Here is a 57671-nt window from a genome sequence, read left to right as displayed (position 1 = left end):
GCGACCGGTGCGCGCTACGATCTGCATGCCATGCTGATCGAGGCGGCATTGGCCGGTCTCGGCGTCGCCCTGGTGCCGCGCCTTTACGTGGAAACAGAGCTGGCGCAAGGCCGCTTGGCCGCTCCGTGGCCCGATGGAAAAACCATCTCCAAGACCTTTTGCATCGTCCTTCCCGAGCCCATCGGCTTGAGCGGAAAACCCATCCAGACATTCACGCAATGGATACTGGCCGAGGCGAAGCAGACAACGATGGCTGCGCCGCAGACCTAGCCCATCAAGCGCAGCCCAGCGTTGGGATGGTCGTCCGCATCGCATTCCATACTCCCTTTCCCGCATTCCATCCCCCGATTCGCGTCGCCCATCACTGTCATCAACCTGGCGATATGGCTTTGGCCTATGATGTGCTGGCACATGCATAATTATTATGTTTTCCCTTCATCCCACAACCATGAGGTGTCCATGATTCGCTATGTCCTGCCTGTCCTGTTGTTCGCCGGCGTACTGCCGGCGCACGCCCAAGCCCCTGTCAAGGAAACGCCGCTGATCGAGCGGGCCAAGCTGTTCGGCAATCCCAGCAAGTCCGGCGGCAAGCTCAGTCCCGATGGGCAGTGGCTGTCGTGGATCGCACCGCGCGATGGGGTGCTCAATGTATGGGTGGCGCCGGCCAATGACCTGGCGCAGGCGCGTCCGTTGACGGAGGAAAAGGTGCGGCCCATCCGCAGCAGCTTCTGGTCGCCCGACTCGAAAACCCTGCTGTTCATCCAGGACAAGGGCGGCGACGAGAATTTCCTGCTGTACGGCGTGAACGTGGCGAGCGGCAAGCAGATCAACTACACGCCGTTCGAAAAGACGCGCGTGCGGATCGTCCAGATCAGCAGCAAGGTGAAGGACCGCATCCTTGTCGGCATCAATAACCGCGATGCGCGCTGGCACGACGTGTACAGCCTGGACCTGGCCAGCGGCAAGCTGACCCTGGTACAGCAGAACGATGGCTATGGCGGCTACCTGGCCGATGAACTGCTCAATTTGCGCATCGCCAGCAAGGCGCGCGCCGATGGCGGCATGCAGTATTTCCGCCTGGCGGACGGCAAGGTCGAGAGTACGCCACTGGCCGAAGTGGGCCTGGAAGACTCGCAGACGACGGCGCCGCTGGCCTTCACGGTCGATGGCAAGACCCTGTACTGGACCGATTCGCGCGGCCGCAATACCTCGGCGCTGCTGGCGCAGGACGTGGCCAGCGGCAAGAGTACGGTCGTGGCGCAAGACCCGCGCTCCGACATCGCCGATGCGCTGTACGACACGCGCACGGGCCAGGTGCAGGCCTATACGGTCAATTATCTGCAGCAGGAATATCTGCCGCTGACGAACGAGTTGAAAGCCGACCTGGCTTTCCTGAAGAAAAACACGCAGGGCCAGTTCACGGTGACGTCGCGTACGGATGCCGATGACAAGTGGCTGGTGAATGTCGACGCCGTCACGGCGCCGCCATCGAGCTGGCTGTATGAGCGCAAGACCAAGAAGCTCACGCGTTTATATGTGACGCGTCCGGAACTGGAAGGCGCGCCGCTGGTGCCCATGTATCCGCAGCAACTCAAGGCGCGCGACGGCCTGACTCTCGTGTCTTATCTGACCTTGCCGCAGGCGTCGAAGGCGACGTCCGATGGCAAGGCCACGCAGGCGGTGCCGATGGTGCTGCTGGTGCATGGCGGCCCGTGGGCGCGCGACACCTATGGCTACAACGGCTACCACCAGTGGCTGGCCAACCGCGGCTACGCCGTACTGTCCGTGAACTTCCGCGGCTCGACGGGCTTCGGCAAGCAGTTCATCTCGGCCGGCGACCTGCAGTGGGGCCGCAAGATGCATGACGACTTGCTCGACGCTGTGCAGTGGGCCGTCAAGAGCGGCGTGACCACGGCCGACAAGGTCGCCATCATGGGCGGATCGTACGGCGGCTACGCCACCCTGGCCGGCATGGCGTTCACGCCGACGACGTTTGCCTGCGGCGTCGACATCGTCGGCCCGTCGAACCTGTTTACCTTGCTGCAAACCATCCCGCCGTACTGGGAAGCGGGCAAGCAGCAGTTCTACAAGCGCATGGGTGACCCGACCACGGAAGAGGGCAAGGCGCTGCTGAAGGAACGTTCGCCGCTGAACTTTGCGCAGAACATCCAGCGTCCGCTGCTGATCGGCCAGGGTGCGAACGACCCGCGAGTCAACGTGGCGGAATCGGACCAGATCGTGGCGGCCATGGCAGCGAAGAATATCCCCGTCACGTATGTGCTGTTCCCCGACGAGGGTCATGGCTTTGCCCGGCCCGTGAACAACATCGCCTTCAATGCCGTGACGGAGAACTTCCTGGGGCAATGCCTGGCTGGCCGTGCCGAGCCGATCGGCGCCACCCTGAAGGCGTCCACGGCGCAGATCAAGCATGGCGCCGAGTTCGCGCCGGGCTTGCAGCAAGCCATGCAGTAAGCGGCCACCAGGTGGCGCGGCCTGCCGGGCAAACTGCCTGGCAGGCCATGCCGCCCGCCGGCAAGAAATTATGGGCGGGTGGCTTGCAAGATGACAGTCTCCGGCGTTGCGTGCGTACAACTGACTTTGGGGTGCGCAAGGCCGGTTCGCTGCGGCCGCCGCCGATCAGCGGCGGGCATGATACACGTCGAGAGGGTCAATCCCACCTTCCAAAGGCCTTCTTTTTCTCATTTGTTGTTAGTAAATACATAATTTCAACCACAACTGTTTTGCGTTAAAAACTTCCCTATTTGATAATATTTTTGGAATTGCTTTCCTTGTAAGTCGTAGTAGCATGGATTGACGTAAAGCAAGGTTCAACCATGCTGGGAAGCCATCTCCAGTCCTGTTGACGGTCGCTGTTATCGGCGTGCAGGTTTGCCATGACCGATATCCGTACAAGGCCCAGCGCCAGGATAAATGTATCGAGGGAAGACAAATGTTTCTAAATTTCATGAAATTTGGATGGTTAAACACGCCTGTCCGGGCTGTTGATTGTCTCGTTGCCGAAAACCCTGGCGCACCGGCTGCCCAGACTCCGGTGCCATCGTGGCTGATGCGCCTCGCTGGAACCCTGCTGTTTGTCTTGCTTTCCCTCTTATCCAGCCAGGCTTCCGCCGCCAGCACCTGCCCGAGCCCGCGCGCCGTCAGCATCGTCGCGGGGGGCGAGTATTACGAGGATTACACCAATGCGCCTTGCTCCCAGTTTGGTCTGACGGGCACCCTGGTGGCGCCGCTGTATGGCACGCTCGAAGATTCGAATGCCACAAATGCCGTGCGCTACCGGAATACCAATCTCAGCGCGACCTCGGACACGTTTACCGTCAGGGACGATGTGGGGCAGCCCATCGTGTACAACGTCACGATCACGTCCGCCATCGTGCTGGCGCCGGCCACCGTGCCGAATGCCACGGTGGCCCAGCCTTACTCCACAACAACCGTGACGGCGACGGGTGGCGCGGCGCCATACACCTATGCCATCAGCGCTGGCGCCTTGCCGGCTGGCATGAGCTTGAGTGGTGGCGGTGTGCTGTCGGGTACGCCGACAGCGGGCGGCACCTTCAACTTCACCGTGCGCGCCACCGACTCGCTGGCCGTCAATGGCACGCGCGCCTATACCTTGACGGTCTCCGCGCCCACCATCGCCATCCTGCCGACGACCCTGCCGGCAATGACAGCCGGTCTCGCCTACAGCCAGACGATAGCCGCCAGCGGCGGAACCGGCACGTACACCTATGCCAGAACGGCCGGCAGCCTGCCCGCAGGCTTGACCCTGGCATCGAACGGCACCCTGTCCGGCACGCCCACGGCGGCCGGTGCCTACAGTTTTACTGTCACCGCGACCGACAGCAGTACCGGCGCCGGCCCCTATTCGGGCGCACGCGCCTATTCCGGCACGGTGGCGGCCGGTGCGCCCGTTGCCGGCAATGTCAGCGCCACGGTGGCCTACGGCAGCAGCGCCAACCCGATCACCCTGAACCTGGGCGGCGGTGCGGCGACGTCCGTGGCGGTGGCGTCCGCCGCCAGCAACGGCACGGCAAGTGCCAGCGGCACCAGCATCACCTATACACCGACGGCAGGTTACGGCGGGCCGGACAGCTTTACCTACACGGCATCGAACGGCATCGGCACCTCGACGCCGGCCACCGTGACGATCACGGTCAGCGGACCGACCATCACGCTTGCGCCAAGCACCGTGCCGGCGGCAACTGTGGGGACGGCCTACAGCCAGAGCGTGACCGCCGCGAACGGCGGCGCGCCATACACTTACGCGATCAGCGCCGGCGCCTTGCCAGCCGGGTTGAGTTTGAATACCTTCACCGGTTTGCTGTCGGGTACGCCGACGGCGGGCGGTACCTTCAACTTCACCGTGCGCGCTACGGACAGTTCGACGGGCAGCGGCCCGTATTCGGGCGCGCGCGCCTATTCGCTGACGGTGGCGTCGCCGACGCTCGGCGTCGCCCCGTCGACCCTGCCGGTGCCGACAGTGGGCGTGGTCTACAGCCAGGGCATTACCGCCAGCGGCGGCACGGCAGCGTACAGCTATGCCGTCACCGCCGGCAGCGTGCCTGCGGGCTTGACCCTGGCGGCGAACGGTACCTTGTCCGGCACGCCCACAACTGCTGGTGCCTACAGCTTTACGGTCACCGCGACCGACAGCAGTGGCGGCGCCGGACCCTATACGGGTGCGCGTGCCTATTCCGGCACGGTAGCGGCCGGTGCGCCGACGGCCGGTGCTGTCAGCGCCACAGTGGCCTACGGCAGCAGCGCCAACCCGATCACCCTGAACCTGGGCGGCGGTGCGGCAACATCGGTAGCGGTGGCGTCCGCCGCCAGCCATGGCACGGCGACATCGAACGGCACCAGCATCACCTATACGCCGACGCCAGGCTACGGCGGGCCGGACAGCTTTAGCTACACGGCCAGCAACGGCATCGGTACCTCGGCGCCGGCCACCGTCACGATCACGGTTGGCGGACCCACCATCACGATTACGCCAAGCACCGTGCCCGCGGCAACTGTGGGGACGGCGTATAGCGAGAACGTGACCGCCGCGAATGGCGCCGCGCCATATATTTACGCGATCAGCGCCGGTGCCCTGCCGGCCGGGGTGAGTCTGAATACCGCCACGGGTTTGCTCTCGGGCACGCCGACGGCGGCAGGCACGTTCAATTTCACCGTGCGCGCCGAGGACAGTTCGACGGGCAGCGGCCCGTATGCTGGTGCGCGTTCCTATTCGCTGACGGTGGCGGCACCAACGATCAGCATCGCGCCGTCGACCCTGCCGGCCATGACGGCAGGCGTCGCCTTCAGCCAGGCTATCACCGCCACGGGCGGTACGGCAGCCTATAACTATGCCGTTACCGCCGGTAGCCTGCCCACCGGCTTGACCCTGGCGGCGGACGGCACCCTGTCCGGTACACCGGCGGCGGGCGCATACAGCTTCACCATCACCGCTACCGACAGCAGCACCGGCGCAGGCGCTCCCTTCTCTGGCTCACGCGCCTATTCCGGCAGCGTGGCACCGGGTGCGCCCATTGCCGGCAATGTCAGCGCCACGGTAGCCTACGGCAGCAGCGCCAACCCGATCACCTTGAGCTTGAGCGGCGGCGCGGCAACCTCGGTGGCGGTGGTATCTGCCGCCAGCCATGGCACGGCGACGGCCAGCGGCACCAGCATTACCTACACGCCGACGCCAGGCTACGGCGGGCCGGACAGCTTTAGCTACACGGCCAGCAACGGCATAGGCACCTCGGCGCCTGCCACCGTGACGATCACGGTTGGCGGCCCCACCATCGTCCTTGCGCCAAGCACCGTTCCTGCGGCAACTGTGGGGACGGCGTATAGCCAGAGCGTGACCGCCGCGAACGGCACCACGCCATACACCTACACCATCAGCGCCGGCACCTTGCCGGCCGGAGTCAGCCTGAATACTGCCACCGGTCTGCTGTCGGGCACACCGACTGCTGTTGGCACCTTCAACTTTACCGTGCTTGCCACGGACAGTTCGACGGGCAGCGGCCCATATACTGGCGCGCGTGCGTACTCGCTGACGGTGGCTGCGCCAACGATCAGCATCGCGCCGTCTGCCTTGCCGGCCATGACTGCCGGCGTTGCCTTCAGCCAGGGCGTCAGCGCCACCGGCGGCACGGCAGCGTATAGCTATGCCGTTACCGCCGGCAGCTTGCCCACCGGCTTGACCCTGGCGGCGGACGGCACCCTGTCCGGTACGCCGGCGGCGGCGGGCGCATACAGCTTCACCATCACCGCTACCGACAGCAGCACTGGCGCAGGCGCTCCCTTCTCTGGCTCGCGCGCCTATTCCGGAAGCGTGGCACCGGGTGCACCCATTGCCGGCGCCGTCAGCGTCACGGTGGCCTACGGCAGCAGCGCCAATCCGATCACCTTGAGCCTGAGCGGCGGCGCGGCGACCTCGGTAGCCATCGCCTCCGGCGCTACGCACGGCACGGCGACGGCCAGCGGCACCAGCATCACCTATACGCCGACGGCCGGTTACGGCGGGTCAGACAGCTTTACCTACACGGCCAGCAACGGCATCGGCACCTCGACGGCGGCCACCGTGACGATCACTGTGGGCACGCCGACGGTGACGATTGTGCAAACCAGCGTAGCTAGTGCCACAGTCGGTGCGGCCTACAGCCAGACCCTGACGGCCGCGAACGGTCTTGCACCCTACACCTATGCCGTCAGCGCCGGCGCCTTGCCGGCCGGCGTGACCTTGTCCAATGCCGGTCTGCTGGCGGGTACGCCGACGGCGGGCGGTACCTTCAACTTTACCGTGCTCGCCACGGACAGTTCGACGGGCAGCGGTCCGTATGCCGGTACGCGGGCGTACTCGCTGACCGTGGCAGTGCCAGCGATCAGCGTCGCCCCGGCGGCTTTGCCTGCCATGAGGGCCGGCGTCGCCTTCAGCCAGGGCGTCACCGCCACTGGCGGCACGTCGCCGTATGGCTATGCCGTCACTGCCGGCAGTTTGCCCACCGGCTTGACCCTGGCGGCGAACGGTACCCTGTCCGGCACGCCGACGGTGGCGGGTGCGTACAGCTTCAGCATCATGGTCACGGACAGCAGCAGCGGTAGCGGACCATATACCGGTGTACGCGCCTATTCCGGTACGGTGGCGGTCGCCGTGCCTGTCGCCGGCGCCGTCACCACGACGGTGGCCTACGGCAGCAGCGCCAATCCGATCACCTTGAACCTGGGCGGCGGCGCGGCGGCCTCGGTGGCCGTGGCATCGCCACCCGCACATGGCACGGCGACGGCCAGCGGTACCGGCATCACGTATACGCCGACGACCGGCTACGGCGGCAGCGACAGTTTTACCTATACGGCCACGAATGGCAGCGGCACCTCGGCACCGGCCACCGTGACGGTCACTGTGGGCGCACCCGCCGTCAGTTTGATCCCGGCCACCTTGCCCAATCCCGTGGCGGAAACCCCCTACAGCGTCAGCGTCACGGCGACGGGCGGCATGGCACCGTACACCTACAGCGTGACCAGCGGCAGCCTGCCGGCCGGCTTGACCCTGAATGCATCGACCGGCGTACTGTCCGGCACGACGAATGTGGCAGGCAGCTTTACGTTCAGCCTGCGCGCCAGCGACAGCAGCACGGGCGCGGGTGCGCCATTCAGTGCTAGCAAGAGTTATACGGTGACCGTTTCCGCACCGACCATCACGGTCACCCCAGCCACCTTGCCGGCAGCGACAGCGGCCACGGCGTACAGCCGGCAACTGACGGCCAGCGGCGGCGTCGCTCCGTATGCCTATACGGTGTCGAGCGGCAGCCTGCCTGCCGGCCTGACTCTGAGCGGTAGCGGCTTGCTCAGCGGTACGCCAACGGCGGCCGGCAGTTTTACGTTGACCGTGCAGGCGGAAGATGCGCACCAGTTCACCGGTACGCAAAGCTATACGCTGACGGTCGCGTCGGCCACGGTCAGTCTGACGCCGGTCAGCCTGACCAACCCGACGGCGGAAGCGGCCTACAGCACGACCCTGACGGCAACAGGCGGCACGGCGCCATACACCTTCAGCGTCAGCAGCGGCAACCTGCCAGCGGGCCTGAACCTGAACGCATCCACCGGCGTGCTGTCCGGCACGACGAATGTGGCGGGTAGTTTCCCGTTCAGCATCAAGGTCACGGACAGCAGCACGGGCGTGGGGGCGCCGTTCAGCGCGACCAACAGCTATACCTTGGCCGTCGCGGCGCCCACCTTGACCCTGACGCCGGCCAGCCTGGCGGCGATCCGCGCCGGCGATGCCTACAGCCAGACCTTCACGGCCGGCGGCGGCGTGGCGCCGTATGCGTATGCCGTGAGCGGCGGCGCTTTGCCGACCGGCCTGGCGCTCGATGCGGCGACCGGCATCGTCAGTGGCACGCCGACGGTGGCGGGCAGCTTTGCCTTTACCTTGCAGGCGAAGGATGTGCACCAGTTCACGGTGCAGCAAGCGCTGACCCTGCAGGTGAACCAGGCGCCGCCACCGGTACCGAATGAAACGGCAACGACCTCGGCCAACCAGGAAGTGAGCCTGACCATCGCTTCCACCGATGGCAGCCCGATCACGGCGGTGACCATCGTCACGCCGCCGCAGCATGGCACCGTCACGGTGGTGTCGAGTGGCGCGGCGGGGGGCGGCAATCGCGCCTTCAAGGTGACGTATGTGCCGAATGCCAACTATTTCGGTCCTGACGCCTTCAGCTACACGGCGACGGGCCCGGGCGGCACCTCCGCCCCCGCCACGGTCAGCGTGACGGTGGCGCCGCAACCGGTCCCCGTACCTGTCGCGAAGACGGCGACGGTCCTGGCCGGCACGCCGGTGACCTTGAATGTGACGCAAGGCGCCACGGGCGGGCCGTTCACGGCCGTGGCCATCACGACGCAGCCGGCCAGCGGCACGGCGGTGGTCAATGGCCTGGACATCGTCTACACGCCAGGCATCAACACCAGCGGCGAGATCAACATCGGCTACACCGTGTCGAACGCCTTCGGCACCTCGGCGCCGGTGACGTCGACGATTACCGTCAATCCGATGCCGCAAGTGCTCAGCCAGAGCGTCACCGTGGTGGCCGGCCTGACGGTCACTGTCGACCTGACGGCGGGCGCCACGGGCGGACCGTTTACGGCGGTGAATGTGCTGAGCGTGGCGCCGGCCGAAGCGGGCAAGGTGGTGGTGCGCGATATCGGCACGGCCGGCAAGCCGTCGTATCAGCTGAGCTTTGCGGCCTCGGGCAAATTCGCCGGCGCGGCCGTCGTCAGCTACACCCTGAGCAATGCGTATGCGACCTCGAAACCGGGTGTGGTGAACGTGACCGTGACGGCGCGGCGCGACCCGTCGGTCGATCCGGAAGTGATCGGCCTGCAGGCGGCGCAAGCGGACGCGGCACGGCGTTTCGCCAGCGCGCAGCTGTCGAACTTCACGCAGCGTCTGGAAAGCCTGCATGGCGATGGCTGGGGACGCTCGAGCTTTGGCCTGAGCCTGACGCCGCCGAACGACAGCAGCAATCCGACGGCGGCGCTGGCGCGCTGGCAGGCGGACGAAGCGGACCGCGTGTTCGGCACGGCCGTCAAACCGTTCATGCGCAAGGCGGCCCTGCGCCAGGTTGACACCGGTTTCAGCGGCGAGCGGCAGCAGGCGGACGTCAGCGGTGCCACCAGCGGCTTGCCCGACATGCCGCAAAAGCCCGACACGCAGAAGCAGGCCTTGTCTCTGTGGCTCGGTGGCGCGGTCGACTTCGGCCAGCACTATGTGAATGGCCGCGACACGGGCTTCCGCTTCCGCACCAATGGCGTGAGTGTGGGCGGCGATTACCGCCTCAGCGACCTGGCGACTTTGGGCGTCGGCGCCGGTTTCAGCCATGATCGCAGCGACGTGGGCCAGAACGGCAGCCGCAGCACGGCCGACAGCGCCGTGGGGGCCGTGTATGGCAGCCTGCGTCCGAGCAAGGGTGTCTTCCTTGACGGCGTGCTTGGCTACGGCACCTTGCAGTACGACGCTTCGCGTTACCTGAGCGACGGCAGCGGTTTCGCCACGGGCGAGCGCGACGGCAAGCAGGTGTTCGGCGCAGTCGTCGGCGGTATCGAGATGCGCCATGACACTTGGATGTGGTCGCCGTACGGCCGTGTGGAACTGATGTCGGCCAAGCTCGACCCGTACACGGAAAAGGCGGCGGGCATCAACGCCCTGAGCTACTTCAAGCAGACCGTGCGTTCGCGCATCGGCGCGCTCGGTGTGCGGGCCGAGGGCATCTATGTGGGCGGCCTGGGTACGTGGTTCCCGCGCGCGCGGCTCGAGTACCGGCACCAGTTCCAGGGCGCCGACGATGCGCGCCTGGCGTATGCCGACCTGGTGGCCGACGGCCCTGTGTACGTGATCCGCACGGTGCCGCAGCAGACGGGCAACTGGGCGGCGGGGCTGGGCGTCAAATTGCTGCTGTCGAACGGCATGACCATCACGCTGGACTACAACAGCAATCTGAACATCGATAGCGGACGTACCCAGTCCGTGATGTTCGGTATCGCGATGCCGCTCAAGTAGCGTTGTGAATCAAGGAAGTGACGCCGCGGGGCGGGAGCCGGTGCTTCCGCCCCGCGGCGCATGTGGCGCCTGGTTTTTCATGTCATTGCCGTGCCAGGGCGGCAATGATTCCATTAGAATCAGGCATCGTCTTCACCACACTGCTTACGGAATGGAATACCTGGAATGATGACTGTCCTGACCCTTGAACATTTTGCCGCACGCATCAACGAGACGTTTATTGCGGCCAGTGACGGCAATGCCGCCTTTGTCCTGAAGGAAGTGCAGCCGCTGCCGTCAGCGACCCTGGAGGGCTTGATGCGCAAGCCGTTCAGTCTGCTGTTTCACCATAGCTCCCCCATCCTGTTCAGCCAGAAAATCTTCCAGATGCAGCATGAGGCGTTTGGCGAGGTGGGTATCTTTTTGGTGCCGGTGGCGCGTGACAGCCACGGCTTTCTGTACCAGGCGGTGTTCAACTGAGGCCGGTACGCGAGAAGGGCAGGGCGGCACCGCGCTGGCGCCGCCTGCCTGGATGAACCCAACTTAGTCGAATGACGGGAATTCGCCTTGCAGCGCGATGCAGAAATTCACCGCCAGCATCGGCTGGCGGTTTTCGTGCGCCTGGCCGCCACCGGCACTACCGATCGCGGTCGGGGACAGCGATACATTGGGTGGCGTTGCCGGCACGAACGCGGACGTGCCGCCAAGCGCAATCAAGCCATCGCCCGGAAGCGGTGTGTTGTGCTGCAGGGCGGCGGTGGGCTGGCGGTACACATTGAGTTGGTGGGCGTGGTTCGGCATTTCCGTGGTGTTCAACGTGACGCTGTTGGTGCCGAAGGTCTCGCCCATCACGCGCGGTGTCAGGCCCGGCCCCTGGCCCTGGCTGCACGGCGCGCGTCCCGTGAAGTTGGGCAACTGGAAGGTGGTGGTGCCATTGCCGCCATACTGCGTGCCGATCAAGGAAAACAGGGCTGAATATTGCTGTATCTGCAGGGTGGCGCCATTGCAGCTGGCCCATCCGTAGGGTGTGAAATTGAAGCCGAAGACTTGTATTTCGCCAAGGTATGGTGAGGTCACGGTAGGTTCTCCTGATCGATTTTAGGGGCTGCGCTTGCGTGCCGGCTGTTATTGCGGCGATGGGAAAATGCCTGCCCATGCGATGCAAAAGGACGCTGTCAGGGTTGGCATGGTGTTCTCGTGCGGCAGGTTGCCGCCTGTCGCGCCCGTGGCGGCGCTTGCCAGTGCATAGGCGGTCAGGCCGGTCAGGTCGCTCGTGTACATCTTGTCGTTATTCGACGGGGCAGTCAGCAGCAGGTTGGCCGCCGGCACGTTCGAGGTCGCCAGGGTGCTGTTCACACTGAACGGGTGCGTATGCAAAGGAAGCTGGGTCGGCAGCAGGGTCACCGATTCGCTGCCGCTTCGTTGCCCGAGGGGACGGTTGCTCAGGCCGGGGCCGGTACCCATGTGTAGAGGGACCTGGCCGCGCAGGTCGGGCACGGCGAAGGTGTTGACGCCGTCGCCGCCGTAGGTGGTACCCAGCAGGGCGAACAGGACTTCATTCTCTGCGATCGATTTCAGGCTGCCGTCGCAGGCGAACCAGCCGCTGGGAATGCGGGAAAAGGCAAACAGGCGAATTTCGCCGACATAGGGTGTGGTCATGACTATGCTCCGTAAGAGTGGCGGATTCGTTAGTTGCGCGACGGGAAGATACCGCTCAAGGCGATATTGAAGTTGATGACCGAGAACGGCTGCATGTTGGGATGCGTCTGGTTGCCGCCGGCCAACGCCAAGGTCTGGCTGGACAGGGTCACTTGCGGCCCCGCCGAACCGTAGATGGATTCCGCGCCACTGCCGCCAAACAGGGTATTGGTGGGGTTTTTCGAGGTGCCCGGCGTCGTCACCGCATTAGCCGCATGCGTGTGCGGCGGAATTTGGGTCGGTAGCAAGGTGACAGCCTCCTGCCCCGCCCGTGTACCGATCTGGTATGGCGATGGTTGCCACGCGCCATCGGCCGAAGTACCCGCGCCAACCGGGGTACAGCCTTGCAAGTTAGGCAAGGCAAAGGTGTTACTGCCGTTCCCCCCGTAAGCGGTACCCAGCAGTGCAAACAGCGCCTGATTCTGCGCAATGGGCAGCAATTGCCCGTTACATGCTGCAAAGCCACGCGGCGCAAAATTGAAGCCGCCCATCATGATTTGTCCTAGATACACATCAGCCATCATCGTTCTCCCACGGTTGGAATGCAGCTCAATGGCAAACGAATAATATTTTCCATTTGCAATCAATGTTGCGTTTTAAAAAACCCTTTTTGTTATAGTTACTTTATTGAAATCTCGGAGTAGCATACGTTGTCATATGGCAAGCGTCAACATATGTTGGCACTGTAGAAGAGCCCGGAATGGGCAGCGCTGACGGCCTGAGATCACCTTCATTTTTGTCTGAAAAACTCTGTATTGGAGAAACTATGTCGCGTATTTGCAACGACATCATCGGCCGTCCGGCACTTTCTTTTCTGCTCGCCTTGTTTGCTGGAAATCGGAAACGAATGTCGGATCGCGGCGCCAGCGGGACGTTGTTAGCTTGCCGTCTCGGGCAGTGGTTCGCTGCGCTGTGCCTGCTGATGCTGGCGTTCGTCGCCAATCCTGCGCAGGCCGTGCCGAGCGTGAAATGTACGGCCAGCCAGAGTTTTTCAGTCGCCTCGGGCGGCTCGCATATCATCGACCTGTCGTCCTGCAGCGGATTCGGCCTGATTGACAATAACGCGACGCCCTTGCACGGCACGATTACAGGCCTCGTCAATAACAGCGATGGCATCGCCACCTATATCAACAATGGCGACGGGGCGCTGTCCGACAGTTTTATCCTGCTCGACGAGGATAGCAAGGAGGTGACTTTCACCGTGACAGTCGCGCCCGCGGCGGCCGCCTTTACGGTGTTGCCGGGCAGTTTGACCGCGCCCGTGATCGGCACACCTTACAGCCAGACCATGTCGTCGAGTGGCGGCGTCGCTCCCTACAGCTATGTGCTCGATTCCGGCACCTTGCCACCCGGTATCAGCGTATCGCCGAGCGGCGTGATTTCCGGCACCGTGACGGCTACCGGCGCCTATGTGTTCGGCGTCAAGGTTACCGACTCGACCCCCGGCACGCCGCAGGTGGTCATCAAGAACTATTCCGTGTCGATCGCCGTACCGATCTTGTCTATCACCCCCACCACCCTGACGGCGGGAGGCTTGGCGACACCCTATAGCCAGCAGATGTCGACCGCGAATGGCACCGCGCCCTATACCTATGTGGTGGAGTCGGGTGCCTTGCCCACGGGCCTGAACATGTCGAGCAGCGGCCTGCTTTCGGGCACGCCCACCGCCCTGGGTACCTATAACTTTGTGATCAAATCCACCGATGTCACGGGCGGCAATGGACCGTACAACACGTCCAGAAGCTATTCCCTGGTGATCAATGCCCAGCCGCCGCCGACCATCACAGGCGTGACGCCTGCGTCCGGCCCCAGCACTGGCGGCACGGCCGTCACCATTACCGGTACCGGCTTTACGGGCGTCACGGCGCTGAAGTTTGGCGCCAACAATGGCGTCGCCATTACCGTCGTCAACGCCACGACCATGACCGCCACGTCGCCAGCCGGCAGCGCCGGCACCGTGAACGTCACCGTCACCGCCAGCGGCGGCACCAGCGCCACCGGCGCCGCCAACCAGTTCACGTATATTCCTGCGCCGACGGTCACCAGCATTTCGCCCACGGCAGGTCCTACCGCCGGCGGCACCAGCGTCACCATCACGGGCACGGGCTTTACGGGCGCCACGGCCGTGACCTTCGGCGCCACGGCAGCGACCGGCTTTACGGTCAACAGCGCCACGCAGATCACGGCGACGGCACCGAGTGGCAGCGGCACGGTCGACGTACGCGTGACCACGACGGGCGGCACCAGCGCCACCAGCGCGGCGGACCAGTTTACCTATGTGGCGGCGCCGACGGTGACGAGCATTTCGCCCACGGCCGGCCCGGCCACTGGCGGCGGCACCGTCACCATCACCGGTACGGGTTTTAGCGGCACGACGGCGGTGACCTTCGGCGCCACGTCGGCGACGGGCTTTACCGTCAACAGCGCCACGCAGATCACGGCGACGGCGCCAGCGGGCACGGGTACCGTGGATGTGCGCGTGACCACGGCCGGCGGCACCAGCGCCACCAGCGCCGCCGATCAATTTACCTATGTGGCCGCACCAGTGGTGAGCAGCATTTCGCCCACCGCCGGCACAACTGCCGGCGGCACCACGGTCATCATTACAGGCACGGGCTTTAGCGGCACGACGGCCGTGACCTTCGGCGCCACGGCGGCGACCGGCTACACGGTCAACAGTGCCACGCAGATCACGGCGACGGCGCCGGCGGGCAGCGCCGGCACGGTCAACGTGCGCGTCACTTCGGCCGGCGGCACCAGCGCCACCGGCGCCGGGAATCAGTACACCTACGCGGCAGTGCCGGCAGTAACGAGCATTTCGCCCACTGCCGGTCCGGTTACCGGCGGCACGAGCGTCACCATCACGGGCTCCGGCTTTACGGGCGCCACGGCGGTGACCTTCGGCGCCACGGCGGCGACTGGCTACACGGTCAACAGCGCCACGCAGATTACGGCCACGGCACCACCTGGCAGCGCCGGTACGGTGGACGTACGCGTCACCACGACGGGCGGCACCAGCGCGACCAGCGCGGCGGACCAGTTCACGTACGTGGCGGCGCCGGTGGTCAGCAGCATTTCGCCGACGGCGGGGCCCACGACGGGCGGCACCACGGTCATCATCAGTGGTTCGAATTTCAGCGGCACGACGGCGGTGACGTTTGGCGCCACGTCGGCCGCCGGCTTTACCGTCAACAGCGCCTCGCAGATCACGGCAACGGCGCCGGCCGGCACGGGCACGGTCGATGTGCGCATCACCACAGTTGGAGGCACCAGTGCCACCAGCGCGGCGGACCAGTTCACGTATGTGGGTGCACCGGTGGTGAGCGGTATTTCCCCCACCTTTGGTCCCACAGCCGGTGGCGCCAGCGTCACCATCACCGGTGCGAATCTTAGCGGCGCGACGGCGGTAACGTTCGGCGCTACGGCAGCGACCGGCTTTACGGTCAACAGCGCTTCGCAAATCACGGCGACGGCGCCCGCCGGCACGGGCACGGTCGATGTGCGCGTGACCACGATTGGCGGCACCAGCGCCACCGGTGCGGCGGACCAGTTCACTTATGTGGCGGTGCCCGTTGCCGGCGCAGTCAGCGCGACGGTGGCGTACGGCAGCAGCGCCAATCCGATCACCCTGGTCCTGAGCGGCGGTGCCGCCACCTCGGTGGCTGTGGCGTCCGCTGCATCGCATGGCACTGCGACGGCCAGCGGCACCAGCATCACCTACACGCCGACGGCAGGTTATGGCGGCAGCGACAGCTTTACCTACACGGCCACCAATGGCAGTGGCACGTCGGCACCGGCCACCGTGACGATCACCGTCGGTGCGCCGACCGTGACGGTCGCGCCAGCCACCGTGCCCGGCGCAGCAATCGGTGCGGCATACAGCCAGAGCATCAGCGCAGCGAACGGCTTGGCGCCATATGCGTACGCGATCAGCGCCGGTGCCTTGCCGGCTGGCCTGAGCTTGTCCAGCACCGGTGTGCTGTCGGGTACGCCAACGGCGGGCGGTACCTTCAACTTTACCGTGCTCGCCACGGACAGTTCGACGGGCAGCGGCCCGTATTCGGGCGCACGCGCCTATTCGCTGACGGTAGCGGCGCCGACGATCAGCATCGCGCCTGCAAGTCTGCCGGCAATGACCACTGGCGCCGCCTTCAGCCAGGGTATCAGCGCCACCGGCGGCACGGCGGCATATAACTATGCCGTCAGCGCTGGCAGCCTGCCAGCGGGACTGAGCCTGGCGCCGGACGGTACCTTGTCCGGCACGCCGACGGCGATCGGTGCGTATAACTTTACCGTTACCGCCACCGACAGCAGCACGGGTGCCGGTGCCCCTTTCACTGGTTCGCATGCCTATTCCGGCACGGTGGTGGTGGCGGCTCCAGTGGCCGGCGCCGTCAGCGCCACGGTGGCGTACGGCAGCAGCGCCAATCCAATCACCCTGAACCTGAGCGGCGGCGCGGCGGTGTCGGTCGCGGTGGCATCCGCAGCATCGCATGGCACGGCGACGGCCAGCGGCACGAGCATCAGCTACACGCCGACGGCAGGTTATGGCGGTCCCGATAGCTTTACCTATACGGTTACCAACGCCAGCGGCACGTCGGCACCGGCCACCGTGACGGTGACGGTGGGTATTCCCAATATCAGCCTGACGCCGGCCACCCTGCCCAATGCGACGGCGGAAGCGGCTTACACAGCAACCTTGACGGCGGCCGGCGGCACGGCGCCATACACCTTCAGCGTGGCCAGCGGTACCTTGCCGGCCGGCTTGAGCCTGAACGCATCGACCGGCGTGGTGTCCGGTACGACCAATGTGGCGGGCAGCTTCCCTGTCAGCATCAAGGTTATGGACAGCAGCACGGGGGCAGGGGCGCCGTTCAGCGCTACCAACAGCTACACCTTGAGCGTTGCCGCCCCCGTAATCGTGGTGACGCCAAGCACCTTGCCGGCGCCGAAAGTGGCCACGGCATACAGCCAGCAATTGGCGGCCAGCGGGGGCATCGCTCCGTATGCGTATACGGTATCGAGCGGTAACCTGCCAGCGGGCCTGACCTTGAACAGCAGCGGTTTGCTCAGCGGTACGCCAACGGCGGCCGGCAGTTTTACGTTGACCGTGCAGGCGGAAGATGCGCACCAGTTCACCGGTACGCGCAGCCACACCCTGGTGGTGTCCTCGGCCACCGTCAGCCTGACGCCGGCCACCCTGCCGAATGCGGCGGCGGAAGCAGCCTACACCGCAACCTTGACAGCGGCGGGGGGCACGGCGCCGTATACCTACAGTGTGACCAGCGGCACCTTGCCCGTCGGCCTGAGCCTGAATGCGGCCACCGGCGTGCTGTCCGGCACGACCAATGTGGCCGGCAGCTTCCCTGTCAGCATCAAGGTCGCGGACAGCAGCACGGGCGCGGGGGCGCCGTTCAGTGCCACCAACAGCTATACCTTGAGCGTTGCCGCGCCGACCATCACGGTCACACCAACCACCTTGCCGGCGCCGAAAGTGGCCACGGCATACAGCCAGCAATTGACGGCCAGCGGCGGTGTCGGTCCCTATGCCTACACGGTATCGGGCGGCAGCCTGCCTGCGGGCCTCACCTTGAACGGCAGCGGTTTGCTCAGCGGCACCCCAACGGCGGGTGGCAGTTTTACGTTGACCGTGCAAGCGGCCGATGCGCACCAGTTTATCGGTACGCGCAGCTACACGCTGGTGGTGTCCTCGGCCACGGTCAGCCTGACGCCGGCCACCTTGCCGAATCCAACGGCGGAAGCGGTCTACACTACGACGCTGACGGCAGCGGGCGGCACGGCGCCGTACACCTTCAGCGTTAGCAGCGGTACCTTGCCCGCTGGCCTGAGCCTGAATGCGGCCACGGGTGTACTGTCCGGCACGACGAATGTGGCGGGCAGTTTCCCGTTCAGTATCAAGGTCACGGACAGCAGCACGGGGGCAGGGGCGCCGTTCAGCGCCACCAACAGCTACACCCTGAGCGTCGGCGCGCCAACCATCACCGTGACGCCAGCCACCTTGCCGGCAGCGACAGCGGCCACGGCGTACAGCCGGCAACTGACGGCCAATGGCGGCGTCGCTCCGTATGCCTATACGGTGTCGAGCGGCAGCCTGCCTGCCGGCCTGACCCTGAGCGGCAGCGGTTTGCTCAGCGGTACGCCAACGGCGGCCGGCAGTTTTACGTTGACCGTGCAGGCGGAAGATGCGCACCAGTTCACCGGCACGCAAAGCTATACGCTGACGGTCGCGTCAGCCTCGGTCAGCCTGACCCCGGCCAGTCTGCCCAACCCGACGGCCGAAGCGGCCTACAGCGCGACCCTGACGGCAACAGGCGGCACGGCGCCGTACAGCTATGCCGTGGTGGGTACCTTGCCCGTCGGCCTGAGTTTGAATACGACGACTGGCGTGCTGTCCGGCACGACGAATGTGGCGGGTAGTTTCCCGTTCAGCATCAAGGTCATGGACAGCAGCACGGGCGTGGGGGCGCCGTTCAGCGCGACCAACAGCTATACGCTGGCCGTCGCGGCGCCCACCTTGACCCTGACGCCGGCCAGCCTGGCGGCGATCCGCGCCGGCGATGCCTACAGCCAGACCTTCACAGCCGGCGGCGGCGTGGCGCCGTATGCGTATGCCGTGAGCGGCGGCGCCTTGCCGACCGGCCTGGCGCTCGATGCGGCGACCGGCATCGTCAGTGGCACGCCGACGGTGGCGGGCAGCTACAGCTTTACCTTGCAGGCGAAGGATGTGCACCAGTTCACGGTGCAGCAAGCGCTGACCCTGCAGGTGAACCAGGCGCCGCCACCGGTACCGAATGAAACGGCAACCACCTCGGCCAACCAGGAAGTGAGCTTGACCATCGCTTCCACCGATGGCAGCCCGATCACGGCGGTGACCATCGTCACGCCGCCGCAGCATGGCACCGTCACGGTGGTGTCGAGCGGCGCGGCGGGCGGCGGCAGCGGCCGCTCTTTCAAGGTGACGTATGTGCCGAATGCCAACTATTTCGGTCCGGATGCCTTCAGCTACACGGCGACGGGCCCGGGCGGCACCTCCGCGCCCGCCACGGTCAGCGTGACGGTGGCGCCGCAGCCGGTGCCCGTACCTGTCGCCAAGACGGCGACGGTCCTGGCCGGCACGCCAGTGACCTTGAACGTGACGCAAGGCGCCACGGGCGGGCCGTTCACGGTGGCGGCCATCACGACGCAGCCGGCCAGTGGCACGGCGGCGGTCAATGGCCTGGACATCGTCTACACGCCAGGCATCAATACCAGCGGCGAGATCCGCATCGGCTATACCTTGTCGAACGCGTTCGGCACCTCGGCGCCGGTGACGTCGACCATTACCGTCAATCCGATGCCGCAAGTGCTCAGCCAGAGCGTCACGGTGGTGGCCGGCCTGACGGTCACTGTCGACCTGACGGCGGGCGCCACGGGCGGCCCGTTCACGGCGGCCAATATCCTGAGCGTGGCGCCGGCCGAAGCGGGCAAGGTGGTGGTGCGCGATATCGGCACGGCCGGCAAGCCGTCGTACCAGCTGAGCTTTGCGGCCTCGGGCAAGTTCGCCGGCGCGGCCGTCGTCAGCTACACCCTGAGCAATGCCTTTGCCACGTCGAAACCGGGCGTGGTGAACGTCACCGTGACGGCGCGGCGCGACCCGTCGGTCGATCCGGAAGTGATCGGCCTGCAGGCGGCGCAAGCCGATGCGGCGCGGCGCTTCGCCAGCGCGCAGCTGTCGAATTTCACGCAGCGCCTGGAAAGCCTGCATGGCGATGGCTGGGGACGCTCGAGCTTTGGCCTGAGCCTGACGCCGCCGAACGACAGCGGCAACCCGACGGCGGCGCTGGCGCGTTGGCAGGCGGACGAAGCGGACCGCGTGTTCGGCACGGCCGTCAAACCGTTCATGCGCAAGGCGGCCTTGCGCCAGCATGACGCCGGTTTCAGCGGCGAGCGCCAGCAGATGGATGTCAGCGGCGCCACCAGCGGCTTGCCGGACATGCCGCAAAAGCCCGACACGCAGAAGCAGGCCTTGTCTCTGTGGCTCGGTGGCGCGGTCGACTTCGGCCAGCACTATGTGAATGGCCGCGACACGGGCTTCCGCTTCCGCACCAACGGCGTGAGCGTGGGCGGCGACTACCGCCTCAGCGACCTGGCGACCCTGGGCGTGGGCGCCGGCTTCAGCCATGACCGCAGCGACGTGGGCCAGAACGGCAGCCGCAGCACGGCCGACAGCGCCGTGGCGGCCGTGTATGGCAGCCTGCGTCCGAGCAAGGGCGTCTTCCTCGACGGCGTGCTCGGCTACGGCACCTTGCAGTACGACGCATCGCGCTACCTCGCCGATGGCAGCGGTTTCGCCACGGGCGAGCGCGATGGCAAGCAGGTGTTCGGTGCGCTGGTCGGCGGTATCGAGATGCGCCATGACACCTGGATGTGGTCGCCGTACGGCCGCGTGGAACTGATGTCGGCCAAGCTCGATCCGTACATGGAAAAGGCGGCGGGCATCAACGCCCTGAGCTACTTCAAGCAGACCGTGCGATCGCGCATCGGCGCGCTCGGTGTGCGGGCCGAAGGCATCTATGTGGGCGGCCTGGGCACGTGGTTCCCGCGTGCGCGGCTCGAGTACAGGCACCAGTTCCAGGGCGCCGACGACGCGCGCCTGGCGTATGCCGACCTGGTCGCCGACGGCCCCGTGTACGTGATCCGCACGGTGCCGCAGCAGACGGGCAACTGGGCGGCGGGGCTGGGCGTGAAACTGCTGCTGTCGAACGGCATGACCATCACGCTGGACTACAACAGCAATCTGAACATCGATAGCGGACGTACCCAGTCGGTGATGTTCGGCATCGCCATGCCGCTCAAGTAATCATCCGGTCAGACTAGTCCTGATCGCCGGCCCGGAGTCCATCCGGTCCGGCGATTTTTTTGTCTGCGCGCCCTCACAGCGTCCACGGATGTTCTTCCGCGCCGGCGACGATGCCGCCCAGCACGGCCTGGTCGCGTTCCGCATGGCTCTGGCGCAGGAAGACTGGCAGGTCGGCCGCCAGGCGCGCGAAATGGACATCGCGGCACAGGGGACCGGCACCCAGCGCGCGCGTGGCCAGGTGCAGCACCAGGGTGGCCGCGTCTTCCACGGCCAGGCGCAGGCGCAGCGCCAGGGCCATGGCGTCGCGTTGCGGATGCGCGTCGATCTCGGCAGCGCCTTCGCGCAGCAGGGCGCCGGCCGCGCGCAGGGCGCAGTCGATCTGGCCCAGTTGGGCCAGGCGCACGGGATCGGGGGCGGCGTGCTGCGCGCGCGCATGCAGGTGGCTGGCGATGGCGCAGGCGGCGCCATACCACGCGGCCGCGATGCCGGCGCTGCCATGCCAGTAGCCGGGCCGCTCAAGATAGGCGCCTGGCGCACCGACAGGAAAGGCGCGCGCGGAGGAGAAAGTCACGTCGACGCTGGCGCAGGCGCGCATGCCGACGGCGTGCCAGCCTTCGTCCGTGACGCGCACGCCGGGCTGCGACAGGTCTACGGTGGCCAGGCAAGCCTGGTGAGCGTCGTTCCAGCAGCTGATCAAGGCATGGCTGAGGCCATGTGCGCCGGCACACCAGGCCTTGCGCCCGTCGAGCACATGGCGGCCATCGGCCATCTGCCGCAAGCGCACGCGCGCGTCCGGCATGTCCGCGCTCCAGACGCCCCAACTGCTGCCAGCCGGCGCGCCGGGGCCGCCGAGTTCCGCCAGGATGGCCAGCGCATCCGTATGGCTTTCGTACAGCTTGAGCAGGGACAGGTCGATGGCGGCGATGGCGGCCAGCATTTGCCAGCGCCGCAGGGTGGCGCCGTGGCCGGGCAGCGGTAGCTGGTCCAGGCCCGCGTCGCGCAGGCGCCGCAAGCCGTCGATGGGGGTGAAGGCGCTGTCCTGCGGCGGCAAGAGGGTGGCCAGCGCGGCGTCGGACGGCAGGGAGAAAGCGTTGGTCGACATGGCAAGCTCCTTTTTTAACAGGATAGCTTTCTGCTTTTGCAATGTCTGTTCGATTCTACACCTACCCTCGCTGACGGGCTCGAGGCCATGAAGCAGCAGGGCCGTGGGCCCCGCAGCCAGTCACGCGCTTATTTTTTCACGTACAGCATGTCGGGCTCATAACTGCTGCCGTTATGCGATAAGGTGTAGAGCTTGTTGTCGCGCAAGAGGATGCCGCCTTTGATGGTTTGCGCCGGGCGCATGCCTTCGTCGAGCAGGCAGGTGGAGCCGCCTTCATATTCGATGCACCATTGCTGTTTGCCATCTTTCTTCACGTATTGCACGCCAGGTCCCGTGACGTTGAAGGTATAGGCGGGCATGGACAGGTTCAGCTTGTCGATGCGCACATTGCTGGTGGCTCCATTCTCCGTCAGCTTGACGAGAACATCGGCCACGCCATCCGGTGTCGCGCTCATCTTTGCGGTCATGGTTTCCGTGCCCAGCAAGGTGCCGCTGCAGCCGGTCTTGAGATAGGTTTCGATGGTGGAGGTCAGTTCCATCGCGCCGCTGCCATCGGCCTTGGCTGCGACCACCATGGTCTGGCGTTCATGTTCGTCGCACGGCGCTTGCCAGGTACCGACGTAGGGTGCCAGGGTCGAGCCTGCATTGGAATTGCCTGGATCACTGCTGCCGCCACCGCCGCAGCCGGCCAGCAGTGCCGTGCTTGATGTCAGGAATATTGCCACGAATTTTTTCATGCTCCATCCTTTTATTCCGGCAAGCATGCGTGCCGTAGACGCGGCAACAGTATAAAAGGATGGATCAGGGGCAATTCTCACCGAATGTATTCGTGACTTGATATAGATCAAGGGCACTCGCAGCCGCCTGGCAAGACAGGCTTAAAACTCTTCCCAATCATCGCCGGCCGGCGCCTTGGCCTGCGCTCTTTCCGCGGGCGCCGGCTTGGCAACGCTCAGGCGCTTGGCTGGCAGCGGCGCTGATTTTTTCACCGCCGGCATTGCCTGCGGCGTCGTTTGCTGCTGTGCACCCAGCTTGAACACGCTGACCACCTCGGCCAGATGGCTGGCCTGGTCTTGCAGGCTTTCGGCGGCGGCTGCCGCTTCCTCGACCAGGGCCGCGTTCTGCTGCGTCACGCCATCCATTTGCGCCAGCGCCTGGTTGACCTGGGCGATGCCGTCGCTTTGCTCGGTGGTGGCGACGCTGATGTCGGCCATGATGGCGGTGACCTTGCGCACGCTGTCGACCACCTGTTCCATGGTGGCGCCCGCTTCGTCGACGAGCTTGCTGCCGGCCGCCACCTTGCCGACGGAGTCGTCGATCAGCAGCTTGATTTCCTTGGCGGCCGCCGCCGAGCGCTGCGCCAGGTTGCGCACTTCCGTGGCGACGACGGCGAAACCGCGGCCTTGTTCGCCCGCGCGCGCCGCTTCCACGGCCGCGTTCAAGGCCAGGATGTTCGTCTGGAAGGCGATGCCGTCGATAACGGATATGATGTCGACAATCTTGTTCGACGAGTCATTGATCGACGTCATGGTTTCAATTACCTTGCCGACCACTTCGCCGCTCTTTTGCGCCACGCTGGATGCGGACGCGGCCAGTTGATTCGCCTGGCGCGCATGGTCGGCGTTTTCCTTGACCGTGCCCGTCAGCTCTTCCACCGAGGCGGCCGTTTCTTCCAGTGAACTGGCTTGCTGTTCCGTGCGGGCCGACAGGTCGTTATTGCCTTGCGCAATTTCCGCGCTGGCACGCGCCACGTTGTCGGCACTGGCCTGCACTTGCAGCAGCACGGCGTGGATCTTTTCCACGAAGGCGTTGAAACCCTTGCCGATCACGGCCAGCTCGTCCGTGCCCTTGACTTCCAGCTTGACGCGCAGGTCGGCGTCGCCGCTCGACAGGTCCGTCATGGTGCGGCCCAGGGTACGCAGGGGGCGCGTCAGCTGGTTGACGACGAGAATCAAAATACCGGCCGTGGCCGCCGCGCACAGCAGGGCGACGATCAGGGTGTAGATCATCAGGTCGCGCGCCGAGGCCGTGGCCACGCTTTTCGGGAAATTCAGCTCCACGCTCCAGGGCGCGATATCGGGGTGTATCTGCAGCGGCTGCAGCAAATGGATGTAACCGTTGTCGTCCTCATATTCATACGGCTGGCCCTGGCGTACCTTTTCCAGGCCGGCGGCCGGCACGTCGTCGGCCTTCTTGCCCAGCCGCTCGGGCACGGGGTGGCTCGCGTACAGGCCGCCGTTCGAGATCAGGGCCAGCTTGCCGCCCTCGATCACTTTCAGGTCGGCGAGGATTTTCGCCAGGCGCGTAAGCATGAAGTCGGCGCTGGCCACGCCCTTGAAGCTGCCGTCGATCATGATGGGCGCCACCAGCGAAGCCATCAGTACATTCTTGCCATCGACGGGGTAGATGTACGGTTCCGTAAAGTAGGTCTTGCCTGTGCGCTTGGGCACGTCATACCAGTCGTTGGCGCCCGGTTTCGGGTCGAAGACGATGGGTTCGACTTGCAGCTTGCCGCCGGCGCCCCGTGTCCAGTAGGGCATGAAGCGGCCGCTGGCGTCGTAGTTCGGCTTCTGGTTGGCGAACTCCGCATCCTTGCCGTCGAGCGCGTTCGGCTCCCACGTCACGGCCGAGCCCAGCAAGTCTTCCGAACTGGTCAATGTTGCCTTGGTCAGTTCATTGATCTGTTCGCGCTGCAGGGGCAGGCTGGCGCTTTTGGTGCCGCGCATGGCGCCAGCCAGGCTGGACACGCTGGACAGGTTGCTGGCGATGCGCGCCTGCAATGCACCCGCCACTTCGCGCGCCGACGTGCGCGCCAGGTCCAGCGCGGCCGCTTCGGCGCTGGCGCTGCTCTTGTAGCCGATCACGGCCGCCGTGACGCCGAGGCTGAGGATGGCGAGCGCGGTGGCGGCGACGCAGATTTTACTGTTCAGTGAGAGTTGCATGATGCTGTTCCTTGATGGGGAGGGGTATTGGTGTCATGGGCGTCGCGGGTGGCGCGCCTAGAACGTCTTGCTGATGGCCACGACCAAGGTGGTCGCGGCGGGATTCGACGTGTCGAACTGGCCGGCCGCATTCGGGATGCCCAAGGTGTAATGGTCGTAGGCATCGGTGGCGCCCCAGGCGCGCGTGACGGCGGCGCTGGCGCTCCAGCCGCCGTCGAAGGTCCGGGTGACACCGATCTTGGCGTCGCGCCAGTTCCACATGGCGTTGCCCGTACCCGCCACCCGGCCATTGCCGGCGTGCAGGTTCAAGGTCCAGGCATTGCCCAGGTCGACATTCGCGCCCACGTCCAGGTAGCCCGTGCCGCGCGCATTGGTGATGCCGAAGAAATCCGGCGTGACGGTGCGGTTGTACTTGGCGTACAGCATCATGTAGCTGAGGCCCAGCGACAGTTCGCCATAGTCGTACTTCACGCCCGTGGCGCGGTAGACGGCGCCCGGATACTTGTAATAGTAGGCCAGCACGCTGTAGCCGAGTTCACCGACCGTGCCGCTGTAGCCGCCGTACACGTCCCATTCGATGGTCGCGTCCTCGATATAGCGGTCGCTGACGGTGGACGCCCACGTGCCCAGCGACCAGCCGCTCGGGTGCGCGTAGTCGGCCCCCGCCTGCAGCGCCGGCTTGCCCCAGGTCTGGCGAAAGCCGCGCGAAATGTATTGCGAGGTAAGGCTGGCATTGGCGCCGAAGGTGGCGGCAGGGCTGTCCGTGGTTTGCGCCTGCACGGGCAGGGTGGCCAGCAGGAACAGACAGCCGAGCAAGGGTGTGGCAGGAAAATGGTGGTGCGATGGCATGGCAGTCAGCTCCGTATTTGCTGGCAGCGGCCGTTCAGGCGCGTTGCCCTGATGGTTGCAATAAAAATGCGGAATGGACTTTTTGGAAGGCAAGGCGATGCCGCCTGCATGCTCGGATGAACACGCACACATTCTCACCAAACGTAACTGAAAGGATAGGGGCTGGGGCTAGTGGAAGTCAACAAAGTTGCGTAGAGGAAAGCGTAAGTTGTTGTTTCCTGGCACTTTTTCATGCACCTGTCATCTTGCTGGTGCGCCCCGGCTGGCTGCCTGTTGCAAGCCGGCCAGCAAGCCGGGCAGGGCGGCATGCAGGGTTGGCAAGTCATCTGCCAGCGCTTCGGCCTGTATTTCCACCCGACCCGATGGCTGGCCCCAAACGACCTGGGCGCTGAGCCGGGCGCCCGACTCGAGGCCCGTGACGCTGACCAGCAGGGCGACTTCTTCCGGCGCATCGTCGGGTACATCGTCGAGCAGGCAGGAAATGCCGAAGTGATAATCCTGGAAGGCGCTGGCCGTGCCGCTGGAAAAGGCGAAGACGGATGCGAGCGCCCGTGGCGCGGCGGCCGCGAGTGCGGGCAGGGCGGCGCGGAACAGGGGCAGCAAGTCGTTTTCCAGCTGGAGCACCAGCGGATGGGTGTGGACGAGGACGGTCATGGCAGGATGGATCGGTTGGCGGCGCGCGATGTTAGCAGTTTTTGCGGCCGCTGTGCGCAGGTACTGGCCCTAGGCACTGGCCCTAAATACTGGTCCTACCAGTGGCCTCAATCGTCATCGCTGGTGACGCGCGTGCGCACGAAATCGATGTGGCTTTGCATGGCCGTACGCGCTTCCTCGGGCTGGCTGGCGCAGATCGCTACGCACAGGGTGCGGTGCTGCGACAGCAGCTGCAGCGAAGTGGCGTCGTCCTGCTGGCGCAAGCCCGTGCCATTGATGGTGATGTGTTCGCGCAGCATGCCGATGATGCTGGTGTGCAAGTGCAAAAACATGGTGTTGTGCGACGCCTGGGCGATGACTTCATGCAGCCGCGCGTCGGCCTGCGCCTCGCCGTGCTTGTCGTCGCTGGCGCGCGCCTGTTCCAGCTCGGCCAGCAGCGCCATGATCTGCGCGCGCTCGTCCCCGCTGGCCCGCTGCGCGGCAAAGTAGGCCGTCGCCCCTTCCAGCACGCGGCGAAATTCGAGGATGTCGTCGCGCAGGGCCGGGTGGTCGGCCACCAGCTGGCTCCACGGCGAAGCCATGCCGGTGCGCAATTGATCGGTCACGAACACGCCGGCGCCGCGCCGGCTGCGCACGAGGCCCCGCGCCGCCAGCCGCTGCACCGCTTCGCGCACGGTGTTGCGCGAGACGGCATATTGCTGCGCCAGCAGGCGTTCGGCCGGCAGCTGCGCGCCCGCCGGCAAGCTGCCGTCCAGCAGGGCCGTTTCCAGCCTGCGCATCACCATCTCGACCCTGCCCCGCGTTTGCATGCCTGTCGCCATCGATGTCTTTCCGGTGTTGTTTTAAAGTGGTCCGAGCAATTTGAAGTGGCTTACGGAAGCTGGAATTATGCGTGAACCGGTCATTCTTAACAACACACAGCGGCGCCGCAGCAACACACAGAGCGCCGGGGAGACAACGCATGCAGCCAGACCCGCGCCAGCCACGCCACTATCCATCGCCACCGCCGCAGGTGTACCTGTTCGCCACCTGCCTGGTCGACCTGTTCGTGCCACAGGCGGGGCTCGATGCCGTACGCCTGCTGGAGCGGGAAGGCTTGCTCGTGCATTATCCGCGCGGCCAGAGCTGCTGCGGCCAGCCCGCTTACAGCAGCGGCAATCCGGAACAGGCGCGCGCCGTGGCCCGCGCCCAACTCGATCTGTTCGCGCAGCCGTGGCCCGTGATCGTGCCGTCCGGTTCCTGCGCCGGCATGATGCGCCACCATTGGCCGCAGCTGTTCCAGGACGACCCGGTGGCCGGCCCCAAGGCCTTGGAGCTGGCCGAGCGCGTATATGAACTGAGCGAATTTCTCGTCTGCGTGCTGCAGCTCGACCTGGCCGGCATGGGCGCCGCCGCGCAGGCCGATGAAAACGTGGTGCTGCATACCTCGTGCGGCGCGCGCCGCGAAATGGGTACGCGCACCCACGGCGTGGCCCTGGTCGATGCCTTGCCCGGCGTGACGCGCATCGAACACCAGCGCGAATCGGAATGCTGCGGCTTTGGCGGCACGTTTTCATTGAAGCACCCCGATATTTCCGGTGCCATGGTCAGCGACAAGATCGCCTCAGCCTGCGCCACGGGCTGCGACCGGCTCGTCTCGGCCGACTGCGGCTGCCTGCTCAATATCGGCCACGCCGCGCAGCACCAGGGCGCGCCGCTACCCGTCGAGCATATGGCCAGCTTTTTGTGGCGCCGTACGGGAGGCGCGGCATGAGCGCGATCCTGACCGCCCGCGAACGCATGCTGGGACGCCTGCGCGCCGCCGCGCCCGCCGCACCCGAAGCGGTGGACGCCATCGATACGGCCATCGACCAGCACTACCTGGCGCGCCGCGCCGCCGCGCCGCTGCCGGCACGGGACAGGATCGCCGCCATGCAGGCCGCCTTGCGCGCTTCGCATGCGCAAGTCGACTGTGTGAGCATGGACACCTGGCCCGCCTTGCTGGCGCAGCGCCTCGGTGAACACGGCGTGCGCCGTTTGCTGCTCGATACCGGCAGCGCCGAAGGGCGGGCCTTGCGCGCCGCCTTGCCGGCCGAGGTGGAGACGCTGTTATTCACGCGTCCGCTGGCGCAGTGGAAAAGTGAACTGTTCGACACCGTCGATGCGGGTTTCACCATCGCGCGTTCCGGCATCGCCGCCACGGGCACCCTGGTCATCGCACCCGATGCGGCCACGCCGCGCACGGTGTCGCTGGCGCCCCCTTTGCATATCTGTCTCGTGTTTGCGAGCACCCTGCACGTGGACTTGCATGCGGCGGCGCGCGCCGAGCGCTGGTGCGACGGCATGCCGGCCAACCTGGTGCTGGTGTCCGGTCCCTCGAAAACGTCCGATATCCAGCAGACGCTGGCCTATGGCGCGCACGGCCCGCGCTGGCTGTGGGTACTGATCATCGATGATTTGTCCGGCCATGAAGGAGGCCTGCCATGAACGCCAAGCCCCTGCAATTCGTCAAGCCGGCCGATTTCCATGCGCGCGCCCGCGCCGCGCTGGACGACCCGAAACTGCGCCAGAGTTTTCGCGGCGCCATGGATTTTTTACAGGACAAGCGCAAGACGCAATTCCCCGACGGCGACGAGCTGGAACGCCTGCGCGACATCGGCGAAGCCGTGCGCCGGCATGCGCTGGCGCGCCTGCCCGACTTGCTGGTGCAGCTCGAAGACAAGCTGACGGCGGCCGGCGTGCAGGTGCACTGGGCCGAGGATGGCGAGCAGGCCAACGCCATCATCCACGCCATCGCGGAAAGGAACCGGGCCACGCGCTTCATCAAGGGCAAGTCGATGGCCAGCGAGGAAATCGAGCTCAATCACTATCTGGAAGCGCGCGGCATGACGTGCCTGGAATCGGACATGGGCGAGTACATCGTGCAGCTGGCGGGCGAAAAGCCGTCGCACATCGTCATGCCGGCCATTCACAAGACGAAGGCCGACATCGCCGGCCTGTTCGCCGAGCATATCCCCGACGCGCCCTACACGGAAGACGTCGACAGCCTGATCCAGACGGGACGGCGCGCCCTGCGCCAGGCGTTCGTTGACGCCGATATCGGCCTGTCGGGCGTGAACTTCGCGGCGGCCGACACGGGCACCCTGTGGCTGGTGGAAAACGAGGGCAATGGCCGGCTGACGACGTCCGTGCCGGACGTGCACATCGCTATCATGGGCATGGAAAAGGTCGTGGCCAAGCTCGAACATATCGTGCCGCTGGCCAGCCTCCTGACGCGTTCGGCCACGGGGCAGGCCATCACCACGTATTTCAACCTGATTTCCGGCCCGCGCCGCGCCGGTGAAAAAGATGGGCCGCGCGAAGTGCACCTGGTCTTGCTCGACAACGGCCGCAGCCAGGCCTACGCCGACGAGCAGCTGCGCGCCACCCTGCAATGCATACGCTGCGGCGCCTGCATGAACCACTGTCCCGTCTACACGCGTATCGGCGGCCACGCCTACGGCACCACGTATCCGGGACCGATCGGCAAGATCATCTCGCCGCATTTGCTGGGACTCGACGCGACGGCGGATCTGGCCACCGCATCGAGCCTGTGCGGCGCCTGCGGCGAAGTGTGCCCCGTGCGTATTCCGATTCCGCAGCTGCTGGTGCGCCTGCGCACGGAAGCGAACCGCAATCCGAACGAGGAAGTCAGCCATCCGCTGCGCGGGCAGGGCGCCAAGTTCAGCCGCGGCGAAAGCCTGATCTGGCGCTTCTGGAGCGGCGCCTTCGCGCGCCCCGCCAGCTACCGGCTGTTCCGCTGGGCCGCCACGCGGCTGCGCATGCTGACGCCGCGCGCGCAGCTGGGCTGGACGCAACACCGCAAGCCCTTGACGCCGGCGCCGCGCAGCCTGGCCGACCTGCTGAACGCGCGGGGCCAGGAAGAGTAGTGCCGGCCCCTACAGAAAAATACGCCGCAAAAAAATACAGCAAAGCCGTTTTTTCACTTAACCCGCATCCACCGGAGGAGACCCGACATGCAAACCTGGACCCAACTTTATACACCGCTCGGCAGCTTGTGGCTGTCGTCGCTGGCGGCAGCCATCCCCATCATTTTCTTCTTCATCGCGCTGGCGGCGCTGCGCATCAAGGGACACGTGGCGGCCGCCGTCACCCTGGCGCTGGCGCTGGCCGTCGCCATCTTCGCGTATGGCATGCCCGTGCCGCAGGCGCTGGCGGCGGCCGGTTATGGCTTTGCGTACGGCTTGTGGCCGATCGCCTGGATCATCGTCACGGCCGTCTTCCTGTACAAGATCGTCGTGAAAACAGGGCAGATCGACATCATCCGCGCCTCCGTGCTGTCCGTTACGGACGACCAGCGCCTGCAGGTGCTGTTGATCGGCTTTGCCTTCGGCGCTTTTCTGGAAGGGGCGGCCGGTTTCGGCGCGCCCGTGGCGATCACCTCGGCGCTGCTGGTGGGCCTGGGCTTCAACCCGCTGTATGCGGCGGGCCTGTGCCTGATCGCCAACACGGCGCCCGTGGCCTTTGGCGCCATGGGCATCCCCATCATCGTGGCGGGGCAGGTGACGGGCATCGACCCCTTCCTGATCGGCGCCATGGCGGGCCGCCAGTTGCCGCTGCTGTCGCTGCTGGTGCCGTTCTGGCTGGTCTTCATGATGGATGGATTCCGCGGCGTGCGCGAAGTGTGGCCGGCCGCGCTGGTGACGGGTTTGAGCTTTGCCGTCACCCAGTATTTCACATCGAATCATATCGGCCCTGAACTGCCGGACATCACCTCGGCCCTCGTCAGCCTGGTGTCGCTGACCCTGTTCCTGAAGGTGTGGCAGCCGAAGAATGCGAAAGTGGCGCATGCCGTCGGCGGCGGCACGGCAGCGCTGTCCGGCTTTGGCGGTGCGGGCGGTGCTGCGGCCGTGCGCGGCGGTGGCAACCGCGCCGCCTCGCCCTACACGATGGCGCAGACCATGCACGCCTGGGCGCCGTTCGGCCTGTTGACGGCCATCGTTACCGTGTGGAGCCTGCCCAGCTTCAAGGCACTGTTTGCCGCCGGCGGCGCCTTGTCCAGCCTGGTCATCAAGATCCACGTGCCTTACCTCGACAAGCTGGTGATGAAGACGATGCCCATCGTGGCAGAGCCGAAGGCGTATGACGCCGTGTTCAAGCTCGATCTGCTGTCGGCCGTGGGTACGGCGATCTTGCTGACGGCCGTGCTGTCGATGCTGATGCTGCGCATGAAGCCGCGCGATGGTCTGAAGGCGTTCGTGGAAACGATCGTGGAGTTGCGCCGTCCCGTGCTTTCGATCGGGCTCGTGCTGGCCTTTGCCTTTGTCGCCAATTACTCGGGCATGTCGTCCACCCTGGCCCTGCTGCTGGCCGGCAGCGGCGCCGCCTTCCCGTTCTTCTCGCCGTTCCTGGGCTGGCTGGGCGTCTTCCTGACGGGGTCCGACACCTCGTCGAACGCCTTGTTCTGCTCCCTGCAAAACACGACGGCGCACCAGATCGGCGTGTCCGACACCCTGATGGTGGCGGCCAATACGACGGGCGGCGTGACGGCGAAGATGATCTCGCCCCAGTCGATCGCCGTCGCCTGCGCGGCGACTGGCCTGGTGGGCAAGGAATCGGACCTGTTCCGCTTTACCTTGAAGCACAGCCTGTTGTTTGCCGTCATCATCGGCATCATCACCATGCTGCAGGCGTACGTGTTCACGGGCATGATCCCGCATTGAGCGGTCCGTAGAAGTACGTAGTAAAACTAGATGAAATGACAGTAAAACGTGCAGACGGTCATGAAAATGACCTGATGCACTGCAGCATATCGAGGATGGCCCGGCGCAATGCCGTGTCCGCAGCGATGCCCTCGGCATCGAGACCCGACCCCAGCAGGGGCAAGCTGATGCAGGCGTCGTCGATCAGGCGCGCCGACATGGTGCGCACCGTTTCGCGCAGGGCCGCCTGCGCATGCGTGGCGCGCGGCGAGGCGTTCAGCAGCACCAGCGGCTTGTCGATGAACGATTCATTTCCCACCATCCAGTCCAGCGCGTTTTTCATGGGGCCGCTCACGCCGTGCGCGTATTCGGGGCTGGCCAGCATCAGCACGTCGGCCGCCAGGATGGCGTCGCGCAGACCGGTCACGGCCGGCAGGCTGTCGGCATCGAGGTCGGGATTGAATAGCGGTAACTCACCGAGTCCCGAATAGATGCGGATGTCGAATGGCGGTGGCGCAAGCCCGGCGATGGCGCGCAGCAGGGCGGTGTTCAGCGAGGCAGCGCGCAGGCTGCCGGCGATGGCGAGAATGGTAATGGGCGTGTGCATCCCGCCTGTATAGCCCATCCTGTGCTCAAGCGCAAGGCGAGCAGGATGGCGCTATCGATGTTGCAACAGCCGATGAGCGACTGGGTACTGCGTCACTCTTAACGGCTCAGACCGCTCATCCAGCTTGGCTGCGGATTGGCACGGGCCAGTTCGCGCATGCGGTATTCCAGGTCGTAGCGATCCGTCGATTCGGCCAGGTAGGCTTCTTCGTAGGCGCGTTCGCGGCGGTCGCTGCTTTGGTTCAGCCAAGCGCCAACGCGTTTGGCGGCGTGGACCAGGGTGGCGACGATATTGCTGTTTTGCGTGGTGTGGTAAGTAAATGCGGTAGACATGGCAGACTCCTTATGTGGCGTGCCGCGTTGTGCTGCACTGCAATATAAGTATAGCGATTCCAAGTTATAAGGCTACTTTTGATTTCAAATGTCGGCTATTCAATTTTAGAATAACAGGCGGGAAAGCTGCGCAATACGGGGCTTTAAGGCATAATGCGGGCGCTGTATCGTAGTTTTACTACAAGACTGTTTTCTCCTGAATGTTGTTTTCTGACGCAGCCCGCAGGCGTGCCGCGCCTACAAGACATCATTTTGGCGAGAAACGGTCGGCCGTGCGCCTGCCGCGCGCAAGTAGCGCCATGCCTGCCCCTGTTTTGCTGATGGCAGTCATGGCCCACGCTGATATCTGCGTGGCGCTTGCGCGTCCTGGTGCTGCCCGGGTGGAAACGCTTCCATGCCTGGCAAGATCAACTTGGAATTGAAAAATGGAGAAGGTATGGAATACGTAAAGCAAGGCCAGGGCGTACCGTCCACACAGGCCGGCACGCAAAACAATACGGGCGCCCTGATCATTGTCACGGTGCTGTTTTTCATGTGGGGATTGCTGACATCGCTCAATGATGTGCTGATTCCCCATCTGCGCTCGATCTACACCCTGACGTATGTGCAGGCGATGCTGGTGCAGTTCTGCTTCTTTGGCGCCTACGCCATCGTTTCGCTGCCCGCCGGCATGCTGATCAAGAAGATCGGCTACCAGCGCGGCGTCGTCGCCGGCCTGCTGATCGCGGCCGCCGGCTGCGCCATGTTCTACCCGGCGTCGACCGGCAGCTATGCGCTGTTCCTGTTGTCCTTCTTCATCCTGGCGGCCGGCATCACCGTGCTGCAGGTGGCGGCCAACCCGTACGTGACGGAACTGGGCGACCCGCAGACGGCATCGAGCCGTTTGACCCTGACGCAAGCGTTCAATGCGCTGGGCACCACCGTGGCGCCGGCGCTGGGCGGCATGCTGATCTTGTCGGGCACCGTGCTGACGGTGCAGCAGTTCGACCTGCTGCCGGCGGCCGAGCAACTGGCTTACCGCGCCAAGGAAGCGGCCTCCGTGCAGGGCCCGTACCTGGTGCTGGCCGCTACCCTGGTGATCCTGGCCGTGCTGTTCGCGCTGGCAAAATTGCCGAAGATTTCGCACGCCGACGATGCCGCCGCCCTGGCGCACGATGGTCACAAGGTCTCGATCTGGTCGCACCGCCATCTGGTGCTGGGCGCGCTGGCCATCTTCCTGTACGTGGGCGGTGAAGTCAGCATCGGCAGCTTCTTGATCAACTTCCTGGGCGAGAGCCATATCGCGGGCCTCAGCCACGCCGACGCCGCCTATTTCGTCAGCTATTACTGGGGTGGCGCCATGCTGGGCCGCTTCGTCGGCTTTGCCGTGATGCGCTATGTCAGCCCGGGCAAGACCCTGGCCTTCAACGCCGCCGTCGTCATCGCGCTGATCCTCGTTGCCGTGTTCTCCAGCGGTCACACAGCCATGTGGGCCTTGATCGCCGTCGGCCTGTTCAACTCCATCATGTTCCCGACCATCTTCAGCATGGCCCTGAACAAGCTGGGTGCGCAAACGGGACAAGGTTCGGGCATCCTCTGCATGGCCATCGTCGGCGGCGCCATCGTGCCGTTCATCCAGGGCTTCCTGGCCGACCACATCAACCTGCAACTGTCCTTCCTCGTGCCGGCCCTGTGCTACACCTTCATTCTGTACTTCGGCTGGAAGTACGCCAGCATGTACAACGACAGCGCCAAGTAAGCAAGGTGGCGTGATCAAGCAAAAGGGTGGCCTCGGCCACCCTTTTTTACGTCAATGCGCGAACGGCGTGCCCAGCACGTCCTGGCATACCTCGAGCCAGGCGCGCGCCGCGTGCGACAGATAGCGCCCGCTCCAGATATGGGCCACCTGCCACGCCACCTCCGGCTCGACGATGCGCACGGCCTCCAGCGGTTCGCCAGCCAGGCGGTGGATGAACGGCTCGGGCAGCAGGGCCACGCCCAGGCCCGCCGAGGCCATCGCCACCAGCCAGTCCCATTGCCCGCTCTGGGCCGCGATCGTCGGTGCGAAGCCCGCTTGCGCGAAATGCTGGCGCAGGCTGCGCGTGAGGGCGAAATCATCCTTTAATAACACCAGCGGCAAATCGGCCAGCGCCTTGAAGGGCAGGGTCGTGCGGTTTTTCTGGAACGTGCCCGGCTCGGCCAGGGCCCAGATCGGATAGTTGGCCACTTCCACGGCCACGAGATCGAGTTCCGGGTCGGCCGGCAGCACCGTCATGCCGATTTCCAGTTCGCCGGCCGCCACCTGGCGCTCGATCTGCTGGCCCGTGTCTTCCTGCAGCGTCAGGCTGATGTGCGGGTGGCGCGCACGGAAGGCCTTTAATACAGGCGTAAACAGCACATTGATCATGGGCGGGATGCCGACCGTCAGGCTGCCGCGCTGCAAGGCCTGGGTGTCGCGCACTTCCAGGGTCAGCTGGCGCATGTTCGCCAGCATTTCCTGGCCATGCTGATAGACGATGCGGCCCGTGTCCGTCAGGGTCAGCTTGCGCCCGTCGCGCACCAGCAGCTGGGCGCCCACTTCATCTTCCAGCTGGCGCACCATCTTGCTGATGGTCGACTGAGTCAGGTGCAGCGATTCGGCCGCCTGCGTAAAGCTCGACAGGCGCACGGTTTCGACGAAATAGCGCAGGGAACGGATATCCACGAGGGGGCTCGGCATTGGCAAGGCATGAAAATATCGACTGGATGTGGCGAAATTAATTCATGCCATGCATGTGACCGCGATTTTATACTGATTCCACTTATGGGGCTGGTGTATGACAGCCATCCAGTTTGAGAATATGAAGAAGATCAGGAGCATCAGATGTACGAGGACCGTATCCGCCACCCAGGCTTGCTCGGCAAAATCATGAGCGCCGATGAGGCAGCCAAATTGTTCCACAACGGCATGCGTGTCGGCATGAGCGGTTTTACCCGTGCCGGCGACGCCAAAGCCCTGCCGCGCGCACTGGCCGAACGCGCCCTGCAAGATCCATTAAGCCTGACCCTGATCACGGGCGCTTCGCTGGGCAATGGCAGCGACGGCTTGATGGCCGAGGCGGGCGTGCTGGCGCGCCGCATGCCGTTCCAGGTCGACCCGGTCTTGCGTGGCAAGATCAACAACGGCGAAGTCATGTTCATCGACCAGCATCTGTCGGAAACGGCCGAGCAGCTGCGTTCGGGCAACCTGGCAGCCGTCGATATCGCCGTCATCGAAGCGACAGCCATCACGGCGGCCGGCGCCATCATTCCGACCATGTCGGTGGGTAACTCCGCCGCCTTTGCCCAGCAGGCAACGCAAGTGATCATCGAGATCAACCTGTCCACGCCGCTGGCGCTGGAAGGCTTGCACGACATCTATATACCGCACACCTTGCCGGGCCGCGAGCCGATTCCCCTCACGCGCGTGGACCAGCGCCTGGGCAGCACGGCCATCGCCATCGACCCGGCCCGCATCGCCGCCATCGTCATTACGGACAGTCCCGACAGCCCGTCGAACGCCTTGCCGCCCGACGCGGAAACGCAGGCGATCGCCGGCCATGTGATCGCCTTCCTGCAAGGCGAAGTGGCGGCCGGGCGCATGGGGCCGGAATTGCTGCCGCTGCAGGCGGGCATCGGCACCATCGCCAACGCCGTGCTGCATGGCCTGATCGGATCGCCTTTCCGCAACATGACGATGTATTCGGAAGTGCTGCAGGACAGCGCCATCGAGCTGCTCGATTCGGGCCAGCTGGCGTTTGCCTCGGCCTCGTCGATCACCCTGTCGGCCGCCGTGCATCAAAAGCTGATGGACAATATAGACCATTACCGCTCGAAAATCGTGCTGCGCCCGCAAGAGATCAGCAACCATCCCGAGATCGTGCGCCGCCTGGGCATCATCGCGCTGAACACGGCGCTCGAGTTCGATATTTACGGCAACGTCAATTCCACGCACGTGTGCGGCACGCACATGATGAACGGCATCGGCGGCTCGGGCGACTTCGCGCGCAACGGGCAAGTGTCGATGTTCGTGTCGAAATCGGCGGCCAAGGGCGGGCGCATTTCCAGCGTCGTGCCGATGGTCTCGCATGTGGACCACACGGAACATGACGTCGACGTGCTGGTGACGGAATGGGGTTTTGCGGACTTGCGCGGCCTGGCGCCGCGTGAACGGGCGCCGTTGATCATCGATCGCTGCACGCATCCCGATTACCGCGCGCAGCTGCGTGCCTATTACGACGCGGCATGCCAGCGTGGCGGCCACACGCCGCACATCCTGCAAGAGGCCCTGGCCTGGCACGTGCGCTACCAGGAAACGCAGAGCATGCTGGCAGCGCAGTAAGCTTCGCCAGCATCAAGACAGGGCAGGGCGGTGCGGCACCGCGCTGCCTTTTTACTTTCCTCAGTACATATGCAGCGCCTTGGCGCCCAAGCCCAGCAGGGCAAACGTGGTGGTGGCCTGTATGCCCATGAACCACAGGAAGTGGGTGTGCATGTGCTTGCGGATGTCGCCCAGTTCCGTGCGCAGGGCGTGGCAGTCGCCGCGCAAGTCGCCGCGAAATTGCGTCAGGTCGGCACGCAGCAGCTGTGATTCGTTGTGCAATTCCGTGCGTACCTTATCGAGGCCTTCGCCAAGACGCTGTTCCAGGGTCTTGAACCATAGCCGGTCATGTTCCCGGTCCGTTTCCAGTTTTGTCAGGCGCGCTTCCATGCGTACAGCATTGTTCGCGCTTTGCTGTTTGTCAAGCCGGTCCGTGGAATAGGCTTCGTTCATCTCGCACTCCTTCGCGCAAGCCGCGCTGCATCGGCGCAGGCGGCTTCACTCCACTGTCCGCCTTTTCCGTCCGCCTGGTTTGCGCTGGATCAAACGTCAGGAAGGCGGTGCAAAGCGCAGGCGGATGCCTGCCGTGACGACGGCGAGCAAATCGTCGATATGCGCGTTCATTTCCGGGTGTGGCGTCCATGGGTCGCCCGCATCCATGACGATACGCAGCGACACGAGGCCGTGCAGCGATTGCCAGAAGATTTGCGTCATCGTGTGCAGCGCCGGCTCGTCCTGGCGCACCTGGCCCGCCTGCGCCAGCTCGCCGAACAGGTGCAGCGCGTAGGCATACGGGTCTTGCTCGATATTGCCGTGTTCCACGTCGACGGCGTCGACTTCCGCGTGCGGGCGCAATTCCATGAAGATCAGCGAGTATTCGTCGGGATGCTGGAAGCCGTATTCGATGTAGGCGCGGCCGACCAGGCTGATGCGTTCCCATGGGTCAGTGCTGGTGTCGCAGGCCGTGCGCATGGCGCGCACCAGTTCCAGCAAGTCCTTGTCCATGGCCTGGGCGATCAGGGTGGCCTTGTCGCGGAACAGGGCGTACACGACGGTGGTGGAAAAGCCGGCCGCCTCGGCCACCTTGCGGATGGAGACGGCGCGCGCGCCGCCCTTCTTGATGAGGTCTTTGACGACGTCGATGATGTGCTCGCGCCGCGCCTGCGCCTCGCGTAATTTTCTTTCCTGAATATTGGTCAGCTTCTTGTCCACGACTCTTTCCTGGCGACTCTATGAAAGCAGGAATTATAGGGGGACGAGGGGCTGCCAATGTTTCCGGCATTGTTACAATTCAGTTTTTTGTCCGGTAGATGCGACAGTGGACCGATTTTTCGCGCTTTTGCCCGGCGCTTTTCCATCGATGCCCCGGAATGGTGCATAAATCACCGGAGCAGGCTTTGCGAACGGGGCCAAAGGGCGGAAAATAGCAGGATAGCTTACACTGCGTTTTTTAGCGCGACGGCGGTGGCCCACGAGGCGGCGCCGGAACACTTACATTCGGACGGGATCATTACATGACCATTAAAATCAGCCAGAACTTCGACTCGGGCGCCATCGACGTGGTGAGCGCCACCAGCGCCGGCGCCATCGACCTGAACTTGCGCAAGGATAGCCACGCCGACATCCATCAGTGGTTCCACTTCCGCCTGCAGGGCGCGCGCGGCCAGGCATGCACGATGCGCTTCCTGAACGCGGGCCAGGCCACCTATCCGGCCGGCTATGAAGACTACCAGGCCGTGGCCAGCTACGACAGCGAAAACTGGTTCCGCGTGCCGACCACGTTCGACGGCCAGGTCATGACGATCTCGCACACGCCTGAACTCGACAGCGTGTACTACGCCTACTTCGAACCGTACTCATGGGAACGCCATTTGCGCCTGCTGGGCGAAGTGGCCGAGCATCCGCTGGCGCGCGTGTCCGACCTGGGCAGCACGGTCGATGGCCGCGACATGAACATGGTCACCATCGGCAATCCGCAGGCGGAAAAGAAGATATGGGTCATCGCGCGCCAGCATCCTGGCGAATCGATGGCCGAATGGTTCGTCGAAGGCTTGATCGACTCGCTGCTCGACGACGCCAACCCGATCGCGCGCAAACTGCTGCAGCGCGCCGTGTTCCACATCGTGCCGAACATGAACCCGGACGGCTCCATCCGCGGCAACCTGCGCACGAATGCGGCCGGTGCCAACCTGAACCGCGAATGGATGACGCCTTCGCTGGAATCGAGCCCGGAAGTGCTGTGCGTGAAAAACAAGATCCACGAAACGGGCGTCGACATGTTCTTCGACATCCACGGCGATGAAGCGCTGCCGTACAACTTTGTGGCCGGCAATGAAATGCTGGAAAACTTCACGCCCGTCCAGGCGGCGCACCAGAAGGCCTTCATCGAGCGCTACAAGCAGGCCAGCCCCGACTTCCAGGACAAGTTCGGCTATGCGGCCAGCAAGTACAAGTCCGACATGCTGACCCTGGCGTCGAAATACATCGGCCATCACTTCGGCTGCCTGGCGCTGACCCTGGAAATGCCGTTCAAGGAAAACGCCGACTTGCCGGATCCAAGCGTGGGCTGGAACGGCGCGCGCAGCGCGGCACTGGGCGCGGCCATGCTGCAGCCTATCCTGCTGTCGCTCGATTGAACGGCGTTGATCATGGGCGTCGAGATCGAGCGTAAATTCCTGCTGGCCGGCGATGCCTGGCGCGGCCTGGGCCAGCCGGTGCTGCTGCGCCAGGGCTATCTGTCGTCCGCGCGCGAGCGCGTGGTGCGCGTGCGCATCGAGGGCGAACAGGCGATGCTGACCATCAAGGGCGCCAACGTGGGCGCCACGCGCGGCGAGTGGGAGTATCCGATTCCGCTGGCCGACGCCGTCGAACTGCTCGACGGCCTGTGCGAACAGCCGCTGATCGAAAAGGTTCGCCACCGCATCGAACACGCGGGCATGGTATGGGAAGTCGACGAGTTCCTCGGCGCCAATGCGGGCCTGCTGGTGGCCGAGATCGAGCTGGCATCGGAAGACCAGCCCTTCGACAAGCCGGAATGGATCGGCGCGGAAGTGTCGGGCGACGCGCGCTATTACAACGCGAATTTGATCCGCCACCCGTTTTCACAGTGGTGATGGCGCGTTAAGCGTGGCTTGAAATGCAAAAAGGCGGAACCGAGGTTCCGCCTTTTTTATGCGCCAACGCTGTTGTCGGATTACGCCGTGCCGGCTAATCCGACCTACGGCCCATACCGGCAGCGTAGGTCGGATTAGCGCGCAGCGCGTAATCCGACAAGCCTGTATTAATGGAAGTGTTCCGTACCTTGCGGCGTATCTTCCGGCATCTCTGCATGCGCCAGCTCGCCGACAGGGTCGGCAAACAGGGGCGCGCCGCAATCGTCGCAGTATTCACCGACAAAACGTTCCGCGTGGCGTTTGATCTGCGTCACGCCGGCGGCGTTCAGGTGCTCGATGATTTCATCGACCGGCGTCTTTTGCTTGTCCAGCGCGGCGATGCCGACCTGGATCAGGCCTTCGATCGGCGTGCCATCCTCGTCTTCCTGGCCGTACAAAGGCCAGACGATGCCATAGATGACGTCCGGCGCCTGGCGCAGGGTGAAGGCGATGCGGTACTCGTCCACCTGGCCGTCGGCCGCTTCCTCGCCGAAGCCGGCGATGACGGCGCGCAGTTCCGACGGCTCGATGGCCAAGGTATGCGTCAGGTAGTGCACGGCGGCGCGCACGGAGACGGGACGTATCAGTTTGTCCGCTTCGCGGCAGGCCACGTAATACGCTTCCGGCAGCAGCAATTCCAGGCCGCAGCCGGGCAGCAGGCGGGCGAACGTCGGCGTCGCCTGCGTGCGCCATTGTTCCAGAGCGGCGCTGCGTTCGGCGATGAAGTCGAGCTGGCTCGAAGGCGTCTGCCAGCGGAACAGCGGCGCGCCGGCAGGGGCCACCACGGCCACCAGCAGGTAGCGCGTGTCGGCCAGGAAGGGCGCCGTTTCCGCTTCTTTGCCCGAGGGCTTGACGGCCGTGCCTTTCAGCGCGGCCAGGGCCAGCTTTTGCGTCTTGGCATAGGTTTCGACATGGCTGCGCGGCAACTGGTCGATCGAGTACAGCGTTGGCGCCATGGCCATCTTGGTGCCGTCGGCCAGCAGGTGGGCGGCGAAATGCGCCGACAGCACACCGTGCGCGTCGCCGGCCATGGGGCCCGAGGCGATGGAAAAGCGCGTCCACGCGAGGATGGGCACGGCGACGAGCAGGGCGTCGTAGCGTACGTCTTCATGCGTGACGACGGCCGATTCGCTGACGGCTTCAACGCAGTCCATCAGCACGTCATAGGCGTTCAAGTCATCCTTGAACAGGCTGCCCAGGGTGTTGTCGATGGTGTCCTGGTGGCCGGTTTTGAGTAATTTCTGGAGCTGCGTATCCAGGCTGTGTTCCCAGGACCGCTCTTCGAGACGGCTGGCTGCCTGTACGATCGCCTGGGCAAAGGTGACCAGGCGCTGGCTGTCGGCAGTCAGTTTATGGGATGAATCTTTGGAAGGACGACGCATAGCGGGATAAGAGTCTCGGAAAGTGAAAAAAATGGATCAGTCAAACAATGATAAACCCTTATAACCGTATTGTAGAGGATTCAGCCGCACGCAATACGTAAGCTGTCCTTAGATCATGCCAATAGTCGAAATTTCAAGTCGGAACGGGATGCAGGGACGAAAAAAAGCGCCGGTCGAAACCGGCGCTTTGATCTTGCATCACAGCTGGGCTGATTACTCGGCCAGCAATTGACGCAGCACGAATGGCAGGATACCGCCATGCTTGTAGTAATCGACTTCGATCGGCGTATCGATGCGCAGCAGGACTTTGACTTCCTGGCTGGAGCCGTCGGCGCGGTGGATCACCAGGGTAGCCAGTTGCTGTGGCTTGATTTCGCCTTCGAGGCCTTTCAGGTCGAAGGTTTCCTTGCCGGTGATGCCCAGGGTTTGCACGCTGTCGTCGCCGATGAATTGCAGCGGCAACACGCCCATGCCCACCAGGTTCGAGCGGTGGATACGCTCGAACGAACGGGTGATCACGGCTTTCACGCCCAGCAGTTGCGTACCTTTTGCCGCCCAGTCGCGCGACGAGCCCGTACCGTACTCTTCGCCGCCGAAGACCATGGTTGGCGTGCCTTCAGCAACATATTTCATTGCTGCGTCGTAGATCGACATTTCTTCGCCGGAAGGCTGGTGGATCGTGATGCCGCCTTCGACCGCCGAACCGTCCGCCTTGGCAGGGATCATGCGGTTTTTGATACGCACGTTGGCGAACGTGCCGCGCATCATGATTTCATGGTTGCCGCGACGCGAGCCGTAGGAGTTGAAGTCCGCTTTCAGGACGCCGTTTTCCTTCAGCCATTTGCCTGCAGGACCGTTTTCCTGGATCGAGCCGGCTGGCGAGATGTGGTCGGTGGTGATGGAATCGCCGAACACGCCCAGTGCGCGCGCGCCTTCGATGCCGGTGGCCACTGCCGCTGGCGTCATCGAGAAGTTGTCGAAGAACGGTGGTTCCGCGATGTAGGTCGATTTCGGCCAGTTGTAGACTTGACCGGACACGGTCGTGACTTTTTCCCACAGCTTGCCTGGCGCGCCCTTGACGTCCGCGTAGTTGTCCTTGAACACCTTGGCGTTCATGGCGAACTTCATCATGGCCGATACTTCAGCCGAGGTCGGCCAGATGTCGCCCAGGTAGACGTCCTTGCCGCCCTTGCCCTTGCCGACCGGTTCCGTCATCAGGTCGCGCGTCATGTTGCCGGCGATGGCGTAAGCGACGACCAGCGGTGGCGAAGCGAGGAAGTTCGAGCGGATGTTCGGGTGAATACGCGCTTCGAAGTTGCGGTTGCCCGACAGCACGGCCGACGCGACGATGTCATGCGTGGCAATCGCTGCGTTCAGCTCGGGCGTCAGGTCGCCCGCATTGCCGATACAGGTGGTGCAGCCGTAGGCGGTCACGCCGAAGCCCAGTTTTTCCAGGTATGGCAGCAGACCGGCGGCGGTCAGGTACTCGGTCACGACGCGCGAGCCAGGAGCCAGCGAAGTCTTGATGTGCGGCGCGACTTTCAGGCCGGCTTCGACGGCTTTCTTGGCCAGCAGGCCGGCAGCCAGCATCACGCTCGGGTTCGAGGTATTGGTGCACGAGGTGATCGCGGCGATCAGCACGTCGCCGTTCGACACTTTCACGCCGTTCGTCGTTTCGTACACGGCAGCCAGGTCGGCCGGGTTCTTGTTGAAGCCGTTTTCCGTGGTTGGCTTGGCGAACAGCTCGGCGAAGTTCGCCTTGACGTTGCCGATTTCGATACGGTCTTGCGGGCGTTTCGGGCCGGCCAGCGACGGAGCGACCGATGCCAGGTCCAGTTCCACCACGCGGGTGTAGTCGATCTCGCCGGCCTTTGGCACGCCGAACAGGTTTTGCGCCTTGAAGTAGCCTTCGAACGCGGCGATTTCAGCCTTGCTGCGGCCGGTGCCCTTGAAGTAATCGATGGTCGCTTCGTCGACCGGGAAGAAGCCCATGGTCGCGCCGTATTCCGGTGCCATGTTGGCGATCGTCGCGCGGTCGGTCAGGGTCAGCGACTCGGTGCCTTCGCCGAAGAATTCGACGAACTTGCCGACGACTTTTTCCTTGCGCAGCAGTTCGGTGATGGTCAGTACCAGGTCGGTGGCGGTGCAGCCTTCGCGCAATGCGCCCGACAGGTTCACGCCGATGACGTCTGGCGTCAGGAAGTAGACCGGCTGGCCCAGCATGCCGGCTTCCGCCTCGATGCCGCCCACGCCCCAGCCGACCACGCCGATGCCGTTGATCATGGTGGTGTGCGAGTCGGTGCCGACCAGGGTGTCAGGGTAGTACACGTCGCCGGCTTTCTTGCCTGCGTGGTGCACGCCGCGCGCCAGGTATTCCAGGTTGACCTGGTGGACGATGCCGAAGCCTGGTGGCACGACGCCGAAGGTGTCGAATGCCTGCATGCCCCATTTCATGAACTGGTAACGCTCGTTGTTACGCGAGAATTCCAGTTTCATGTTCAGGTCCAGCGCTTTCTTTTCGCGGTAGTGATCGATGGTGACCGAGTGGTCGACCACCAGGTCGACCGGTACCAAAGGTTCGATCTTCTTGGCGTTGATGCCCATCTTGGCGGCCACGTTGCGCATCGCTGCCAGGTCGGCCAGCAGCGGTACGCCGGTGAAGTCTTGCAGCACGACGCGCGCCACTACGAACGGGATCTCGTCGGTGCGCTCGGCGGTCGGGCCCCAGCTCGCCAATTGCTTGACGTGTTCTTCGGTGACTTTTTTGCCGTCGCAGTTGCGCAATACCGATTCGAGCACGATACGAATCGACACTGGCAGGCGGGAGACATTGATGCCCAGGCTTTTTTCCAGCGCAGGCAGGGAGTACAGCTTGCCCTTCTTGCTATCCGAAATATTAAAGTCCTTGAGCGTGTTCAGAGTGTTGCGGGACATGACCTCTCCTTGTTGGGTATCGTCTATTTATTGATTATTCAAATTACAAAACATGACTGAGCCCCCGAAGAGGCCCTTGCTACGCACATCAGCCGCCGGCGGCCGGCAGCACGCCCAGCGATGGCGCGGCTTCCACCACTGCCGCCGGCTTGGCCTGCTCCGCATCCTTGCATTCATTGGCCAGTTGGCGGCCCTGCTTGGAATCGAGCAGCATGCCTTTGGCCGGGATGCCGATCCACACGAGGCCGTACAGACGGTTCTCGAAGCGGTTGGCGCCGGTGGTGGTGCCAACGCGGCTCAGGCGGTGCAGGCGCTTCTTCCAGCGCAGGGCGATGTGTTTGTCGTCAGTAGCATTGGTGTAGATGGTAATTTTGTTACCAAGTTCACAATTGAAATCGGTGGAAGCCGAGCCTGCGGTGTCCGGCTCATCGGATTCTTCCTTGTCGGCGACCGACATGGCGAGCGGATGGGCTTCCTTGGCGGCTGCCTTGGCCTTGCTGGTCTTGGCCTTTGGCTTGGCCTTGACAGCCTTGACGGCCTTGGGATTTGCCTCTGCGGTGGCGGCGAAGCTGGCTGGCGCCAGCGTGAGGGTCATGGCGCCCAGCGCGACGCTGCAGGCAATTGCTAATTTGGAGAGGGACATCGTGTAATTCCTGTCAGTTTTCAGTGGTGCTGGAAGAGGGGGTGTTGAGTAATGCGGCGGCCGCCTCGGGCAGGCCGAGGCCTGCCAGTTTGGCGCGTTGCAAAACGGTCCAATAATATCGGTAGCTGGCGCGGTCGTGCAAGCGGCCATTTTGTGCAATCGGTCCCCAGTTGGCGCGCAGCGCCTCGTTGAGGATGTTGCTCGCTTCGTTGACTTCGGACAGGCGCGGCGTAAAGGCCTTGATGATGGGCTTGATCTGGTCCGGGTGGATGCTCCACATGCGCGTGTAGCCGAACTCGGCTGTCGCGCGCTGGGCGTCATTCGCCACCACGGCCGAATCGCGCACGTCCGTCGTCACGTTGTGCGACGCCACCTTGCCGTGCGCGTGGCAGGCGGCCGCCACTTCCAGCTTGGCGCGCACCACCAGCGGGTGCGTGAACTGGCCAGGCGTGCGCATGGCGGCGGCGGGAATGGCGCCGTAGTGGGCCGACACGAAATCCATGATGCCGAAGGACAGGCATTCGACCTGGGGCAGGGCGGCGATCGCGTAGGCGTCGCGCAGCGCGCCATGCGTTTCGATCAGGATGTGCACGGGCAGGTTGTCGCGGCCGGCGCGGCGCGCGTGCAGGTTGATCAGGTCGATGGCCAGCATGGCATCCTGCACGCCGGCCACCTTGGGCACGGCGATATAGGCCAGGCGGGACGCGGCGCTGCAGATGATTTCCACGTCGCGCGCGAAAAACGGGCTGTCGACGTCGTGCACGCGCACGCCGATACGGTTGAACTGGTTTTCGCCGCTGGCCAGCAGGCCGGCGATCATCAGCGCGTGGGCTTCTTCGTTGCCGGCGCTGGCGCCGTCTTCGCAGTCGAACGTGATGTCGAACAGGGGGCCAAGCTCTTGTTGCAAAGCAATCGATTTACGCATCAGCTTTTCAGAGCCGGCGTAGTGGTCGCAAGCGGCGAGCAACAGCGGCTGGCGTTTGCCTTGGAATAAAACCTCGGAAGGGTGCATGCTTAAGGCATTTCTGCAGGTAAAGACTACTTGATAAAACAGCCGCGCCGCGACATGCGCGGGGCGGCCTTCTTTGGCGGGCGGCGCATTGCCGCGCCGCCAAAACTGGACTTAGGCCAGCAGGTGTTTCACGCCTTCGCGCTCTTCGGTCAGTTCCTTCAGGGTCAGGTTGATGCGCTCTTGCGAGAATGCATCGATTTCCAGACCTTGAACGATGGTGTACTCACCGTTGTCGGTGGTGACCGGGAAGCCGAACACGGTGCCTTCAGGGATGCCATACGAGCCATCCGAAGGAACGCCCATGGTGGTCCACTTGCCGGCCGTGCCCAGCATCCAGTCATGGATGTGGTCGATGGCGGCGTTCGCTGCCGACGCTGCCGACGACAGGCCGCGCGCTTCGATGATGGCAGCGCCGCGCTTGCCGACGGTAGGCAGGAACACGTTGGCGTTCCATTCCTGGTCGTTGATCAGGTCTTTGACAGCCTTGCCGTTCACGGTGGCGAAGCGGTAGTCGGCGTACATCGTAGGCGAGTGGTTGCCCCAGACGGTCAGCTTCTCGATGTCTTTCACGGCGGTGCCGGTCTTGGCAGCGACTTGCGACAGCGCGCGGTTGTGGTCCAGGCGCAGCATGGCGGTGAAGTTTTTCGCTGGCAGCGATGGTGCCGATTTCATGGCGATGTAGGCGTTGGTGTTGGCAGGGTTGCCGACCACCAGCACTTTGACATTGCGCGAAGCGACGGCGTCGAGCGCCTTGCCTTGTACCGTGAAGATCTGGGCGTTCGCTTCCAGCAGGTCCTTGCGTTCCATGCCTGGGCCGCGTGGACGCGCGCCAACCAGGACGGCCACATCGACATCCTTGAATGCGGTCAGCGGATCGGAGTGGGCGGTCATTTCCGTCAGCAGCGGGAAGGCGCAGTCGTCGATTTCCATCATCACGCCCTTGAGCGCCTTCTGGGCTTTTTCGTCCGGGATTTCAAGCAGTTGCAAGATGACAGGCTGGTCTTTGCCGAGCATGTCGCCATTGGCGATGCGGAACAACAGGGCGTAGCCGATCTGGCCGGCGGCGCCGGTCACTGCAACACGCATTGGGGTTTTAGCCATGATGAATCTCCAAAAATGGGAAAGAAAACGGGCTTGAAGCTGGGCTTACGCTTATCCGGAAAAACTGTAATGATACCAAAACCGGCCCGCGCCACCGAATTGCTGGTGTACGCTGCCGTCACGCTTGTGCTGCACGAGGCCAGAGTGGCTGGCCGACAACATAAAACGCTGGCTCACAAGTTTTATCGAGGGCAGTTTAGGCCTCTGATCCCTATCTGTCAATCATATCTTATGTCTTATATAAGACAGATAACTACGTCTGTTTTACTGGACGCGGACAGTGATTTGTGTTGAAATGTCGGACTATGAATTCCGCCTCGTCCAATCTGACCAACAATGCCACTGCTGCAAGCGGGGCGGTCAGTCCGACCGCGGGCACCCCGGCCACGCCTGCCGCCACTGCGGCCAGCACCCCTGTCGCCAGCATTAATACCACTGCCACCGCCGTGTCCGCGCCTGCCGCGACCGCTTCGCCCACCTTCAGTCCCCTGTACCAGCAGATCAAGGCGCTCATCACGCAGAGCCTGCAATCGGGCGAATGGAAGCCGGGCGAACTGATTCCCAGCGAAGTCGAGCTGGCAGGGCGCTTCAAGGTCAGCCAGGGCACGGTGCGCAAGGCCATCGATGAACTGGCCGCCGAGAATCTCGTCATGCGCCGCCAGGGCAAGGGTACTTTCGTTTCCACCCACCATGAGGCGCGCGCGCATTTCCGCTTCCTGCGCCTGGTGCCGGACGAAGGCGTGCCGCATTATCCCGAAAGCAAGTTTATCGAAGTCAAGCGCGTGCGCGCGCCGGCCGACGTGGCGCGCCTGATGGACCTGAAGTCCGGCGACGCCGTCATCTTCATCAAGCGCGTGCAGTATTTCGACGGCGTGCCGACCATCGTCGAAGAGCTGTGGCTGCCCGGCCTGATCTTCAAGGGCCTGACGGCCGAGCGCCTAGTGGAATACAAGGGCCCCATGTACGGCCTGTTCGAAACGGAATTCGGCACGCGCATGATACGCGCGTCCGAACAGATCCGCGCCGTGTGCGCCGACGCGGGCGCCGCGCAATTGTTAAATATCGACCTCGGCACGCCCTTGCTCAGTTCCGAGCGCGTGTCGTTTACCTACGGCGACAAGCCGGTCGAACTGCGCCGGGGCTTGTACCTGACCAGTCGCCATCATTATCAGAATGAACTCAGCTGAAGCGGCGGGGCGCCTGCGGGCGTCCGAACAAGCAGCAAGGCTGAAGTGCATCGCTTGCAAGATGCCTGCCGCAAGGCGGGCAACGGAGACAACGGAAAGCGCAGCGACAGCATGGCCCGCCCCGGCGGGCCGTGTTTTGCCGGCGATTCTGTAATTAAATTACGTGAACTACGGAAAGTAGCGCGGTATTTTGTAGTAAAAAACCATTTTGGTTATATGTAACAATAGATATTGGTATGGGTTGCGAAAATCGGCGAAAATCGCGGCTTCAATATTTAGTTGAAATTCAAAGGGGAGGTTTTTGTTATGTCTGAAGCCGTAAGAGAAGTACCAAAAAAAGAACGGCCGCAATTCCGTAACATTCATGTTACCGAATTGTCGAACTACCGCATGGCTGTCGGCGCCATCGTCTCGATCCTGCATCGCATCAGCGGTTTCATCATTTTCGCCTTGCTGCCATGTATCCTGTACATGCTGGAACTGAGCCTGCGTTCCGAAATGTCCTACGCCTACTTCCAGGGCATCGCCTCGCACTGGTTCGTCAAGCTGATCACCCTGGGTCTGGTCTGGGCCTTCCTGCACCACTTCTGCGCCGGTATCCGTCACCTGTTCATGGATGTGCACGTTGCCATCGAAAAAGATTCGGCACGCAAGACCGCGTCGTCCGTGCTGGTCGTGAGCCTGGTGTTGACGGCCCTGGTCGCTTTGAAACTGTTTGGAGTATTTTAAACATGGCAGACAATAATATCGGACCGAAACGCCTCGTCGTCGGTGCCCATTACGGCTTGCGCGACTGGCTGGCGCAACGCGTTACCGCCATCGTCATGGTGGCCTATGTGGCCATCCTGCTTATTTCTTTCCTGACCGGCAGCAACTTCAGCTATGAAGGCTGGGCTGGTCTGTTCGCACAGCAGTGGTTTAAATTGTTCAGCCTGGTGACCTTCGTCGCCCTGTTCTACCACGCATGGGTCGGCGTACGCGACATCTGGATGGACTACGTGAAAAGCGCTGGCCTCCGTCTGACCCTGCAAATTGCCACCATGCTGTGGTTGATCGCTTGTGCCGGCTGGACGGTACAGATACTCTGGAGTGTGTAATCGTGGCAGCATATAAATCTGCAATCCCTACCCGCCGCTTTGATGCGGTTATCGTTGGCGCCGGCGGTTCCGGCATGCGCGCGTCGTTGCAGCTGGCTGAAGCCGGCCTGAACGTCGCAGTTCTGTCGAAAGTTTTCCCAACCCGCTCGCACACCGTTGCGGCGCAGGGTGGTATCGGCGCGTCGCTCGGCAACATGGCCGAAGACAACTGGTTCTGGCACATGTTCGACACCGTCAAGGGTGGCGACTATCTGGGCGACCAGGATGCCATCGAATTCATGTGCCGCGAAGCACCGAAGGTCGTGTACGAACTGGAACACTTCGGCATGCCATTCGACCGCAACCCTGACGGCACCATCTATCAGCGTCCATTCGGCGGCCACACGGCCCACTTCGGCGAAAAGCCGGTGCAGCGCGCTTGCGCGGCAGCCGACCGTACCGGTCACGCGCTGTTGCACACGCTGTACCAGCGCAACGTCCGTGCGCGTACGCACTTCTTCGTCGAATGGATGGCGCTCGACCTGATCCGTGACGCCGAAGGCGACGTGATCGGTGTTGTCGCGCTGGAAATGGAAACCGGCGAATGCATGATCCTGGAAGCAAAAACGACGGTCATGGCAACGGGCGGCGCAGGCCGCATCTTCGCCGCGTCGACGAATGCGTTCATTAACACCGGCGACGGCATGGGCATGGCGGCACGCGCCGGCCTGCCGCTGCAGGACATGGAATTCTGGCAATTCCACCCGACCGGCGTGGCCGGCGCGGGCGTATTGATCACCGAAGGCGTGCGCGGCGAAGGCGGCATCCTGATCAATAGCGAAGGCGAACGCTTCATGGAGCGCTATGCGCCGACCCTGAAGGATCTGGCGCCGCGCGACTTCGTCTCGCGTTCGATGGACCAGGAAATCAAGGAAGGCCGCGGCTGCGGTCCGAACAAGGACCACGTGATGCTGGACCTGCGCCATATCGGCGCCGACACCATCGCCAAGCGCCTGCCGTCGATCCTGGAAATCGGCCACAAGTTCGCCAACGTCGACGCGACCAAGGAACCGATTCCTGTCGTGCCGACGATTCACTACCAGATGGGCGGCATCCCGACGAACATCCACGGCCAGGTCGTCACCCCGACCGGTCCGGATAATTCGGCCAAGGTTGTCAACGGCCTGTACGCGATCGGCGAATGCGCCTGCGTGTCCGTGCACGGCGCCAACCGCCTGGGCACGAACTCGCTGCTCGACTTGGTGGTCTTCGGCCGCGCGGCCGGCAACCACATCGTCAACAGCGGCCTGAAAGCCAAGGAAAACAAGCCTTTGCCAGCCGATGCAGCCGAATTTGCCATGGGCCGCCTGGCGCGCCTGGAAAACTCGACCGGCACGGAAACCGTGCAGGGCGTGGCGAACGACATCCGCGCAACGATGCAGAAGTACTGCGGCGTGTTCCGTACCGACGAGATGCTGAACAAGGGCGTCGAAGAAATCATGAAGCTCGACGAGCGCCGCAAGCACGTCTCCTTCAAGGATAAATCGATGGTCTTCAACACGGCCCGCGTGGAAGCGCTGGAGCTGGACAATCTGATCGAAACGGCGAAAGCGACCATCGTTTCGGCGGCAGCGCGCAAGGAATCGCGCGGCGCCCACGCCCAGGACGACCATCCGCAACGTGACGACGACAACTGGATGAAGCACACTCTGTGGTATTCGGAAGGCAACCGACTGGAATACAAGCCAGTCGTGACCAAGCCGCTGACGGTTGATACCTTCAAACCGAAACCACGTACTTTCTAAGGCTATACCATGGCACGCACTCTTAAATTCAAAATCTACCGCTACGATCCTGACCAGGATGCCAAGCCGTACATGCAAGATCTGACGGTCGAACTGAAAGACACCGACAAGATGCTGCTCGACGCACTGCAGCGCATCAAGGCGGACGTCGATGACTCGCTGGCCCTGCGCCGCTCGTGCCGCGAAGGCGTGTGCGGTTCGGACGCGATGAACATCAACGGCAAGAACGGCCTGGCATGCACGACCAACCTGAATGAACTGTCGGAGCCTATCGTGCTGCGTCCGTTGCCAGGTTTGCCGGTCATCCGCGACCTGATCGTCGACATGACGCAATTTTTCAAGCAGTACGATTCGATCAAGCCTTTCCTGATCAACGATTCGATCCCGCCTGAAAAAGAGCGCCTGCAATCGCCGGAACAGCGCGAAGAACTCGATGGCCTGTACGAGTGCATCCTGTGCGCATGCTGCTCCACGTCGTGCCCGTCGTTCTGGTGGAATCCGGACAAATTCGTCGGCCCGGCCGGCCTGCTGCAAGCCTACCGCTTCATCGCCGATTCGCGCGACGAAGCCACCGGCGCGCGTCTGGACAACCTGGAAGACCCTTACCGCCTGTTCCGCTGCCATTCGATCATGAACTGCGTCGACGTCTGCCCGAAAGGGTTGAACCCGAACAAGGCGATCGGCAAGATCAAGGAATTGATGGTCCGCCGCGCGATCTGATCCCCCTGATCGCATCCGCCGGGCGCCGTTTGCGGGAAGAGGGTATCCTCTCTTGCCTGCAGGCGGCGCCTGCAAAGCAGCACCGTGCCGCAAGGCACACGTAAAGTGGTAAACCAAATGACAGAATCAATTTTGTCCTCGCATCAGGCCGACCCGGCCAACCGCGCCCGCCTGCGCTGGCGTTCACGCCGTGGCCTGCTGGAAAACGACATTATCCTGACCCGTTTTCTCGATGCGTATGAAACCGAATTGACCGATGAAGAAGTTGACGCGCTGACGCGTTTGCTGGATTTATCGGACAATGCGTTAATGGATCTGGTACTGGCCCGTAAAGAGCCGGAAGGCGAAGTCGATCTGCCGCATGTGCGCGCACTGCTGCAACGACTGCGCATTGCCTAGACGCCTGGGCGATATATTGCAAACGGTGCGAGTGGCGCGCTGTAGCACTGCCGAGTGCGGTGCGAATTGCAGCCAGAATTTTTGATTTTAATTTCGACTCACTCCCGAGAAGGAAGAGCCCATGAATATCTCTGACACAAAAGCTACCCTGTCGTTCTCCGATGGCAGCCCATCGCTTGAATTTCCAATCTACAAAGGCACGGTTGGCCCGGACGTCATCGACATCCGCAAACTGTACGCCGGTAGCGGCAAGTTCACCTACGACCCAGGCTTTATGTCGACGGCCGCCTGTAACTCGTCGATCACCTACATCGACGGCGACAAGGGCGAGCTGCTGTACCGTGGTTACCCGATCGAACAGTTGGCCGTCAACGCCGACTTCATGGAATCGTGCTACCTGCTGCTGAACGGCGAACTGCCGAACGCGGCGCAGAAAGCCAAGTTCGTCGACACCGTCACCAAGCACACGATGGTGCACGAACAGATGCAATTCTTCTTCCGTGGCTTCCGCCGCGACGCGCATCCGATGTCGGTCCTGGTGGGCACCGTCGGCGCGCTGGCATCGTTCTACCATGACTCGCTGGACATCAACGACCCGCGTCACCGCGAAGTGTCGGCCATCCGCCTGATCGCCAAGATGCCAACGCTGGTCGCCATGACCTACAAGTACTCGGTCGGCCAGCCGTTCGTTTACCCACGCAACGACCTGTCGTACAGCGCCAACTTCATGCACATGATGTTCGCCAACCCGTGCGAAGAGTACAAGGTCAACGACGTGCTGGTGCGCGCCCTGGACCGCATCCTGATCCTGCACGCGGACCACGAGCAAAACGCATCGACATCGACCGTCCGTCTGGCCGGTTCGTCGGGCGCCAACCCGTTCGCCTGTATCGCTGCCGGTATCGCCTGCCTGTGGGGCCCTGCCCACGGCGGCGCCAACGAAGCGGCACTGAACATGCTGAAAGAAATCGGCACCGTCGAGAACATTCCTGCCTTCATCGCGCAAGTCAAGGACAAGAACTCCGGTGTCAAGCTGATGGGCTTTGGCCACCGCGTGTACAAGAACTTCGATCCACGCGCCAAGCTGATGCGTGAAACGTGCTACGAAGTGCTGCAGGAACTGGGTCTGCAAGACGACCCGCTGTTCAAGCTGGCGATGGAACTGGAAAAGATTGCACTGAACGACGAATACTTCGTTTCGCGCAAACTGTACCCGAACGTCGACTTCTACTCGGGTATCGTGCAATCGGCGCTGGGCATCCCTGTGTCACTGTTCACCGGTATCTTCGCTATGGCCCGTACGATCGGCTGGATCGCCCAGTGGAACGAAATGATCGCCGACCCAGAGCAAAAAATCGGCCGTCCGCGCCAGCTGTTCGTCGGTTCGACCACGCGTGAAGTACTGCCACTGGACAAGCGTTAATCCAGAGCGGTATCTAGCGAACAAAAAAACGGGCTTCGGCCCGTTTTTTTATGCCGGGCTGTTATGCTCGGGCCCTGGTTCAACAGGAAACACAACGCGATGAATGAAGAAACCTGCGCCCCCAGCGGCGTGGCCCTCGGCGATACGGCATTTGGCTACACTTTGTCGCTGATCGGCGGCAAGTACAAGATGCTGATCCTGTATGCGCTGGCGGAAAACACGGTGCTGCGGCATAACGAACTCAAGCGCCATCTCGGCGGCATCGCCTTCAAGACCCTCAGCGTCGTGCTGAAGGAACTGGAGGCAGATGCGCTGATCGTGCGCAAGGAATATCCACAAGTGCCGCCCAAGGTCGAGTATTCGCTCTCAAGCAAGGGCGCCTCGCTGATCCCCGTGCTGCATACCTTGTGCGAGTGGGGCGAGCGGCACCAGCCAGCCTGACCCCGATATGCACGGCAAAGCGCCATTCGACGGTCGAGTAACTTACTTTTTATACTGTATGAGCAGTAAATGTGCGTACTTGTGAAAAGTACTCAGCATGGTTATGCTGTTTTTACCTCTGCGGGCGCAACCACGCGCTACGGGGCAGGGTACCGGCTTGCCTGCTTTTCTGTGAACGCGGGGCCGGTGCATCCATCCCATTTCAGGAAAAACAGCATGTTGAAAACCCTCGTTATCGTCTTCCATCCGTCCATCGGCACGTCGGTCGCCAACAAGCGCTGGCTGCAGGAGCTGGCGCAGTATCCCGACCGCTACACCATCCATGATGTGCACCAGGCTTACCCCGACGGCATCATCGACGTGGCGCGCGAGCAGGCGCTGGTGGAGGCGCACGCCAATGTGGTCTTGCAGTTCCCCGTGTACTGGTTCAACTGTCCGCCCTTGCTCAAGCAATGGCTCGACGAGGTGCTGGCGTATGGCTGGGCCTACGGCACGGGCGGCGATGCCTTCAAGGCGAGAAAAGTGGCGCTGGCCGTGACGGCAGGCATCCGCCAGGAAGACTTCACGCCGGAAGGCAAGTGGAACGTTACCCTGGCGCAGCTGCTGGCGCCGTTCGATGTCACCCTGGCGTATATCGGCGCCGACAACCGCCGCTTCTTTGCCTTCTATGGCGCGGAAGACGGGCCGAAGGAGCCGGACTATGCCGGGCGGCTGGCACGCAGTGCGCAAGAGTATGAGCGCTTCCTGGCCGCCTTGTAAGGGCGCTGGTCCAGTCGCAGTGCAAGCAGGTGATGCTCGGGCGCTTGCCGCTGGCGGCGATGGTGTGCGCTAACTGCGCCGCACCGGAACGGTTTCCAGGGTGCGGGAGGGGCGGCAAGCATTTTGTTCTTTCTGTGCTGGATGCTCTCCCGTCTTTCGACCAGGCGCGGCAAATAGGGTAGATTGCGGTATTAGTTGCATGGATCGGATGAATCAAGGGAGTATCACCGCATGGACCGTATCACCGCCGCACAAGTATTCGTCGCCATCGCCGAGCGGGGCAGCATGGTGGCTGCCAGCGAGACGCTCGATATGTCGCGCGCCATGGTGACGCGCTACCTGGCCGAGATGGAAGAGTGGGCGGGGGCGCGCCTGTTGCATCGCACCACGCGCCGTCTGAGCTTGACGGATGCGGGCGAGACCACCTTGGCGCGCTGCCGGCAGATGCTGGAAGTGGCCGGCGCCATGGCCGTCACCTCGCCCGAGGGTCTCGATACGCCGCACGGTTTGCTGCGCATCACCTGCTCGCAATCGCTGGCACAGACGGCGCTCGCTGGCGCAGTAACCGCTTACCTGCGACGCTACCCGCGCGCCGCCGTCGACCTGCAGATGGAGAACCGCGCCGTCAACCTGGTGGAGCAGCGCATCGACCTGGCGATCCGCATCACGAACGCGCTCGAGCCGAACCTGATTGCGCGCCAGCTGGCCAGCTGCGCCTCGGTGGTGTGCGCCGCACCATCGTACCTCGCAGCGCACGGCACGCCGCGCCGGGCGCAAGACCTGGCCCTGCACAACTGCCTGACGTACACGTATTTCGGCAAGAGCCTGTGGCAATTTACGCATGACGGGGAAGCGCTCACTGTCCCCGTCAGCGGCCGCCTGTCGGCGAATGAGTCGCTGGTCCTGCTGGTAGCCACGGTGGCGGGGGCGGGCATCGCCTTGCAGCCGCGCTTTTCGGCCGCGCCGCTGATCGCCAGCGGGCAGCTGGTGGAGTTGCTGCCCGCGTACCAGCCGCAGGACATGGGCATCTACGGCGTCTACACCTCGCGCCAGCACATGTCACCCCTGCTGCGCACCATGCTCGACTTCTTGGTGCAGTGGTTTGCCGGCGATGCCGAGTGGCTGGCCGCCATCGCGGCGCCGCCTTCGCCGGGCAGACCAGTTGGCCGCAAGCGGCACGCCGGCAGGGCCGCCGATGTGCCGTAAGTACAACAGTGACAGGCTTGCAAGCCCGGGAAAATCAACAACACAGCTTACATTTGCTTGCCAAATAAAATTCAACTAGTCGTTGTTGCGTTACAATACCGCGTGCTATTCTAAATGACGGTATGCAGAATGCTGGTGCAATAAAAAAGCCCTTCCCCACAACTTGATGTGCAATCCGCTAACCGGTCAGGCCGTGTCGCGGAAGGTTAGATTAACCCGCTAATTCCTCGCGAAGCGCGAAGAAAGGTGAGCAATATATGCAGCAATTAACGACCAACTCCTACCTGTTCGGTGGGAATGCTCCGTACGTGGAAGACCTGTACGAGGCATATTTGAACAACCCAGGCTCGGTACCCGATAACTGGCGTTCCTACTTCGACGCAATGCAGCACGTGCCTGCCGTCGATGGCACCAACAAGCCTGACGTGGCGCATGCCTCCGTCGTCGCCTCGTTCGCCGAGCGCGCAAAAGCTGGTCCGATCCGCACAGTGACCGCTTCCTTCGATGCTGAAATGGGCCGCAAGCGCGTCGCCGCCACGCAGCTGATCGCCGCTTACCGCTACCTCGGTTCGCACTGGGCCAACCTGGATCCGCTGCAACGCCAGGAACGTCCGATGATCCCTGAGCTTGAGCCGAGCTTCTACGGTTTCACCGACGCTGACATGGACACCGTGTTCAACATCAGCAATACCTATTTTGGCCCCGAGACCGCCACCCTGCGTGATCTGCTCAACTATCTGCGCGATACCTACACGCGTTCGATCGGCGCCGAATTCATGTACATCTCCGACCCAGCCGAAAAGCGCTGGCTGCAGGAGAAACTGGAATCGATCCGCTCCACC

At 63.6% G+C, this 57671-nt stretch carries 43 protein-coding genes and 1 pseudogene (2 of these 44 running past the window's edge); 24 read left to right on the top strand and 20 right to left on the bottom strand.

Going from position 1 to position 57671, the window contains the following annotated elements; genetic code table 11:
• The 4 genes from KO538_RS03465 to KO538_RS03450 form a co-directional block, all read left to right on the top strand.
• A protein-coding gene (locus KO538_RS03465; protein ID WP_070305253.1) for a LysR substrate-binding domain-containing protein crosses the window boundary here: on the top strand, positions 1-270 show its final stretch. Its footprint begins 639 nt before the window's first position; the window shows 270 of its 909 coding nt (coding positions 640-909); its start codon lies off the left edge, out of view; it ends in the stop codon at positions 268-270.
• Positions 271-459: 189 nt separating this feature from the next.
• Entirely contained in the window at positions 460-2472 is a 2013-nt protein-coding gene (locus KO538_RS03460; RefSeq protein WP_219327473.1) for a S9 family peptidase, read from the top strand.
• Positions 2473-3067: 595 nt separating this feature from the next.
• Entirely contained in the window at positions 3068-10567 is a 7500-nt protein-coding gene (locus KO538_RS03455) for a putative Ig domain-containing protein (protein WP_219327472.1), read from the top strand.
• Positions 10568-10732: 165 nt separating this feature from the next.
• Positions 10733-11026 (top strand): hypothetical protein, encoded by a 294-nt coding sequence (locus tag KO538_RS03450; protein ID WP_235194233.1) that lies wholly within the window; start codon positions 10733-10735, stop codon positions 11024-11026.
• Positions 11027-11089: 63 nt separating this feature from the next.
• On the opposite strand, the gene KO538_RS03445 is transcribed toward KO538_RS03450, so the two are convergent.
• The 4 genes and pseudogenes from KO538_RS03445 to KO538_RS29270 form a co-directional block, all read right to left on the bottom strand.
• A complete protein-coding gene (locus KO538_RS03445; RefSeq protein ID WP_034752121.1) occupies positions 11090-11623 on the bottom strand; it encodes a phage tail protein in 534 nt (177 codons plus the stop codon).
• A gap of 48 nt (positions 11624-11671) precedes the next feature.
• On the bottom strand, positions 11672-12205 hold the full coding sequence (locus tag KO538_RS03440) for a phage tail protein (protein WP_034752120.1): 534 nt from the start codon (positions 12203-12205) through the stop codon (positions 11672-11674).
• 29 nt (positions 12206-12234) lie between these two features.
• On the bottom strand, positions 12235-12492 hold the full coding sequence (locus KO538_RS29275) for a phage tail protein (protein ID WP_254671398.1): 258 nt from the start codon (positions 12490-12492) through the stop codon (positions 12235-12237).
• Positions 12493-12591: 99 nt separating this feature from the next.
• Positions 12592-12735, bottom strand: a pseudogene (locus KO538_RS29270) (phage tail protein); the annotation flags it as partial.
• 356 nt (positions 12736-13091) lie between these two features.
• On the opposite strand from KO538_RS29270, the gene KO538_RS03430 reads away from it, so the two are divergent.
• Complete coding sequence (locus KO538_RS03430) at positions 13092-21104, top strand: putative Ig domain-containing protein (protein WP_219327471.1); 8013 nt, start codon at positions 13092-13094, stop codon at positions 21102-21104.
• Between the two features lie 73 nt (positions 21105-21177).
• Here the strand turns inward: KO538_RS03430 and KO538_RS03425 are convergent, their stop codons facing one another.
• The 6 genes from KO538_RS03425 to KO538_RS03400 all read right to left on the bottom strand — a co-directional run bounded on the left by KO538_RS03425 (position 21178) and on the right by KO538_RS03400 (position 27460).
• On the bottom strand, positions 21178-22206 hold the full coding sequence (locus KO538_RS03425; RefSeq protein ID WP_219327470.1) for an acyl-CoA dehydrogenase: 1029 nt from the start codon (positions 22204-22206) through the stop codon (positions 21178-21180).
• 128 nt (positions 22207-22334) lie between these two features.
• Positions 22335-22943, bottom strand: coding sequence for a hypothetical protein (locus KO538_RS03420; RefSeq protein WP_219327469.1), 609 nt, complete (start codon positions 22941-22943; stop codon positions 22335-22337).
• Positions 22944-23084: 141 nt separating this feature from the next.
• Positions 23085-25148, bottom strand: coding sequence for a methyl-accepting chemotaxis protein (locus tag KO538_RS03415; protein ID WP_219327468.1), 2064 nt, complete (start codon positions 25146-25148; stop codon positions 23085-23087).
• Positions 25149-25205: 57 nt separating this feature from the next.
• On the bottom strand, positions 25206-25997 hold the full coding sequence (locus tag KO538_RS03410) for a TorF family putative porin (RefSeq protein WP_257620140.1): 792 nt from the start codon (positions 25995-25997) through the stop codon (positions 25206-25208).
• A 240-nt stretch (positions 25998-26237) separates the two neighbouring features.
• Complete coding sequence (locus KO538_RS03405; protein WP_219327467.1) at positions 26238-26651, bottom strand: hypothetical protein; 414 nt, start codon at positions 26649-26651, stop codon at positions 26238-26240.
• 107 nt (positions 26652-26758) lie between these two features.
• Positions 26759-27460, bottom strand: coding sequence for a FadR/GntR family transcriptional regulator (locus KO538_RS03400; RefSeq protein ID WP_254798325.1), 702 nt, complete (start codon positions 27458-27460; stop codon positions 26759-26761).
• A 152-nt stretch (positions 27461-27612) separates the two neighbouring features.
• Here KO538_RS03400 and KO538_RS03395 point away from each other — a divergent pair, with 152 nt between their 5' ends.
• The 4 genes from KO538_RS03395 (at position 27613) to KO538_RS03380 (ending at position 32353) form a co-directional block, all read left to right on the top strand.
• Positions 27613-28404, top strand: coding sequence for a (Fe-S)-binding protein (locus KO538_RS03395; protein ID WP_219327466.1), 792 nt, complete (start codon positions 27613-27615; stop codon positions 28402-28404).
• The gene (locus KO538_RS03390; protein ID WP_219327465.1) at positions 28401-29117 is read left to right on the top strand and encodes an LUD domain-containing protein; all 717 of its coding nucleotides are present in this window, start codon (positions 28401-28403) and stop codon (positions 29115-29117) included. Before KO538_RS03395 ends, KO538_RS03390 begins: the two co-directional genes overlap by 4 nt.
• The gene (locus KO538_RS03385) at positions 29114-30559 is read left to right on the top strand and encodes a LutB/LldF family L-lactate oxidation iron-sulfur protein (protein ID WP_219327464.1); all 1446 of its coding nucleotides are present in this window, start codon (positions 29114-29116) and stop codon (positions 30557-30559) included. Before KO538_RS03390 ends, KO538_RS03385 begins: the two co-directional genes overlap by 4 nt.
• A gap of 87 nt (positions 30560-30646) precedes the next feature.
• On the top strand, positions 30647-32353 hold the full coding sequence (locus tag KO538_RS03380) for a lactate permease LctP family transporter (RefSeq protein ID WP_219327463.1): 1707 nt from the start codon (positions 30647-30649) through the stop codon (positions 32351-32353).
• 58 nt (positions 32354-32411) lie between these two features.
• Here the strand turns inward: KO538_RS03380 and KO538_RS03375 are convergent, their stop codons facing one another.
• Both KO538_RS03375 and KO538_RS03370 read right to left on the bottom strand, forming a co-directional pair.
• A complete protein-coding gene (locus KO538_RS03375; RefSeq protein WP_219327462.1) occupies positions 32412-32939 on the bottom strand; it encodes an NADPH-dependent FMN reductase in 528 nt (175 codons plus the stop codon).
• Positions 32940-33037: 98 nt separating this feature from the next.
• Complete coding sequence (locus KO538_RS03370; protein ID WP_080698581.1) at positions 33038-33271, bottom strand: DUF3563 family protein; 234 nt, start codon at positions 33269-33271, stop codon at positions 33038-33040.
• Between the two features lie 436 nt (positions 33272-33707).
• Between KO538_RS03370 and fucP the strand changes: the two genes are divergently transcribed.
• The gene (gene fucP, locus KO538_RS03365; RefSeq protein WP_219327461.1) at positions 33708-35009 is read left to right on the top strand and encodes an L-fucose:H+ symporter permease; all 1302 of its coding nucleotides are present in this window, start codon (positions 33708-33710) and stop codon (positions 35007-35009) included.
• Between the two features lie 51 nt (positions 35010-35060).
• Here the strand turns inward: fucP and KO538_RS03360 are convergent, their stop codons facing one another.
• A complete protein-coding gene (locus KO538_RS03360; RefSeq protein WP_083292533.1) occupies positions 35061-35954 on the bottom strand; it encodes a LysR substrate-binding domain-containing protein in 894 nt (297 codons plus the stop codon).
• A 159-nt stretch (positions 35955-36113) separates the two neighbouring features.
• Here KO538_RS03360 and KO538_RS03355 point away from each other — a divergent pair, with 159 nt between their 5' ends.
• Complete coding sequence (locus KO538_RS03355) at positions 36114-37610, top strand: succinate CoA transferase (RefSeq protein WP_070301545.1); 1497 nt, start codon at positions 36114-36116, stop codon at positions 37608-37610.
• Positions 37611-37670: 60 nt separating this feature from the next.
• Here KO538_RS03355 and KO538_RS03350 read toward each other — a convergent pair whose 3' ends face one another.
• Positions 37671-38042, bottom strand: a complete 372-nt coding sequence (locus tag KO538_RS03350) for a hypothetical protein (RefSeq protein ID WP_034752097.1) — start codon at positions 38040-38042, stop codon at positions 37671-37673.
• 96 nt (positions 38043-38138) lie between these two features.
• A complete protein-coding gene (locus tag KO538_RS03345; protein WP_219327460.1) occupies positions 38139-38801 on the bottom strand; it encodes a TetR/AcrR family transcriptional regulator in 663 nt (220 codons plus the stop codon).
• A gap of 302 nt (positions 38802-39103) precedes the next feature.
• Here KO538_RS03345 and KO538_RS03340 point away from each other — a divergent pair, with 302 nt between their 5' ends.
• Together KO538_RS03340 and KO538_RS03335 are read left to right on the top strand one after the other, a co-directional pair.
• The gene (locus KO538_RS03340) at positions 39104-40225 is read left to right on the top strand and encodes a M14-type cytosolic carboxypeptidase (protein ID WP_219327459.1); all 1122 of its coding nucleotides are present in this window, start codon (positions 39104-39106) and stop codon (positions 40223-40225) included.
• A gap of 12 nt (positions 40226-40237) precedes the next feature.
• Complete coding sequence (locus KO538_RS03335) at positions 40238-40702, top strand: CYTH domain-containing protein (RefSeq protein WP_219327458.1); 465 nt, start codon at positions 40238-40240, stop codon at positions 40700-40702.
• A gap of 167 nt (positions 40703-40869) precedes the next feature.
• Here KO538_RS03335 and KO538_RS03330 read toward each other — a convergent pair whose 3' ends face one another.
• The 5 genes from KO538_RS03330 to KO538_RS03310 all read right to left on the bottom strand — a co-directional run bounded on the left by KO538_RS03330 (position 40870) and on the right by KO538_RS03310 (position 47813).
• Entirely contained in the window at positions 40870-42123 is a 1254-nt protein-coding gene (locus tag KO538_RS03330; protein WP_072452577.1) for a DUF2863 family protein, read from the bottom strand.
• Between the two features lie 213 nt (positions 42124-42336).
• Positions 42337-45057, bottom strand: coding sequence for an aconitate hydratase AcnA (acnA, locus tag KO538_RS03325; protein WP_034752089.1), 2721 nt, complete (start codon positions 45055-45057; stop codon positions 42337-42339).
• Positions 45058-45145: 88 nt separating this feature from the next.
• Positions 45146-45700, bottom strand: a complete 555-nt coding sequence (locus KO538_RS03320; RefSeq protein WP_070301541.1) for a hypothetical protein — start codon at positions 45698-45700, stop codon at positions 45146-45148.
• A gap of 13 nt (positions 45701-45713) precedes the next feature.
• The gene (locus KO538_RS03315) at positions 45714-46712 is read right to left on the bottom strand and encodes a CoA ester lyase (protein WP_034752086.1); all 999 of its coding nucleotides are present in this window, start codon (positions 46710-46712) and stop codon (positions 45714-45716) included.
• A gap of 111 nt (positions 46713-46823) precedes the next feature.
• A complete protein-coding gene (locus KO538_RS03310) occupies positions 46824-47813 on the bottom strand; it encodes a malate dehydrogenase (RefSeq protein WP_034752084.1) in 990 nt (329 codons plus the stop codon).
• Between the two features lie 305 nt (positions 47814-48118).
• On the opposite strand from KO538_RS03310, the gene KO538_RS03305 reads away from it, so the two are divergent.
• The 11 genes from KO538_RS03305 to KO538_RS03255 all read left to right on the top strand — a co-directional run.
• Positions 48119-49000: a GntR family transcriptional regulator gene (locus KO538_RS03305; RefSeq protein ID WP_081367944.1), complete on the top strand. Its 882-nt coding sequence runs from the start codon at positions 48119-48121 to the stop codon at positions 48998-49000.
• Positions 49001-49306: 306 nt separating this feature from the next.
• On the top strand, positions 49307-49729 hold the full coding sequence (gene sdhC, locus KO538_RS03300; protein ID WP_034752080.1) for a succinate dehydrogenase, cytochrome b556 subunit: 423 nt from the start codon (positions 49307-49309) through the stop codon (positions 49727-49729).
• Between the two features lie 2 nt (positions 49730-49731).
• Entirely contained in the window at positions 49732-50097 is a 366-nt protein-coding gene (gene sdhD, locus KO538_RS03295) for a succinate dehydrogenase, hydrophobic membrane anchor protein (RefSeq protein ID WP_034752078.1), read from the top strand.
• 2 nt (positions 50098-50099) lie between these two features.
• A complete protein-coding gene (sdhA, locus tag KO538_RS03290) occupies positions 50100-51881 on the top strand; it encodes a succinate dehydrogenase flavoprotein subunit (RefSeq protein ID WP_035820761.1) in 1782 nt (593 codons plus the stop codon).
• Positions 51882-51890: 9 nt separating this feature from the next.
• Complete coding sequence (locus tag KO538_RS03285) at positions 51891-52601, top strand: succinate dehydrogenase iron-sulfur subunit (RefSeq protein ID WP_034752075.1); 711 nt, start codon at positions 51891-51893, stop codon at positions 52599-52601.
• Between the two features lie 117 nt (positions 52602-52718).
• Positions 52719-53000, top strand: a complete 282-nt coding sequence (locus tag KO538_RS03280) for a succinate dehydrogenase assembly factor 2 (protein ID WP_034752073.1) — start codon at positions 52719-52721, stop codon at positions 52998-53000.
• Between the two features lie 121 nt (positions 53001-53121).
• Positions 53122-54423 carry a citrate synthase gene (gltA, locus tag KO538_RS03275; RefSeq protein ID WP_034752071.1) on the top strand — a complete coding sequence of 434 codons (1302 nt, stop codon included), beginning with the start codon at positions 53122-53124 and terminating at the stop codon, positions 54421-54423.
• 99 nt (positions 54424-54522) lie between these two features.
• Positions 54523-54864, top strand: a complete 342-nt coding sequence (locus KO538_RS03270) for a helix-turn-helix domain-containing protein (RefSeq protein ID WP_219327457.1) — start codon at positions 54523-54525, stop codon at positions 54862-54864.
• Positions 54865-55080: 216 nt separating this feature from the next.
• Positions 55081-55623: an NAD(P)H-dependent oxidoreductase gene (locus tag KO538_RS03265; RefSeq protein WP_257620137.1), complete on the top strand. Its 543-nt coding sequence runs from the start codon at positions 55081-55083 to the stop codon at positions 55621-55623.
• A 231-nt stretch (positions 55624-55854) separates the two neighbouring features.
• On the top strand, positions 55855-56829 hold the full coding sequence (locus KO538_RS03260) for a LysR family transcriptional regulator (protein ID WP_072452583.1): 975 nt from the start codon (positions 55855-55857) through the stop codon (positions 56827-56829).
• A 257-nt stretch (positions 56830-57086) separates the two neighbouring features.
• Positions 57087-57671 carry the start of a 2-oxoglutarate dehydrogenase E1 component gene (locus KO538_RS03255; RefSeq protein ID WP_034752063.1) on the top strand. Its footprint extends 2268 nt past the window's final position, so the window shows 585 of its 2853 coding nt (coding positions 1-585); its start codon is at positions 57087-57089; its stop codon lies beyond the right edge, outside the window.

The organism is Janthinobacterium sp. NKUCC08_JDC, assembly GCF_019345575.1.
GTDB lineage: Bacteria > Pseudomonadota > Gammaproteobacteria > Burkholderiales > Burkholderiaceae_D > Janthinobacterium > Janthinobacterium aestuarii.
The sequence above is the reverse complement of the archived record's forward strand: the minus strand, read 5'-3'. Positions and strand labels throughout refer to the sequence as shown.

Excerpts from the sequence above, each read along its gene's own strand:
- KO538_RS03460 (WP_219327473.1), top strand. The coding sequence starts at position 460 with ATGATTCGCTATGTCCTGCCTGTCCTGTTGTTCGCCGGCGTACTGCCG.
- KO538_RS03455 (WP_219327472.1), top strand. The coding sequence starts at position 3,068 with ATGCGCCTCGCTGGAACCCTGCTGTTTGTCTTGCTTTCCCTCTTATCC.
- KO538_RS03450 (WP_235194233.1), top strand. The coding sequence starts at position 10,733 with ATGATGACTGTCCTGACCCTTGAACATTTTGCCGCACGCATCAACGAG.
- KO538_RS03440 (WP_034752120.1), bottom strand. The coding sequence starts at position 12,205 with ATGACCACACCCTATGTCGGCGAAATTCGCCTGTTTGCCTTTTCCCGC.
- KO538_RS03430 (WP_219327471.1), top strand. The coding sequence starts at position 13,092 with ATGTCGGATCGCGGCGCCAGCGGGACGTTGTTAGCTTGCCGTCTCGGG.
- KO538_RS03425 (WP_219327470.1), bottom strand. The coding sequence starts at position 22,206 with ATGTCGACCAACGCTTTCTCCCTGCCGTCCGACGCCGCGCTGGCCACC.
- KO538_RS03420 (WP_219327469.1), bottom strand. The coding sequence starts at position 22,943 with ATGAAAAAATTCGTGGCAATATTCCTGACATCAAGCACGGCACTGCTG.
- KO538_RS03415 (WP_219327468.1), bottom strand. The coding sequence starts at position 25,148 with ATGCAACTCTCACTGAACAGTAAAATCTGCGTCGCCGCCACCGCGCTC.
- KO538_RS03410 (WP_257620140.1), bottom strand. The coding sequence starts at position 25,997 with ATGCCATCGCACCACCATTTTCCTGCCACACCCTTGCTCGGCTGTCTG.
- KO538_RS03405 (WP_219327467.1), bottom strand. The coding sequence starts at position 26,651 with ATGACCGTCCTCGTCCACACCCATCCGCTGGTGCTCCAGCTGGAAAAC.
- KO538_RS03400 (WP_254798325.1), bottom strand. The coding sequence starts at position 27,460 with ATGCAAACGCGGGGCAGGGTCGAGATGGTGATGCGCAGGCTGGAAACG.
- KO538_RS03395 (WP_219327466.1), top strand. The coding sequence starts at position 27,613 with ATGCAGCCAGACCCGCGCCAGCCACGCCACTATCCATCGCCACCGCCG.
- KO538_RS03390 (WP_219327465.1), top strand. The coding sequence starts at position 28,401 with ATGAGCGCGATCCTGACCGCCCGCGAACGCATGCTGGGACGCCTGCGC.
- KO538_RS03385 (WP_219327464.1), top strand. The coding sequence starts at position 29,114 with ATGAACGCCAAGCCCCTGCAATTCGTCAAGCCGGCCGATTTCCATGCG.
- KO538_RS03380 (WP_219327463.1), top strand. The coding sequence starts at position 30,647 with ATGCAAACCTGGACCCAACTTTATACACCGCTCGGCAGCTTGTGGCTG.
- KO538_RS03375 (WP_219327462.1), bottom strand. The coding sequence starts at position 32,939 with ATGCACACGCCCATTACCATTCTCGCCATCGCCGGCAGCCTGCGCGCT.
- KO538_RS03370 (WP_080698581.1), bottom strand. The coding sequence starts at position 33,271 with ATGTCTACCGCATTTACTTACCACACCACGCAAAACAGCAATATCGTC.
- fucP (WP_219327461.1), top strand. The coding sequence starts at position 33,708 with ATGGAATACGTAAAGCAAGGCCAGGGCGTACCGTCCACACAGGCCGGC.
- KO538_RS03355 (WP_070301545.1), top strand. The coding sequence starts at position 36,114 with ATGTACGAGGACCGTATCCGCCACCCAGGCTTGCTCGGCAAAATCATG.
- KO538_RS03350 (WP_034752097.1), bottom strand. The coding sequence starts at position 38,042 with ATGAACGAAGCCTATTCCACGGACCGGCTTGACAAACAGCAAAGCGCG.
- KO538_RS03340 (WP_219327459.1), top strand. The coding sequence starts at position 39,104 with ATGACCATTAAAATCAGCCAGAACTTCGACTCGGGCGCCATCGACGTG.
- KO538_RS03335 (WP_219327458.1), top strand. The coding sequence starts at position 40,238 with ATGGGCGTCGAGATCGAGCGTAAATTCCTGCTGGCCGGCGATGCCTGG.
- KO538_RS03330 (WP_072452577.1), bottom strand. The coding sequence starts at position 42,123 with ATGCGTCGTCCTTCCAAAGATTCATCCCATAAACTGACTGCCGACAGC.
- acnA (WP_034752089.1), bottom strand. The coding sequence starts at position 45,057 with ATGTCCCGCAACACTCTGAACACGCTCAAGGACTTTAATATTTCGGAT.
- KO538_RS03320 (WP_070301541.1), bottom strand. The coding sequence starts at position 45,700 with ATGTCCCTCTCCAAATTAGCAATTGCCTGCAGCGTCGCGCTGGGCGCC.
- KO538_RS03315 (WP_034752086.1), bottom strand. The coding sequence starts at position 46,712 with ATGCACCCTTCCGAGGTTTTATTCCAAGGCAAACGCCAGCCGCTGTTG.
- KO538_RS03310 (WP_034752084.1), bottom strand. The coding sequence starts at position 47,813 with ATGGCTAAAACCCCAATGCGTGTTGCAGTGACCGGCGCCGCCGGCCAG.
- KO538_RS03305 (WP_081367944.1), top strand. The coding sequence starts at position 48,119 with ATGAATTCCGCCTCGTCCAATCTGACCAACAATGCCACTGCTGCAAGC.
- sdhC (WP_034752080.1), top strand. The coding sequence starts at position 49,307 with ATGTCTGAAGCCGTAAGAGAAGTACCAAAAAAAGAACGGCCGCAATTC.
- sdhD (WP_034752078.1), top strand. The coding sequence starts at position 49,732 with ATGGCAGACAATAATATCGGACCGAAACGCCTCGTCGTCGGTGCCCAT.
- KO538_RS03285 (WP_034752075.1), top strand. The coding sequence starts at position 51,891 with ATGGCACGCACTCTTAAATTCAAAATCTACCGCTACGATCCTGACCAG.
- KO538_RS03280 (WP_034752073.1), top strand. The coding sequence starts at position 52,719 with ATGACAGAATCAATTTTGTCCTCGCATCAGGCCGACCCGGCCAACCGC.
- gltA (WP_034752071.1), top strand. The coding sequence starts at position 53,122 with ATGAATATCTCTGACACAAAAGCTACCCTGTCGTTCTCCGATGGCAGC.
- KO538_RS03270 (WP_219327457.1), top strand. The coding sequence starts at position 54,523 with ATGAATGAAGAAACCTGCGCCCCCAGCGGCGTGGCCCTCGGCGATACG.
- KO538_RS03265 (WP_257620137.1), top strand. The coding sequence starts at position 55,081 with ATGTTGAAAACCCTCGTTATCGTCTTCCATCCGTCCATCGGCACGTCG.
- KO538_RS03260 (WP_072452583.1), top strand. The coding sequence starts at position 55,855 with ATGGACCGTATCACCGCCGCACAAGTATTCGTCGCCATCGCCGAGCGG.